The sequence below is a fragment of the Candidatus Ichthyocystis hellenicum genome (assembly GCF_001460935.1).
Taxonomy (GTDB): domain Bacteria; phylum Pseudomonadota; class Gammaproteobacteria; order Burkholderiales; family 2013Ark19i; genus Ichthyocystis; species Ichthyocystis hellenicum.
Map to the genome: position 1 here is coordinate 1,933,656 of NZ_LN906597.1, position 57,671 is coordinate 1,991,326.

General features: G+C 31.8%; 30 protein-coding genes (2 of these 30 cut by a window edge). 17 read left to right on the plus strand and 13 right to left on the minus strand.

What is annotated here, in order from left to right; genetic code table 11:
• The 3 genes from Arg41_RS07160 to Arg41_RS07175 all read left to right on the plus strand — a co-directional run.
• A protein-coding gene (locus tag Arg41_RS07160) for a hypothetical protein (protein ID WP_092490667.1) crosses the window boundary here: on the plus strand, positions 1 to 1,918 show its 3' portion. Its footprint begins 1,922 nt before the window's first position; only the last 1,918 of its 3,840 coding nucleotides appear in the window; its start codon lies beyond the left edge, outside the window; it ends in the stop codon at positions 1,916 to 1,918.
• 478 nt (positions 1,919 to 2,396) lie between these two features.
• Positions 2,397 to 2,621 carry a hypothetical protein gene (locus Arg41_RS07165; protein ID WP_092343585.1) on the plus strand — a complete coding sequence of 75 codons (225 nt, stop codon included), beginning with the start codon at positions 2,397 to 2,399 and terminating at the stop codon, positions 2,619 to 2,621.
• Positions 2,622 to 3,360: 739 nt separating this feature from the next.
• Positions 3,361 to 6,363 carry a hypothetical protein gene (locus Arg41_RS07175; RefSeq protein WP_092490668.1) on the plus strand — a complete coding sequence of 1,001 codons (3,003 nt, stop codon included), beginning with the start codon at positions 3,361 to 3,363 and terminating at the stop codon, positions 6,361 to 6,363.
• Here Arg41_RS07175 and Arg41_RS08045 read toward each other — a convergent pair.
• The 5 genes from Arg41_RS08045 to Arg41_RS07195 form a co-directional block, all read right to left on the minus strand.
• Positions 6,281 to 6,562 (minus strand): hypothetical protein, encoded by a 282-nt coding sequence (locus tag Arg41_RS08045; RefSeq protein WP_157722329.1) that lies wholly within the window; start codon positions 6,560 to 6,562, stop codon positions 6,281 to 6,283. The genes Arg41_RS07175 and Arg41_RS08045 overlap by 83 nt on opposite strands.
• 279 nt (positions 6,563 to 6,841) lie before the next feature.
• Entirely contained in the window at positions 6,842 to 8,377 is a 1,536-nt protein-coding gene (locus Arg41_RS07180) for a hypothetical protein (RefSeq protein ID WP_092490669.1), read from the minus strand.
• A gap of 817 nt (positions 8,378 to 9,194) precedes the next feature.
• On the minus strand, positions 9,195 to 11,204 hold the full coding sequence (locus tag Arg41_RS07185) for a hypothetical protein (RefSeq protein WP_092490670.1): 2,010 nt from the start codon (positions 11,202 to 11,204) through the stop codon (positions 9,195 to 9,197).
• 172 nt (positions 11,205 to 11,376) lie between these two features.
• Entirely contained in the window at positions 11,377 to 15,957 is a 4,581-nt protein-coding gene (locus Arg41_RS07190) for a hypothetical protein (RefSeq protein WP_092490671.1), read from the minus strand.
• A gap of 541 nt (positions 15,958 to 16,498) precedes the next feature.
• On the minus strand, positions 16,499 to 19,039 hold the full coding sequence (locus tag Arg41_RS07195) for a hypothetical protein (protein ID WP_092490672.1): 2,541 nt from the start codon (positions 19,037 to 19,039) through the stop codon (positions 16,499 to 16,501).
• A 1,553-nt stretch (positions 19,040 to 20,592) separates the two neighbouring features.
• On the opposite strand from Arg41_RS07195, the gene Arg41_RS07200 reads away from it, so the two are divergent.
• From Arg41_RS07200 to Arg41_RS07215, 4 genes are all read left to right on the plus strand, one after another.
• The gene (locus Arg41_RS07200; protein WP_092490673.1) at positions 20,593 to 21,984 is read left to right on the plus strand and encodes a hypothetical protein; all 1,392 of its coding nucleotides are present in this window, start codon (positions 20,593 to 20,595) and stop codon (positions 21,982 to 21,984) included.
• A 1,000-nt stretch (positions 21,985 to 22,984) separates the two neighbouring features.
• On the plus strand, positions 22,985 to 25,717 hold the full coding sequence (locus tag Arg41_RS07205) for a hypothetical protein (RefSeq protein WP_092490674.1): 2,733 nt from the start codon (positions 22,985 to 22,987) through the stop codon (positions 25,715 to 25,717).
• Positions 25,718 to 26,087: 370 nt separating this feature from the next.
• Positions 26,088 to 27,302: a hypothetical protein gene (locus tag Arg41_RS07210; RefSeq protein WP_092490675.1), complete on the plus strand. Its 1,215-nt coding sequence runs from the start codon at positions 26,088 to 26,090 to the stop codon at positions 27,300 to 27,302.
• Between the two features lie 1,590 nt (positions 27,303 to 28,892).
• Positions 28,893 to 30,131 (plus strand): hypothetical protein, encoded by a 1,239-nt coding sequence (locus tag Arg41_RS07215; RefSeq protein WP_092490676.1) that lies wholly within the window; start codon positions 28,893 to 28,895, stop codon positions 30,129 to 30,131.
• Between the two features lie 2,041 nt (positions 30,132 to 32,172).
• Here the strand turns inward: Arg41_RS07215 and Arg41_RS07220 are convergent.
• From Arg41_RS07220 to Arg41_RS07245, 6 genes are all read right to left on the minus strand, one after another.
• Positions 32,173 to 33,294 (minus strand): hypothetical protein, encoded by a 1,122-nt coding sequence (locus tag Arg41_RS07220; protein ID WP_092490677.1) that lies wholly within the window; start codon positions 33,292 to 33,294, stop codon positions 32,173 to 32,175.
• A gap of 953 nt (positions 33,295 to 34,247) precedes the next feature.
• Positions 34,248 to 35,435 carry a hypothetical protein gene (locus Arg41_RS07225; protein ID WP_092490678.1) on the minus strand — a complete coding sequence of 396 codons (1,188 nt, stop codon included), beginning with the start codon at positions 35,433 to 35,435 and terminating at the stop codon, positions 34,248 to 34,250.
• Between the two features lie 450 nt (positions 35,436 to 35,885).
• Entirely contained in the window at positions 35,886 to 37,073 is a 1,188-nt protein-coding gene (locus Arg41_RS07230; protein WP_092490679.1) for a hypothetical protein, read from the minus strand.
• Between the two features lie 770 nt (positions 37,074 to 37,843).
• A complete protein-coding gene (locus tag Arg41_RS07235; protein WP_092490680.1) occupies positions 37,844 to 38,980 on the minus strand; it encodes a hypothetical protein in 1,137 nt (378 codons plus the stop codon).
• 1,046 nt (positions 38,981 to 40,026) lie between these two features.
• On the minus strand, positions 40,027 to 41,211 hold the full coding sequence (locus tag Arg41_RS07240) for a hypothetical protein (protein WP_092490681.1): 1,185 nt from the start codon (positions 41,209 to 41,211) through the stop codon (positions 40,027 to 40,029).
• 281 nt (positions 41,212 to 41,492) lie between these two features.
• A complete protein-coding gene (locus tag Arg41_RS07245; protein WP_092343787.1) occupies positions 41,493 to 42,665 on the minus strand; it encodes a protein kinase family protein in 1,173 nt (390 codons plus the stop codon).
• 456 nt (positions 42,666 to 43,121) lie between these two features.
• Here Arg41_RS07245 and Arg41_RS08465 point away from each other — a divergent pair, with 456 nt between their 5' ends.
• Positions 43,122 to 43,256 carry a hypothetical protein gene (locus Arg41_RS08465; RefSeq protein WP_278183676.1) on the plus strand — a complete coding sequence of 45 codons (135 nt, stop codon included), beginning with the start codon at positions 43,122 to 43,124 and terminating at the stop codon, positions 43,254 to 43,256.
• A 59-nt stretch (positions 43,257 to 43,315) separates the two neighbouring features.
• Here the strand turns inward: Arg41_RS08465 and Arg41_RS07250 are convergent, their stop codons facing one another.
• Positions 43,316 to 44,530 carry a hypothetical protein gene (locus tag Arg41_RS07250; RefSeq protein ID WP_092343788.1) on the minus strand — a complete coding sequence of 405 codons (1,215 nt, stop codon included), beginning with the start codon at positions 44,528 to 44,530 and terminating at the stop codon, positions 43,316 to 43,318.
• A gap of 303 nt (positions 44,531 to 44,833) precedes the next feature.
• Between Arg41_RS07250 and Arg41_RS07255 the strand changes: the two genes are divergently transcribed.
• The 7 genes from Arg41_RS07255 to Arg41_RS07285 all read left to right on the plus strand — a co-directional run bounded on the left by Arg41_RS07255 (position 44,834) and on the right by Arg41_RS07285 (position 55,093).
• Positions 44,834 to 45,397: a hypothetical protein gene (locus Arg41_RS07255; protein ID WP_092342314.1), complete on the plus strand. Its 564-nt coding sequence runs from the start codon at positions 44,834 to 44,836 to the stop codon at positions 45,395 to 45,397.
• Between the two features lie 1,173 nt (positions 45,398 to 46,570).
• The gene (locus Arg41_RS07260) at positions 46,571 to 47,134 is read left to right on the plus strand and encodes a hypothetical protein (RefSeq protein ID WP_092342312.1); all 564 of its coding nucleotides are present in this window, start codon (positions 46,571 to 46,573) and stop codon (positions 47,132 to 47,134) included.
• Between the two features lie 1,120 nt (positions 47,135 to 48,254).
• Complete coding sequence (locus tag Arg41_RS07265) at positions 48,255 to 48,812, plus strand: hypothetical protein (RefSeq protein ID WP_092490682.1); 558 nt, start codon at positions 48,255 to 48,257, stop codon at positions 48,810 to 48,812.
• 647 nt (positions 48,813 to 49,459) lie between these two features.
• Positions 49,460 to 50,023 carry a hypothetical protein gene (locus tag Arg41_RS07270; RefSeq protein WP_092342308.1) on the plus strand — a complete coding sequence of 188 codons (564 nt, stop codon included), beginning with the start codon at positions 49,460 to 49,462 and terminating at the stop codon, positions 50,021 to 50,023.
• 222 nt (positions 50,024 to 50,245) lie between these two features.
• Positions 50,246 to 50,806 (plus strand): hypothetical protein, encoded by a 561-nt coding sequence (locus tag Arg41_RS07275; protein WP_092342306.1) that lies wholly within the window; start codon positions 50,246 to 50,248, stop codon positions 50,804 to 50,806.
• Positions 50,807 to 52,765: 1,959 nt separating this feature from the next.
• Complete coding sequence (locus tag Arg41_RS07280; protein WP_092490683.1) at positions 52,766 to 53,473, plus strand: hypothetical protein; 708 nt, start codon at positions 52,766 to 52,768, stop codon at positions 53,471 to 53,473.
• A gap of 912 nt (positions 53,474 to 54,385) precedes the next feature.
• Positions 54,386 to 55,093: a hypothetical protein gene (locus Arg41_RS07285; protein ID WP_092342302.1), complete on the plus strand. Its 708-nt coding sequence runs from the start codon at positions 54,386 to 54,388 to the stop codon at positions 55,091 to 55,093.
• 166 nt (positions 55,094 to 55,259) lie between these two features.
• Here Arg41_RS07285 and Arg41_RS08470 read toward each other — a convergent pair whose 3' ends face one another.
• Positions 55,260 to 55,394 carry a hypothetical protein gene (locus Arg41_RS08470; protein WP_278183677.1) on the minus strand — a complete coding sequence of 45 codons (135 nt, stop codon included), beginning with the start codon at positions 55,392 to 55,394 and terminating at the stop codon, positions 55,260 to 55,262.
• 373 nt (positions 55,395 to 55,767) lie between these two features.
• Here Arg41_RS08470 and Arg41_RS07290 point away from each other — a divergent pair, with 373 nt between their 5' ends.
• Together Arg41_RS07290 and Arg41_RS07295 are read left to right on the plus strand one after the other, a co-directional pair.
• Positions 55,768 to 56,385: a hypothetical protein gene (locus Arg41_RS07290; protein WP_092490684.1), complete on the plus strand. Its 618-nt coding sequence runs from the start codon at positions 55,768 to 55,770 to the stop codon at positions 56,383 to 56,385.
• Positions 56,386 to 57,144: 759 nt separating this feature from the next.
• A protein-coding gene (locus Arg41_RS07295) for a hypothetical protein (RefSeq protein ID WP_157722330.1) crosses the window boundary here: on the plus strand, positions 57,145 to 57,671 show its 5' portion. It continues 163 nt past the right edge of the window; 527 of the gene's 690 nt are visible here — the first part of the coding sequence; the start codon lies at positions 57,145 to 57,147; the stop codon falls past the right edge of the window.

The window sequence follows — 57,671 nt, forward strand, 5'->3', positions numbered from 1 at the left end:
TGTATTAGATAAACTAGGAACTTTTATTATAAGCAGAGGAATTACAAAATCATCCCTTGACCTTTATGTAACTTATTCAAATGTTCGCAAATATGTTTTGGATAAAGTTTCCCCATACATTAATAGTATAATAACCTCTACAGATTTATTAATAACTTCTTTAGTGCCCATTTCAGAATTAAGTTCTAATTGCATATCAAATAGCATTTTCTTTGAAAAGTTTACTGAAAAATGTGAAGAAATTGCAAAAAACATAAATTCAATTCCTGACGATTATTTCTCAAATATTATTCAAAGTTATGTATATTCTGGTTTAAATGAACGTTTTAGAATTGATTGTAAAAAAAGTGAACTTTGCTCAGAAGTAAAGTCGTTAATTATGGATACAATATTAAATTTACCCAATAGCACCATTGACAAACTTAAAAGGTTTAAACAAAGTGAAATTATAAGCGGTTTATTTTCGGATATACATGGTGTATACATCCCCAAATCTTTAATAAGGAAATTAGTATTGTTTTGTAACTCTAATAAGCTCACAAATGACAATGGCAATTTTAAATCTAATTTAAGTTTGCTCAGTAAGTTACTTGCGAAAGTATTAAGTAAAGTAAAGTCATCACCCATTTTACATGAGGAAAAACTATTTTTTCCAAGTGAATCCACTGCAGAACTACTATCTAGATACTTATTGTCAGATATGTACGGCATTCCATTTAAATTTCATAAAAAATTTAAACTTAGTATATCAAGTAATGATTTAGATGAAGATTGTACAAAAAATGCCAGCCATTATGATTACGTTAATATAGAACCACAATTACTAGAAAAAACCATACTTATTCCGACCGCGGACTATGCATGGAACCCAAAATTTATAACATCCCTAAATATATATGAATTAGCCATATCAATGATTGATATTGACAAAGGAGATTTCGAAGACTCTATTATAGATAAATTCAAGCATTATCCATTAATGAAAAAACACCTTAGAAAGAAAGAAAAAATTGATATTGATTTTTCTATAACGTATAACAATGTTAAAAAATATATCTTGGAAATATTCTGTCCTTTCTTGAAAGAAATTGAAGAAGGAACAAAATCAAAAACAAAACCTGTTAACGGTATGACTATAGATGAATTAAGAAGCACTTACATATCAGATAAAGAATTATTTGATAAATTACGCAAATTTAGTACTAAAATAATCAATCGCATTAAAAACTGTAGGAACAATACATTGATAAATCTTATTCAGTACCATGTACATTTAGAAAATTTAAAATCAGTAGCAATAAAAAAAAACATGAAAGTTAAATATTATAATGATACGATATCGGAATTGTTAGTCAGAAACATCTCAAATATTGAGGATATGATTGTAAGTGCGATTAAATCAATACCTAACTCCAAAATTATGGAAGGCTGTTTTTCTCATTTTCACGATATGTATATTGACAATGAATCACTACTGAAAATCAAATTGGTATTTGATTCTGTGCAAAAAAAAGTATCTAATGATAATTTATTAAACAGACTATTAGATAGGATTCATTTAGATATAATTGATAAAATTGAAAAAGAAAATAACATATATACTATCCTTAATGGGCACATTCTACACGGAAGACTATCTACATACAGTTACATAAGAAAACTCGTAAAAGAAGAGTTTCCTGCCATTAAAGACAATCTAAGCAACACCATTATGATCATACGTAATGATAAAATTGAAGCGGCGGATCAAAAAATAAGGGGTGAAATATTGGAGAGACTAAGATCTGACTTAATTGCAACAACCATAAATTCATACAGAAGGTTATGCGTTAAGAAATACAGAGCATATAAGTCAAAAATGATAAATATAAAACCACGCTATAAGGTAAAAGAAAAAGCTTGCCAGAAGATGCCTTAAAGCACAATAATCAAAAAATGAGTTAACTTAAAATCTAAAGTAACTATTAGCAATAGGTTTTGTAATCAATGACATAAACTAAATTTCATAAGAATTATTTCTACGAAAATTAATACCAGTGTACACTTTCATTACAGTGACCCTGAAATAATTTTAATTTTTGTTGCTGAGCAACCATCTACATTTCATCATATAAAACTTAAAGTTATTGAAGACAAACCACACTCAACAACACCGAAGTCAAAAAGACATTAAACAAAACATATATAATGATGAAAAAAATTGCAATACATCATATTTAACTCCTACAAAACATATAATATGTTATTCAATTTCAAAAAATTATGAATAATTGATGAATAAAAATAGCAAAAACAATACCCATTCAGAGTATAATCACAGGTGAATAAAGATATATTGGTCAAATAAATATTTTTTATACATTGCATCATCACTGAATGATAATTATAAAGAAAAATTGTTACCGCCGGATATATTTAATTTAACTAGATTAAGTGGATCTGATTTATCATCCAAAATTTACAGTTTTGACACCAATCAACCATCTACGTCTCGTGCTGTAAAACGTAAATTCATTAAAGATGAGCCACTATCAACAGAATCAATCCACAAAAGATCAAATATTAATCAGATCATGGGAGACGAAAAAAAATTTAAACAAATACCGTTTGATGAAAATTAGATTAAAAAAGTCTAAGCCTAAACTTTTATCGTCGCATCAATTTATGATATACAAAAACTAATTCAGGAACAGTATATATAGATGGCATTAAGATGCCATTAAAAAAATTAATATTGACAATATATGGATTATTTAAGAATAGTGTATTAGAAAAAATTAGTGAAAGTATTATAATAAGAGGTTTATCATAATCCTAGATTGATCTCTCCAGGAATGTTTATTTCAGGTATACGATCCGGTTGTATATAAAAAATGTAAATTATATAGATCCAAATAGTAAAAATGCCAAATTTTCTTATCGAAAAGATAAACTTCTCCACAAATTTAAGGAACTGATTATAGATATTATATATAATTTGTCAAACAGCATCATTTACGAAATTCAAAGATTAGATCAAAACAGTATTGTAAGTGCTTTGCTTTCAGATATTCATGGCATATTAATATCAAAATCATCTATAAAAAGTTTAATCTTATTACTTGGCTATAATAAACACAAATTAGATAAGAATAATGATCATGATATGTATGTTGACAACATATAACTACTAAAGTCTAAACTAATATCTGATACTATCACCCTAAATAGAAAACAAAATGCATAATTATGCATAATAAATATATTATTATTGTCAAGCTTTATCATCATGAAGCAACTAGGAATAATTTATTTTCACTAAAATCGGGACCAGTGTAAAATGGATGGTAACTTGAATAATCGTTATTTAGGTTTTATCTAATGTACCCATATCATTCAGGAAACAATTTTACGGAAAGCAACATTGATGATAATAAAAACGAGACCCATGATAATACTACTGAGTATGGATATCACAAAGACTCGAATCGCTTTGACCATCGTGTAGGCATTATAGCAAAAAATGAGCTCTCTACCCCATTTTTAAATTTTTGTACTCACGACGCATCGTACCAATATAATAATCGTGAAGAAAATTTATTGCCCCCTGATATATTTAAATTGACTAAAATTTACGGTTTTGACACTGATCAACCATCTACATCTCGTGCTTTAAAACACCAATGCATTGAATATGAATATCTATCAATGGAACCAATCCCCAAAGTAATATGCCTTAAACAAATCATGGGGAACGAAAAAAATTACGTAGCATCACTATCTTTTACAGAAAAAGTAACAAAATCTTCAAATTTGAAAAATATTGAACAAAAAAAAAATTTAGATAAATCAAAAATACCGGGTTGGCCTATAATTAAAAAAGAAATACGTATAAAGTTACATCGTTGTGATGTTAGAGAAATCATGTGTGAAGAAAAATCTTGCAGAGACTTGCCTTTAACTTCCACAGAACATATTACTGCAAAAAACACATTCACCGACAATAAAACACTGTCAATAACACAAAACCTAAGAGGATTAGAACCTAAAAAAATATCAATCAACAAAAATGTGCTTAAAAAAAATATAATCCTAAAATCTTATCGGCAGCATCGCATCAATTTGTGGCATACGAAATCTAACTCAAGAATAGTATACATAGATGCGATAAAAAAAATAGTTATAGATAATAAAGGATTATTTAAGAGAAGCGTATTAAAAAAAATGAGTGAAATTATTGAAAGAAGAAATTTATTAAAATCATCCATTGACCTTTCTCAGACTTATTCAAATATACGCAAGTATGTCTTAGATAAGATATCTTCATTACTTGAAGATGATACAATTGACTCAGGTATATTGATAATTCCAGGAATGTCTATTTCAGATCTACGATCAAGCTGCCTATCAAATAATATGTTTTTTAAAAAATTACGAGAGTATTGTAAAAAAATCGCAAAGGATATACGAGTAACTCCTAATAATTATTTTTCACATATATTTCAAAATAACATTATTATAAACAATAGTGGCTCCCTAAATCAAACTAAGGCCAATATTAGATTTCAGCCTAGAAAAGGTAAATTTATCCCGGATCTAAAAGAGTTGATCATAGATACGGTATCCAATTTACCCAACAGTATCACTTGTGAAATTGAGAAGATCGATCCAGAAAGCATTGTTAATTATTTATTTTCAGATGTACATGGTGTATTAGCATCAAAATCATTGATAAAAAATATGAACTTATTATTTGCGTCCAATAGACATGAATTTGAATTTGCAAATAAAAGATTTGATGATAATTTAAATTTGTTCAATAAGTTACTAGAAAAAATAGCAAATATAGTAAGAAAATTTTGTATATTTCATGACGGGGTTTTTTTACCAGATGAATCTACGGTAAAACAACTATCTAAGTACCTGTTGTCAGACATGTATGGCGTACATCCCCAGTTTAATAAAAAACTTAAGTTACTCGGTCAAAATACACAAAAATCTAGAGAATCAATTGACAATGTTAACTTGAAGAGCAATTGTACAAAAGATGTTACAACATCCGTTACAAGAAACACTGATCCATCAGAACAAAAAACAATGAAAAAAGAATTTTGTATAAAACCGTATCGTAAAACTAAACTACTTTCTGCAGATAATACATCAAATATATATGAATATGCCATTAAAAAAATTAATGTAGATAATAATTGCCAATTTAAGGATAGTGTATTAGAAGAATTAGGAGCTAATATTACAAGTAGGGGATTCACAAAGTCATCCCTTAATATCTCCAAAACCTATGCAAATGTGCGCAAATATGTTTTGGATAAAATTTTCCCATACATTAGTGATGCCATAACCAATACTGATGTATTGATAACTCCGGGAATGTCTTTATCAGATTTAGCATATAATTGCGTATCAAATAGTATTTTCTTTGAAAAATTAAGTAAAATCTGTGAAGAAGCTGTAAAAAATATAAAGTTAGTTCCTAGTAATTATTTCTCAAGCATTATTCAAAGTCATATTTATTTTGACTCACCTGAACGTTTAATAATTACTAGCAAGAAAAATAAATTATGTTCAGCGATAAAGCTGCTAATTACAGAAACAATATCTAATTTGCCGAATAATATTATCCATGAGCTCAAAAAATTTAATCCAAATGAGATCTATGATGGATTATTTGTAAATATACATAATATACATTTACAAAAATCATTAATGAGAAAAATAGAACTAATTTTTAATTCTAATAAACTACCAAATAATAAATTTATATCTAATTTAAAATTACTCAACAATTTACTTACAAAGATATTTATAGAAGTAGAATCTCACCCGGTATTACATGAGGGAAAGATATTCTTTCTAGGAGAACATACAGCAAAACTACTATCTAAATACCTTTTATCAGATATGTACAGAGTACCCACCAAAATTCATAAAGAACTTACCCTTTATAAACATACTAAAGATGACATATCAGAAAGTAATTATGAAAAAAGTTCTGAAACTAATATTTGTGACAATATGAAGATATCATTATTAAAAAAACCACTACTTATTCCACGAAAAAAATTTAAGTGGAGCCATAATCCTATGTCGCCCATCTCTATATACAAATTAGCTTTATCAGGAATTGATATTGACAAAAGTGATTTTGAATGTTCCTTAGTAGATAAATTAAAGCACTATTGTTTTGTGATAAAACATCTTAGTGAAAAAGAAAAAATTAATATTGATCTTTCTATAACGTATAACAATGTTAAAAATTATATTTTGGAAACATTTCCCCCTTTTATCTATTGGGGCCATGTCTTGTATTGCTACTTGATGCTGCAGATTCTGCTTTACCCTTGTTTTTGTTTGCTCGTGATGTAAATTGGGCTGCATCTGCTTGTTGCTCAATTTCTCGAGAAAAAAAATTGATTAGATTCGCCATTTTAGGAGATATTCTACGCTGAGCGTTTGATCCTTGCGCTATATTTCGATCTGTATTGGGTGTGCTTCCGGCATTACCCTCATTGTTTGTATTATTAGTTTCCTTTTCTACATTAGAAGCGCCTCTGTTGATCCTCATATTATTATTTTCCTTTTATCAGATTACAGCACTAGTAGTGGTTCGACCTTATTATTTATAAAAAGTCACATGCTTTTAATGGTGATTATAAAAATAAGTGATTATATTTTTTTATTATCTAGGTGATTTTTATTTATAAATTATATGGCATACTAATTTAATTAGTTATTACATGCCAATCTTACGTATTTGTATGCAATCTGAGATTCATAATAGTTTAATTCAATAGATGTGAGGGCTTATATTTCCAAGTACTGGTTGCAATACATATGGGATGTTTTATTTACTATCAGTGGTAATAGATGCATCGATGATTATTCCGCCAATTAATTCTTTTCCCATAATAGTTCCTATTTTTTTGCTAATAATTCTTGTAATCGACCCTAGTGTATGTTCAGCGTAGGAATGATCTACGATAAGGTTTAAGCCAATGTTATTTAGTGGAGCATGCACTAATGATTCGTTATTTTTCCAATCATAGAGTGATGAAATTATACAGTTCATTCCAGATAATGTTTTTGCTAAGCATGAATTTTGGATTAGGGATGTAGCTGTAGATGACTTAAATGGAAGTAATTTCCTATTTGATGGTTGATCTAAATTAATTTTGATAGTTGCAGTTTCTTTGTTTATGTCTTGTTCCATAGAGTATATTTCTGCTTGTTTCTGTATCATAATATTAATAGCCATTGTAAATTTTTTGCACTTATTAATATGACTAATGCATTTATTCGTGTTACGTGTGTTGATGCCAGTAATTATATATACTATTCTTTCGGCTATCAATATCATTGATTTTCTGCAAATTAATGCTGATTTTATGATGCTATCATAGAGTTCTGTAAGTTCTGATAAGCTTGAATTTATAATACTTTCTAGCTCAGAAATTGAAAGGTTGTTTTCTTCTAAATTTCCATTACCTTCTTCTTTAACATAGCAGTTATTACATAAATCTGGTATACTTTCTGTGTGATATATTGCGTCGGTGTTTTTTTCCCATACGGAGTATGTTTCTTCTTCAATATCACGGATAGTTCGAAACTTCGTGGAATGCTCTATTTTTTCTAGGAGTGATTCTACTTTTGAGATAGTATTTTCAAGTTTTTTATCTGAATACTTAGATGAAGATAAATCGGAAATTTCGCATAAACTTGATAAGTTATATAATTCTCTTTGCTTAATATATTTTAGTGATATGGAATTAGAGAATTTTTTGTACGATGGGTAGATTTCGGATCTAAGAAAAATTATGACTGACACGAGATCAGATAGGTTTTTTGCTTTTTTATTACATAAATTAACCCTTTTTTTTAATGATGATAATGTGATAGTTTCTTTCGTTTGTGATTTGCCAAATTTAGTTGCAGCTAAATCTTGTGACTCCATAGTGTTAACTAGTGTGCTGCCAGGTATTTCATCAATGTATGATGGTGCGAAGATGGAAGACGTATTCGGTGTAGATGAGGAAGAGGTAGTGTTTTTGGGTTCTGAACGAAGTTCTTCATTTAGGCTGTTGCTTCTTTTAGGCTGATGTTTAAACATTACTGATAATTTCCTAAAATTAAAGCTTTTGGCTTTTCTAACTACTAATTTACTATCTTCTTGATCTATAATATCTATATGCTGTGACCTTGTATTATTGCTGGGGGAGTCTGGTCGATTATTGTTTAGGGCGCTGTAATCATGCGACGATGGTAGGTTAGGTGTATAAGGTGAATTTGAGCAAGAAGCAGCACCGAGTTGTTCTGTGGTATCAGATATTTCTTCATTTATTTTTAAGCTGTCAATAGAATCTAAATGTGAATATGGTCTCACTTCTCCCCCAAAAATTGCGTATTTGTCGGTATTTTATCTCTTTTCATTGGCTGTAGGTTTTTTAATAATTAATCGTAAACAAATAATATAGTTTGTATCGTACTCATACATATACTATAAAAATGTATTTAACAATGACGATTTTTATGTTTTCATGGTACTAGTTTAATCGTAGTAATAGGTTAATTCTATATTCAACATCCTAATTTATATTATTTTATTGTGTAACTTTAGGTTAGATGAGTTCCAACTTAATTTTTTATTTTACTTCATCATCATTGGTAACGGTTTCGTGGAGTGAGTTTTTATTAGTACCACTATAATATATGCCAACTGCTTGGTATATAAGGATAAAAAATTTATTCTAGGAGTTGGTATGAGATAGGGTATATCTACATTCGTTTCAAACTAAGTTCTTTCTATTCTTTAGGCATATTTATTTACGCAACTAAAGTTTAATTGATTTTTAGAAAAAATATTTCTAATACTATTACGTGTTTGAATGATTATGGTCTAGCAGCTTCCTTTTGTTAACTTTTTATAGTTGTCATAAAATTAATCAATATAATATTAGTTGTATCGGTTTTTATCTAAGATATATTTTTGCCGTTACTTGAGTAATTATAATTACTTAAAAATAATGGTATTATCTTGATGCTAATACTACCGGCGCATCCTATATTATAGTTACACTAGTAATACAGGAATTTTTTGATTGTGTTGATCTAATTCCATGTGCTTTTATTATGGTGTCCATTACATGCCCAAAAAGGTGTGGTTGCTTAGCTTTCATAAATATTTACAATTATTTCTAATGCTAATGTTTTTTCTGCTTTAATTTGTACCAATTTTCTCCTAAGAATTCTAGTAGGGACTCATCCTCACTATCACCCTCTTCTGGGGATGTAGTTGTTTTTTCTTTACTGTCATCTGGGTGTAACCCTTGTTTTGACAAGTATTCTTCTAAGGAACAGAGTAATGAATCATTATCAGTGCTACTTTCTGTCTTGGTTGCAGTGCTGCTACTAGAACTGCTGCTGCTAGAACTGCTGCTGCTAGAACTGCTGCTGCTAGAACTGCTGCTGCTAGAACTACTGCTACTACTATCTGTCTTAGGTGTAGTACTACTGCTATCTTTTTCTTGAGATGTCGTGGGTTTTTCTTTTTCAGTACATTGGTCTGCTTTTGATGATTTTTTCCCAGTCATGCTTCTTTTTACGGAACCAATAAATTTTCTCACCGAGGATAATTTATCTTCGGTTTTTTCGTCATCGACTGAAATTTTATGTGATTTCCAACTAATTGATTTTTTGATTAATCTTTCTGCAAAAACTTCTTTTCCTATAATATATCCATCGCTTGTTTTATTAACAACACGCATAATTGAATCAAATAAAAATTCAGAGTATGAATGATCTGCAATAAAATTTAATCCGATCGCCGTACATTTTGATTCCTCCGGTTCTTTCTCGGGTTTTTGTGTGCTATAACTCATAATTGGAGCTGTTAATTGATGATCTTTCCAGTCATCGAGTGATGATAATAGGCAGCTTGTTCCGGCTGATGTTGTCACCAAGCATGAGGTTTTGATAGTTGACTTATCCGCAGCTGAACTGGTTGAAGGATATTCTTCGCATGCTTCTTCATCAATATTAATATTATCCGTTACGGTTCTACCTTCTTCTTTGTTGTTTTGTATGAATTTAGTCATATGTTTTGTTTGAAGTGTAGTTGCAATGCCCGTTCTAAGTTTTTTACACATATACATATGATTTTCGCATTCTTCCTTACTATTTGCATTAATGCCAGTGATATATGATAATACCCTCTCAGTCAGTGATATCATCGAGTTTCTGCAATTTACTGCAGCACTGGTGAGGGTGTCGCAGTGTTTTGTAAGTTCTGATAAATGTGAATCTATAATACTTTCAGGGTTAGGAACTGGTTCGTTTGTGGAATCAATAACCTCTTTAATTAATTCTTTTGCTTTTGTATGTACAGACATAAGATCTTTATCTGAGTACTTATTTAATGATGAATAAGACACGTCACATAAAGCTGATAAGCTGTCTGCTTCTTCTAGACATAGTTTTTCTAACCCAATAGAAGTTGCGAAATTAGCATATGATGAACAAATGTCAAATCTAATATAAGATATAATGTCCACCAATGAATATATTATTTCTGCTTTTTGGTATAGATTCATTCTAATGCTTGCGTTTAGTATTTTTTCGATTGATTCAGGTGAATTGTAATCATATACTATTGATTTGGTTGATTTTCTGAAGCTAAAACGTTTCCATTGCGTGCTTTTTTTTGCTACGTTTCCATGTTGTAATTCCGTATTACTGCCATAAATATTTTCACCTCTAGATGATTTGAAGGCATTGTCTTTACTAGTAGTCTGTGCAGGAAGAGTAGCGCTTTTTGTTCTTGTGCTTCTTTCCCTTACACTTTTTGCTTCTGATTTTTCAGGTGATTTTTGGGTTTCAACGTCGAGTTGTGCTGGCGTAGTATCACTGGGAGATTTTCCTTCGCATGATGTTAATATTGTAGATGTACTGGGTTCGCATAGTGAAGTAGTGGATGCTGTTCTAAATAATTTTTTAAGACTGAAACTTCTTCTTTTGCTTGTTTGTTTGCCAGATAATTTTTTACTTTCAATCCCAAATTCTGATTCCAGAGCATTACAAGTTTCATCATCAGATAATAATGCTATGGGAGATGATTCGGTTGACTCTAGAGATGAATCAGATGTAGATTCTGAATTATCTAGAGGCTCATTTGCTAATTCTACTCTAGCAAATGAAGGTGAGTTCGGACTCATTTTTTACTCCAAGCTAATTAATAGTTGTTCTTTTTCTTCTTACATATTCCACTGTTGCATATAATCAGTTAGCCCATATGTAAGTGTAATCATATCTAATTATTAAATTATATAATTAAAGCATTAAGTTACATTTTTATTATCCAAGTTACTTAATATAGCACTTGATATATTAAGATTTATCCAGTGATCTTTTTGCCTTTATCAATAATGATAAAGCTTTTCTGGCTTTTAATGCATCTTCAAGTAATATGGATGCTATTGACATTTCATCATCTTCTTTTGTAATGATATTTTTTTCCCATTCAGATAAAAGATATTTAACTTCAGATGCTAAATCTTTATCTAATCCATTTGACATTAAATTAGATAGGATTAATTTTGATGCGGTTATAATACCAATCCTTGTTTCAGTAAGTATGGCAACTAAAGGTTTAGTGCTATTTTCTAAAAGAGATATTTCTATAGATATTTCTTCTCTAACTAAAGTTGATTTAACAGATACAGTTGATGCAATTTGTGAAATTTTTTCTATAGTAGATTCAATTTTGCGTTGTTTTTTTCTGGTAGATTGATTTTCTGGGTGTGACCCAATGACATCCTTTTCTGAATCTACAGCAATTTTTATTTCTTCCGCTGATAATTTTACTTCTTGTTGTCTTTTTTCCAACTCAGAATAAAATTTGTCTTTTAGTTCTTCTAAATTTCCTGCAGAGTAGTTGTTGCAAGCTGTACTCATTACGGATCTTAATCTATCGATATTGCAACCATTACTTGTTAATTCTTGTTCCATTTTGCTGAAAGCTGACAAATAAAAATCTGATAATTTAACTGATTTTTCTAAATCAGATATTGCTGTAGCTAGTAAAACACAATTTAATGATAAATTTGAATACGATCTATCTAATGTGGTCAGGAACTCATCTTCTGCGTTGAGCAGCAGTTCAATAATTTCTCTATTAGAAGGTTGTTTTTCAAAAAGACGAAGAATTCTTTTCCTTATTGAAGACATGCTTTTTTCTGTAGAAATAATTTTATCACTGCTTGATTCATCTGAAATACTTGCAGATGAGGATGATCTTCTCTTAATTTTTAGCATTGACAGATCTATACCTAGATTACTACTTTTTAGTGAGCGTATAGTTTTTTTAAATGACGTGTCTTTAATTTTGGGATTCTTTTTTTTAGATTTTGATGTGTTAGGTACATTATCACTACTTGATTCATCTGAGCTACTTGAAGATGAGGATGATCTTCTCTTAATTTTTGGTATTGCTAAATTTATATTTCCCATACTACTTTTTACTGAACCTATAATTCTTTTAAAGGGTTTTGATGTGCTTGGCTTATCATCATTACTTGATTCATCTGAACTGCTTGTAGATGATGATCTTATCTTAACTTTTTGTAATACAGACTTAAAGCCTCTTGTACTTCTAGTTTTTCTATCACGTGAAGTCCCAGCTACATTTTCAAGTTTACTATCACTATCTGACATGAATATCATTGCGGCTTTAGATGGAACAGCATCTTGTATTTCTATCTCTTTATCGGCAGTTAATGATACCAATTTATCCTTTACTTTTTTAGGTATATTCTTAACAGGTTTGCTAATATTGGATGCACCACTTTTGGCAGAAAGTATAATTTTTTTAAATGCTGCTACTTTAGCGGGGGACGATTCTTTGATCTTTGTTGATTCTTTTAGTTGTTCCTTATTACCAGCTGATTGAGATGATGTTCCTTCGTCGGGATCAATACCAATATTCGTAATGCCAACTGACATTTCAGTGCTACTGAACAAATTTCTACTTAGATGGCTATCAGCTGTAGCTCTATTTTTGGGAGTATCGTATATTTCTGAAGCACTGGAGTTAGCATATCCAGGTTTGCTAGGAACGTCATAAATGATTTCTTCTGCGCCTATATTTCTTGGAGTGTCATAAATTTCCGGAGCACTGGATGAAAGATTGTTTCTATGCCCCTGTGGACTAGGGACATCATATATGTTTTCTTCTGCGCCCAGACTGCTTGGAGTGTCATAAATTTCCGGAGCACTGGATGAAAGATTGTTTCTATGCCCCTGTGGATTAGGGACATCATAGATGCTATTACCTGCGCCCATACTTCTTGGAGTGTCATAAATTTCCGGAGCACTGGATGAATGATTGTTTCTATGCCCCTGTGGACTAGGGATATCATAGATGCTATTACCTGCGTTCATACTTCTTGGTATGTCATAAATTTCTGGAGCACTGGATGAGAGTTTGCTCTTTTCGTTTCTATTTCCTTGTGTGCTAGGAAAATCATAAGTACTTTCTTGTGCGTTTCGAGACGTTGAGGATGTAATTACCATTTCCTCATAGGTGTTGCTGCTACTTTCTTCTGATTCTGAACTTGACATATTCTCATAGTAACTATTATCACCTTCTTCTGATTGAGCTCCAATTGAATTTCTTCTAGGAAGTGGAGGTGGGGTAGCAGATTTGCGGTAGCCAGGAGTATCATAGTTGTTTCCTACTACTGATGGTGTTATTGGCTCATAAGTATCACTATCACTTGAATCTGAACTTGATATATCAGCATAGTAACTACTATCACCTTCTTCTGATCCTGATATATCCTCATAGTAACTACTATTATCTTCTTCTGATTGAGCTCCAATTGAATTTCTTCTAGGAAGTGGAGGTGGGGTAGCAGATTTGCGGTAGCCAGGAGTATCATAGTTGCTTCCTACTACTGATGGTGTTACTGGCTCATAAGCATCACTATCATGTTCTTCTGCTTTAGTAGTGTTTGTTTCACTATCACTTGAATCTGATTTTGATAATTTACGTGCGATAGCTTTTTTTACTGAACCAAAAATTCTTTTCATTGAGTTAGTATTGCTGCTATTAACTGAAGCTCCTGTAATACCAGTAGAAGAATGTGCATCGGCACGTGCCGTGGTACTTTCCATCGAAGAAGCTGCTTTTCCTTCACCAAAGTCAACCTGTTCATAGATGTCTTCGTATTCCTCATCAGCGTAGATGATATCATCATCCTGAAATTGTAATTTTGCTGCTTGAAGTTCAACCGGTTCGTATTCATCATCAGCATCAGCATCAGCGTAGATAATATCATCATTTTGAGATTGTAATTTTGCTGCTTGAAGTTCAACCGGTTCATATTCAGAATCATCATCAGCGTAGATGATATCATCATCCTGAAATTGTAATTTTGCTGCTTGAAGTTCAACCGGTTCATATGAGTTGTCTTCTAGATCATTGGTGTTTCTGTTAACTTGAATGTGTAATTCTTCCGTTGAAGCATTGGCTAAATCATAGTTACTAGATGCTCCAGCTAAATTATAGGCATCGTTTTCTTCCTTGGAAGAAACTGGTCTTTCAGATTGACTGCCAATTGGACTTCTTGCAGGAATTTCGGGCGGATTTGGAATTTCATAACCGTCTATGTCTCTATTGCTGTTTCTTGCTTCTGCAAGTAAATACTCTAAACGATCATTTCCTTGTTTTTTCGATAATCTTGTTTTAATTGGTTTAGTTAGACTGCCCAGGTTACTCTTTACTGAACCAATAAATTTTTTCATGGGTGATAATATTTTTTTTCGTAATTTCTTATTTTTTGATTTTTCTGACGTTTTACTATCATTGTCGCTATCTACAGATATAGAATCAGATGAAGTTTCTTCACTGAAATTAACATAAATTTCTGATGATTTTGACTCATCATTAGTTGGCTCTTTTTGTGATAACTTAGTAGTGTTTGATCTGCTTTGTGGTTCAGATTCCGCTATGCTTCCTAAAATTTCATCAAAAGAGCTCTCTAAAGCTTCTAGTTCATTTTCCAGTATTGATCTTGTTTCACTGTTTTGAGATGTAACTTCTTGTGTGGATGAATTATCGGTAACATTGAAATCATATTCATGTTGATTTTCGCGATGAATTATTGCCTCAGTAGTAATTGAGGTTGACGGTTTAGGACTATTTTCTTCAAGATCCTGATCTTGTCCCTGGTTGTTATAACTTCCACCTTCATCATTAGAAGAACCATGGTCATTCATTTCTACAATTTCGTATCCTTGCTCATCATCTTTATCTGCAGATTCTTCACGTGTAGATTTATTGTTATTTTTTGATCCCAGTTTTCCCTTGCACCTCCTTTGGTGCAGTATCTTGTTAATTGTGCTTCCAACTAATGATGTAGGTCTAATAGAAAATCTACTAAATGTTGAGGCTGATTTGGTATTCTGTTTTGGTGTGTTTGTAAGGCTGGAACTAGATTTTTGGGGATAAGTTTTGGAATCGCTAGAAGAAGTATTTCTTAACAGTTTTACTCTTTTTCTCACATTACTTCCTATGGAACGAAGAGCCTGTAATGTTCTTACGCGAATACTACTTTTTTTATTACCAGAATCTTCAGATTTTACTCCTCTAATCCTATTTCCAACTCTGGTTAAGCCATTTGCAAGTGATTCACGGGCACTTCCTATACGAGATGAAACGTTATTACCAATAACGCTACTACTTCTAGAAACATATATTCTAGCTCTGGCTGTTATAGATCCTATTCTATTTCTTACTGATCTTGTGAACAAAGATACAGATCTAAGTCTAGACGTAAAAGAAGATCGTCCTCTATTTGCAGGAGTAGTATCAGATTCTGACAGAATTTGGACATTACTATCTAGTTGTTGAGCTCTATTTTCTTGAGTTGGTTCATTAGTGCTATTTGTGCCAGCATTTATGTTCATCTCTATCTTTCATAGTATTCCGAAAGTTACAAATAATTAATACATAATATTTTGTAGTAGAGCAATATGCATAAACTTTTACTGATTAGTAATAACTGCAAACAAAATTGTTCATAGCATTATCTTTAATGTATTAACTCTACACTTTGATGTTCTACTTTAGAATAATTTCTCTAGTAAATAATTAAGTTATAATTTATATCACTAAATAGGAATCATTAAACTCTAGAAAAATCCCCATCATGGAAATTAACTATTTTGATAAAAAGAAGAGCCACATACAAAGCAGTGGGGGGATTTTGCTTTGCATGTGATCGTTTGAGAAAAAAATTATATAATAATATTTTTATATTCGTCTCAATATGTATTTGAGTATTATCTATTACTAGTACAGATACCTACATGTAAGTTGAACTTATTGTGACTAGGGTATGTTTCTACCGTATTATTACTAATGATTAATATATTGATTTGCCAGTATTATTACAATTTATAAAACTAGAAACCATTTTTAGTACTTTTTCTTCGTATGTTTTTATAATTACTTTTTACTAATATTTGCATAAGCGCCGCCTTCATCTCCACTGTCTTCTGATGGTGTTTTTCCCATTTTTTGGTAAATGCTACCTTCATTGCTACTAGTTTCTGGGTTTTTTTCTCTCATGTCTTCGTAGGTATTATCTTCACTGCTAGCGGCTTCTGAAGATTTTTCTCTCATGTCTTCGTAAATGGTTCCGTCACTGCTAGCGGCTTCTGAAGTTTTTTCTCTCATGTTTTCGTAGGTATTATCTTCACTGCTAGCGGCTTCTGAAGTTTTTTCTCTCATGTCTTCGTAGGTATTATCTTCACTGCTAGCGGCTTCTGAAGTTTTTTCTCTCATGTCTTCGTAAGGGTGACCTTCATCGTTACTAAATCCTGATCTTGATGTTGTAGCGACGACATTATCCGAGTCTGATCTTTCTCTTCTTAGTGTATCAGATGTTGATTTTCCTCTTCTTAATACATCAAATACCGACTTTCCTCTTCTTAGTGCACCAGATGTTGATTTTCCTCTTCTTAATACATCAAGTGCTGACTTTCCTCTTCTTAATATTGCATCAGATCTTGATCTTCTTCTTACTTCTTCGTAAAAGTGTTCTTCCTCGCTACTATCTTCTGGGTTTTTGGGGTTCATGTCTTCGTAAAGGTGACCTTCATCGTTACTAAATCCTGATCTTGATGTTGCAGCGACGACATTACCCGAGTCTGATCTTCCTCTTCTTAATACTGCATCAGATGTTGATCTTTCTCTTCTTGCTGCATTAGATATTGTCCTTTCTCTTCTTGAGGTATCAGATGGTGCTCTTTCTCTTCTTACCGCATCAGATGTTGATCTTTCTCTTCTTGCTGCATTAGATATTGTCCTTTCTCTTCTTACTGCGGCTAATGATCTTTCGAAAATACTTTCGTCACTTAAGTAAGCCTGCATTCTGGCAGCATAGTCTGATTTCGTTTCACTAGTAAAGTCTTCTTCCATTTTACTACTAGATTCTGCCCCATATTCATTTTTGCTTTTTGTTTTTATCTCAGAGTTACTTTTAATAACTTTAAACTTTTTGGATAATTTTTTTGCTTTTGTTACAAATTGTGATATTTTTCCCCTTATAGTAGATTTTGATTTTTTTGTAGATGATTTACTAGAAGCTCCTTCTTCTATAGGTTCTGGTTGTTCGCATGCGCTAATATTTTCTATACTAGAACTAGAATGAACGCTTAGTTTTGTGCTTGATTCATCTGTAGGTCTTTCTTTCATTTCGTCACCTGAATTTTTTCCGAAAAGATCTTTGTATAATTCTTTATCTTTTCTACGATTAAACTCTTTCCTTTGCTTAGTACTAAGCTCAAATTTTTCTTTGGATATTTCTTCAAGTTGGGATAGTACTGATTTTTTGTTTGCACTGGTAATACGTAATTTTATGCCGGAATCAATAGTACTAGTATCCCCATCTGATTTTATGGTGCTACTAGAAGAGATTTCGCTAATTTCAGATTCTTGGTCCATTGTTTTTGCTTTTTGTTTTTTTGCTGCTGACTTGCCAGAATCTTTTATTTCTTCTTTAAGGCTAGAAGTAGAAGGAAGATCAGTACTTACGATTACAAATTCATCTTTTCCTATATTTCTTAGTATTTCATCAAAATTTCCTAGTATTTCATCAAAAGATTTTTCTAGCTTTACTAATTTTTCTTCCGGTAGTGAAATATCTTCACTTTTTTGTGATGAAGCTTGAGTTTTAGGCTCTAAATGAACTACAGCCTCAGTAGTAATTGTTATAGATGGATTACTGGTATTTTCTTCGTGATCATCATATTGTTGTTGACTGTTACAACCTCTATCCTCAGAAGAGGATTCATGATCATTCATGCTCACTGATTCATACACTGGATCTTCATCTATATCAAATGAGATTCTACTTGCAGATTTGCTGTTAGATTTAGGGCTTAATTTTCCTTTGCATTTTCTTTGGTGTAGTATTCTACTAATAGCGGTTCCAATCGTTGGTACAGGTCTGGTAGAAAACCTACCTAATATTGTTGATCTAGTTTGTTGCCTAGATGCGTTGGTAAGACTGAGATTATGGCTTTTTGACGAATGTCTTGTGCTACTGGAATTGTTCTCGTTACTTCCTTTTATTCCTACCATTTTTTTCATGCTACTACCGATAGAACGCAGGGTATGTAGAGCCCTTGTACTAACACTTTCTTTTTTTGCGACAGAATTTACATCGTCTGTCTGGGTGGCCATGGATTCAAGAGGGTTACTGGCAGTTCTTCTGCCAGAGGATTCTGTCCTGCTATTACTAACGTTACTTCTCCTAGAAACATATGTTCTGGCGCTGGCTGTCATGGATCCCATTCTACTTCTTACTGATCTCGTTAACAAAGATGCAGATTGAGTTCTATCTCTGAGTGAAGATTGTCCTCTATTTTCTGGGGTAATATCAGATTCGGAGAGTGTTTGACTTACGTTGCCCCTTTCTTGTTCCTCAACTTCTTTATTTTTTTCATTAGAGATGTTGGTGGTTACTTTAGGGTTTATGTTCATTTCTACTCTCATCAAATTTCAAAAGTTACAAGTAACTAATGCAAATCAATATGTTTAAGATTATGCTAGTGGGTGGTAAAATTATTCATACCATTCTTTATCTCAATTGTTTTCTGGGAGTCGTTTTTCAATTTCTTGCTTAATACAATAACTTTGTCTAGAAAGTATGCTCATAATTAAGTATGCATCCAAATAAGATTTACAAAAAATCTATAACATATTAGTTCACAAGATAATATTAACTGAATAAAACCCATAAATCCAATCAACTTGCAAAATAATAATAGTAAAACTCACGCTCTCAAAAAAATAGCACTGAAAGAAAACTATGATTGATTTCGTCTCAAATACCTCTAAACCAAAAGGTTATATTTATATACCAAAATCATAAGTTAACTACAATCACAGAAAAATGAATTCCTACAAAATTTTTTCGTAAAATAAATATTATGACTATTGCACTTAATAAAAGTATTATTACCAAAAACCAATAAAAATTTTACCCATCGTACTACTTAACCTAAGGGTAAGGCATGGTACATCTCGTAAAAACAAATTATTGTATATATTAATTTATGATTCATTTTCCATAACTTAACAAAAAATAATCCTAATTAGAAATCTTAAAATTTAGTATAAGATAAAATTTGAAAATAAATATTGCTTTATTTTTGATATGTAGTTATGTATATTACTATTATGGTGAAAAAAATTTAACCCCTACTCTATCAGGGGAGCCTACTAATAGATTAAAAATCAAATAACATTAAACTATATTCAAAATCACTATAAAAATTATTCCTTTAATATCTTCCAATGAGGATAAATTTTTTCATAAGAATTCCAATAAATGGAGCCACATTTTACAAAATTAATTACCTATCACTTACAATTGAATGATATTTCAAAAATATGACATTATAATTAATTACATAAAAGAATATATGTAAAATTTTAACAAAAAACTCATAGCTTAAACTAAATTAAACTCAACCAAACCACGCATAATTATTTCTTACAAAAACAATTTCCACATTTACACTAAAACATCAACTTAAAAAATCAACTTAATAATAAATGCCAAAATTGCATGAAACTCAAAAGCTTTTTAAAGAAAAATTACTACACGTTATTACTATCGTATTTACATATCTTTTAAAAAAATTGAAGTAAATTTACCTGAATTAATACATTGTAACAAATATTCACCATCATCAAAAAATAATCAATCACCATTCACCATCAAAAACAAAATGGATAAAAAACAGCACAGAGTAATAATTAAAAATTACAATGTACTTGATTATTACAATTTAAATTACTAATTATATGGTAATGTGTAAAAAAATTCTATTGAACTAACTCAAATAAACCATCTCGAAGAATCCACTGGGGGTTAGTCATCAACTAGTTGATCTTTATATTTTTTCGCAAAGAAAGAATAGGGTACAATCTAATAAAGATAGGTATATATAGGTATATTTTGTCAACTCCTATCTCGAATATGAATATAAGAAATCAATAGGGTGGAAATAATTTTGTGAGAGGATAAAATGAATAGTATAAACCCTAATAAAGCAGGCGGGAATGCTGGTGCAAATCAAAGAGCATCTAGTGTAGATGAAAAAAAAGATAGCGAAGAAAGCGGTAGCAAAAGCAGACTTTCCGTTTCTAGTGACACCAGCAATAAGAGTAGAACTGTATCAAGCTCAAACACATTACCAAAAGCACCATCAAACTCGAGCGAAGGGAAAAATTTAACTCTACCACTAGAGGAAATGGGCGCCCATGGTCCCATATACAAAACGACTAGTTCTGAAAGCTTGGAATCTAAATCTGGCATCACTTCATCAAAGGGCAACTTGTCGTTATTATCAGATAAAATAAAAAGTGCCACAGAAAAAGTTAGGAGTGTAGCTAAAAAATCAATAGGTAGAATTAAATCAACTCTTAGTACAGAAAATGATGATGATCTGCGAGCAGAGATTAGAACTCAGATACTTAGCATGATGGAGATAATAAGAGGGGAAATTAAAGAAGCAGCACAAAAAAGATTTACCAGAAGATCGGAAGCTGGTACATATACGATATCTCCTCTAGAAGAAATAACATCAAAGTCAGAGAGAAACTTGCTTTCGTTATGGGGATTACTGGAACAGCTTATAAGATCGCATGATGGCAAAACTGAGAAGGGACTGGCATCCAACCTCAGTAAGGAACAACTGGAAGACATATCGAAATTGTTGAGTAACCTGGCGGCAGAAGTACACACCGCACAGAAAGCGCTGGAAATTGAACAACAGCAACTATCTGCTCCTACATCACTTCCAGTAGCTGCTCCTAGAATAAAAACAGGCGCTAACACTGTAAAAAACACGCCAGAGGAAAAAAATATAAATACGCAGAGACCAATAGTACCTACCAGAACAAAAAGAGATACAACACCCCAGACACCAATAGCGGCTCCTAGGACAAAACCACCTCGTGTCGCTAATCGAGAAAAATCTGTAGAAGTAATGGAATCACTGGACAAACTAATTGAAGACATTGAAAAAACACAGAAAGATTTATCTGATAAATATAAAAATTACGACCTTGGAACTAGACAACCAGTAGCCCCCCCTAGAACAGCAAAAACAAATCCCACCCCTACAGCAAGACTAGGACAAAATTTGCAGCACCAGAATGCTGAGCATGGTACCAAACAAAAACCAGAAATTCCTCCTAAACCCACCCACTTAAACCAGAATACCGGACGTGCTCCCAAACAAAAACCAGAAATTCCTCCTAAACCAACTAACTTGAGCCAGAATGCTGTACATACTCCCAAACAAAAACCAGAAATTCCTCCTAAACCAACTAACTTGAGCCAAAATGCTAGTAGAAGTGCACCCCAACAAAAACCAAAAGCTCCGCCTATCCCCCCTCGCCGGGGAAAAAGATAGATCACATAAAATGATAACTACTAATGTAGGGGAAAATTTTATACCTAACATCCATATGTCTATTCTTTGATAGGCACAAAGCATGGTAGAAGTAAAACTATGTATAATAATCTCGTTCCATAATTAAATAAATACAAGTTTTATTTACCATAAATATAAGCTATCAATGTATTAGGGTTAACACATAAGTACAATGTCGTGTATTTATGTGTTGACTGTTACCAAATAGATAAACTTATAATAGTCATAAAAATGCCATAGTCACCAAAATCAATACGTGGTGTAACATAAACAGTTATAAACTAAGAGTCTTTAAGTTACTAACCTAGTATGATATTAACATATTTATACTAACACTATAAATATCAAGAACAAATCATAGATCTTGTTTTTAACATATACTGTATAAGTATCGGAGCAAAATAATTAACTATTACTTTAAAAGTATTAACTCACCAACATAGCCAAATGCATTTTAGTAGAAATCAATTATAACATTTAGCAGTAAGTAGTATAATTATAACCAAGAAAAACACAACTCCCTACCCTGGAATACGCTTACTTGTACAAAACTGAAATATAAAACGTAAAAAAGAAAAAATTTACTATCGCTAAATATGGATCTACAAAAATAAATAAAATATTTGTCACTCAGATTATTAACCCAAGAGTAATACCCGATATATATTAGAAAAGAAAAATAAATCATTGTCATTGTATATATGAGCTCTGCCATTAATTTACAATGCTTGCCGATACAAAAATTAAATGCAAACCATTACATATTAAAAATCTAGTGAGAACTATCACTGATAGATTATATTTTTGATTGTACTAGCATACCTATAAGTAAAACATTTTCGCCGCGCACAGTTGTATGTTTTTAAGTGACTACCTTTATTAAAGGCAACATCATATTTCTAATAGATAAATATTATACGCTACTCTGTTTACTAATCTTAACCTATAGATATTTGAACACATTTAGGAAGTACGAATTATGATATATGGTGATTTACGTATAGCTGGCGCCCAAAACTATGAAGACCAAGGGGAAACATCATCCTCAATAACTAATAATACAGAAATATTACTTCCAATCTACTCCTCTTGCCTTAACCGACTATCTAGACATATTGAAATAAATTTAGCTAAAACAATTATAGAAGATGAGTTAGAAAAAATTAATTATATATGGAATGAATTATCGCATGCAAAATCTCTTAATAGTGAAGAAAAATGTATACTTGCACGAAATGCTACTACAAAATTATCTGCTTACTTATCAGGTGACACTTACCTTATCCCAGAAGGATATAACCTATGTGAAGTTGCATTAGAAGTTGAAGAAGGAATTGAATTTGACGAAGAAGAAATGGAAACTGAGGTTCAATTAGAAGGAGGCGTACTTGGAATAGAAAGCGAAGATGCACTAATTAAAAATAATGAATTATTTCTATGCTTTTTAGAACGAATAAATGCCGAAAATACAGAGGATAATAATGGGAAATTTATATTAGAAAATGTATCTATTATTAATACTATTGCAGAAACTCATATAGATCACGTAGGATGTGATATTTCAACAATTATTGGATCAATTTTAGATTCATTAATAAGTGCTGCTAGCAAAGACTATAGCCTTAGTTCGCTGGAAGAAGTATTAAGTATGCTAATTGATAACGGGCTGCATAAATCCCCCGTATTGATTTCAGAGCACACTAAAATCAAAGAAATTATTCGTTGCTATGTTGATAAATATCAATTGAAATATATAGAAGAACGGGTTAATGTTCCTAGTGCTCCAGTAATGCTATGTATGATGTCTAGATCAATTGGTGAAATTTGTGGTCAAAATAAATTCACCAAATTTATTCTTGATTTGCCAGGTAAAAATAACAGACCATCTCTATATGATTCATTTGCTAGTTGCCAATTTTCTGATACTGTAAAATCAATTACATGCGCTAGCATACCTTTTGATTTTTGGAATCTTTTATCGCAAATTCTATCGAAACAAAAACAAGAACAAAAAGATGGAAGTTTTGCAAAGGATATAAAAACTTTACTCGCAATACAATCATCTTCCAATACTGAACTGGGAAAAATTATTAATAGAAAAATAATGACTGCAGCATCAGAACAAAGAGAGTTTCTAGATACTGCTTTCGTAAATGCGATAGTTTCCGCAATTGAGCATAAATCACCTGTATCTATGACTGATGCTAACAATCATAATTACATAAGTCCAAACGCAGCTAGAATTGATCCCAAATCGTTAGAAAAATTAATTTTTTTAGAGTTATTCATTGAAGGGTATTGTACAAATCAAAGCAGAATAAGTAAATATTCTTCCCTTTTACTAAGCAAATTATCATTAAAAACTGAAAATACATCTGTAAAAGTTCTTAGCCATTCTGAAAAGTTACTAAAATATTTTAAACACCCTCAATGTCCTGAAATATCCAGCAATCTACATATAAAATTCAATTCCAAAATCGATGATTTATCCCAAAAAATAGTTTTATTCTTAGAAGAAACAAAGAAAACTGAACCTGGTTGTACAAAATCATTTTTCACAAATCTATTAAGTCTACTGGAGGAAGTGTCAGTGGAGCTAATCCACCTCCCAGATAGCCCAACATCTTTTGAAAAACTGATAGAAAAATCTATACAATCAGTTTCCTCTGAGGAAGTTATAATATTAACCGGAAAATTTTTATCCAGTAAATGGATGAAAATTGCAAAAAAAACCATCACAAAGCTTGGAAAAACCTCCAAGTCACTACTTCCACAAGAAACTTTGGATATGATTTCAAAATTTGAAAAAATAATATTAAAAAATTTACCATCAAGTATGACTCTAAGAAAGTCCAAGGTATTATTCCATGAAGAAAAATTTGATGAATCTGAGGTTAAAAACACAGTACTATCTGTTCTTGGATTTAGTTACTGTAGTGAGTACAGCCACTCATATCATCACAGAAACAATCTCCCTGTTAGCTATGTTAGAATGGTGCAGAATGTATTGTTACCATCAACAAGTTCAGACATACTTGAAGAGTTAATTGTTAATGGCGTAAAATACAAACTACCGGTAACTTTGTTAAAAGATCTTGATAGATCATCGTACAAAATAGGAGAGGATAAAATATTACGATCAAAAATAGTTGGTGTAGAAGAAAAATATGAACAAGATATTCAACTAGAACTAGGAGTTCAATTCATTGAAGGAGCTATTAAACTTGGATTATCAAAAGAAGCTATAGAAGTTGCCGCATCCCTTATGAACCAATATACTGCAGCAGTAATGCTAAATGCTGGGTGGGTACCAAATCACATTATGTTCCCTCTAAAATCAGGGCTGGGAATTGCTCCTATGTTAAGTGAAGATACTATTTTCACCCTGGAGAGGTCTACGTCAGGTGAGCACATAATAAAGGCCTCCATATCTGGACATGGGAAAATATTACATGCTCAAGAAAAAGAACTGATAGACATCACAAAAAATAGGGAAGGATATATTAAAAACATAATTGCCATTGCTCCAACAGAGCATGAATTATCGTCTATAGTAAATGAAATTGAACTAAAATCAAATATAGAATTGCGAATAAAACAGGATGGATCAGTGGAAGTAATTAAAGTACGATATGAATTACCAAACCTATGCCCTGAAAAAATATCAAAAATATGTAACTCAAATGAGGTTAGGCCGTATCTACACTTCTAGTTTTTATTACACAGCACGAAACCATAAACTATTTATCTTTAACATTTGTTAAATTAATTAGATTTACTACGACACGATTAATCTCCACAGCGCTACTATAAACGTACTAACCCAGCACTTTACATATCAATTGAAAAATATTATCCGCTTGTATGTTAATATAATTTATTCAAAATAGACCAAATAAAATGAACGACAAAAACTACAGGACGTCAATACCAACTCAACCAGACAATAAAAACCAAGATTATCCTTGTCCTAGATAAATGTTCGATAACGATGATAAACTCTATTTATAGAAATGAGATTAATTACCGATGTTAACTAATCTTGTTAAATTGTTAAATTGTTATAGATACGAAAGAATAAAATGAATAGTGTTAATCCTAACCAAGAAAGAGGGATATCGCAAAATGCACAGACTGATGCTTCAGGTGGTGCTGAAGGTGGTGTGAGCGTTTCTTCTGACAGTGAGAGCGAAAAACCAAGAGCCTCTTCATCTTCTTCAGTGGAATCATCACCTTCCTATGAGCTCAACATTTCTGTTGGAAATAGAGAATTACAAAACAGAGCAGCTACAAATGTCCAATCAGAAAATAGTGACATGTATGATGATCATATCTATGAAGAATTATCATATTCCTTTGAAAATCGAGCTAAGGGAGCTAAGGGAGCTAAGGGTAGATTAGCTAAGATAAGAGAGAAGATAAAAAGTGGCGCTAATAAATTACGAACACGAATCATGGGTGCTAATCATAAATCTAAATCTGAGCCTAATATTCCATCAAAATTGGGAGTTTCATCAAAATTGGGTAAATCCGATATCAGAGAACGTTCTCAAAGCGCTCCAGACCTTTCCCCAAGAAACAATGATGTAATCGGAGAAAGCACGTTTCATCCAAGTGAGGAACATATATACGAATCCATTGATTCTGTGTACCAAGAATCACAAGGTGGAAATTCTACATACTATGGGTCTGCTCTCTCCAATCTAAGTAGCAGAAGCATGCTTGAAGAAGAAGCTTATATAAACACTGGTATCAGAGAACGATCACAAAGTGCTCCAGATCTTTCCCCAAGAAACAATGATGTACTCAGAGAAAGCGCGCTTTCAGCTATGGAGCACACATATGAATCCATTGATTCCGTATACCTAGAATCACAAGATAACGGTTCCGAATATTATGAATCTGCGCTCTCCAGTCAAGAATCACAAGATGGGAATTCTACATATTATGGGTCTGCGCGTTCTGTTATAAGTAACGACAGCATTCTTGACGAATACGATGAAACCGCTAGTGTGAACAGCGCATCAATTCCATCTGATGGGGAGGTAGCTATTGATTCTGTGCTCCAAAACAGTCCTGTGGAAGAAGAAGCAACTCCTATATATCAAAATTATCCCGTGGAAGCAGAAGCAGATTCTTCATATCAAAACTATCCTGTGGAAGCAGAAACAGATTCTGCATACCAAAACTATCCTGTGGAAATAGAAACGACAGAATATTCTCATCCTAGAAGCAGTAACACGCCTCGTCCTATGTATCCAAGAAAAAATGAAGCAAAAGATGATACGTTGCCATAAAAATCAGATGTAGCAAACAAAGATTATAGGACCCGCTCAAAGAGCTCCACTTCCTAGGCAGGCAACATGAAACTAAGCATAAAATTAGTAACAATCTCTAGTATTATAAAAATGATTCTAAGTATGCAACAAAATGAGAAATCTGTGGTATATCCACCTTTTGTATAAATTATAGCTATAGATACAGCGCCGCACGATACGCATGGTGTCACGTACAAACATGCAATTTTAAATAATTGAAGGACCATTTATTTTTTACGAAAAGCACAGTACCCTCTCTTATACCTATAACAACCACAAGTTCATCATCACCCCCCTGAACATTATTGTTGATGAAATTCAACTGGGCCAGTAGCATAGTCGCATAAGAATAAAATCAACAGAGAACTTAGGAGGAGACAACACTATCTATGATATTAACTGTCACTATAATAGGAATACACGTTATTGGACTTTCCAGGTAATCCTTGAACTGCTGGTAGGAATAGCTACGTAATTACAAATATGATAGCTTGCCGACCAAGAAACTATAAAAATTAACTTCTCAATCATTAATCCATTATCATTAACCACATAATGTACAGTTATCTTTCGATAATAAGTCATCAATGATCATTGGAAAGCTATGCCCAAAAAATATCAATAACTCCTGAAGATTTTTTATACCATCTCATAGAATATCAATATTATTTATCACGTCAAAACACATAATAATCTAAAATTGGTCTGCTAATCAATAAAAAATACATTATTTACATTTACCCATATCCTACAACTATACCTGCTATAAAACAGATATATTTTATGGATGGAATAATACAAAACATCCACTATAAATTACTAAAAAATTTTTAATATAATTTCAAACTCTCAAAAATTTCATACAAAAATTAAACTGTTGGAATAATATTAGGGACATTTTTTATGTGGGTAACCTCCACCTTATAAAACAAAACTCACCCAATATGATAATAGATCAAAACCTCTACTGAATTTGAGCAAGAGCAGTATCATGAGTTACATCAGGAACAAACGGGCTATTATGATATAACTTGCAATCTAATTCATAAGGAAAAATATATATATTTATTTTTATAAAAAAATTACAAAATTGGATATTAACATCAATAAAAGTCGATCCTAAAAATACGTTAATTATAAGCCAATCATCCGTAGATATGTGCGTGTAAATAGATTAAATCAACTTCAATAATATTAATTTATCAGGTAAAAGTAGCAAGATTTCCTTATATAATTCTATTGCTAGTTGCAACTTTTCTGATACTATCAAATAAATATTTCTATCTAATACATATACATACCTATTGAAAAATATTATACATTTTTATCTCAATATAATTTATCAAAAATACCATAAATAAAGTGAACTACGGAAACAACAAAACGTCAATACCACATGAACTCAGAGATAGATAAAAACCAACATTTTATCCTTCCGTCAAAACGAAATTTAATTTATGTGAGCACTATATTGAATCTACCTGGAAACATTTCTAGGTAAAAAATTGTACAACAAAATAAAAATATGTTGACTAACCCATTTAATTATTATGATTACGAGAGAATAAAATGGATAATATTAATGCTGACAGAGGAAGTAGAGAAAGAGAAAACAGAGTTCAACAAAATACACAGGAAGTTACTGAAAGTAACATAGGAGTTTCTTCTGACAATAAAAGCAAAGCATCAAGATCGACTTCATCTTATCGAGGAGGTGCATCATCTTCCTCCAGATTAAATATTCGTGTTGGGAATATGGGACCACAAGACTCGGCTGAAGCAAGCAGCTCTCGAGGGGACCACGGCCCCGGAGACTCACCAGACACTAGGAGTAATGGTAAGGGAAAATTAGGAAAAGTGATGCATAAGATAAGAAACCATTTCGGTAAATTACGAACAAAAACTTCGGGCACTAATCATAGGTCTGAATCAGAACCTAATATTCCATCAAAAGCAGGCGTGTCAAATTTCAGAGAGTACTCACAAAGTGCTCCAGATATTTCTTCAAGAGAAAATGCTAGCAAACCTGAATCAAGACTTGAAAAAATTAAATTAAAATTATCAAAACTATCCAATTCAATAGAATTTAAATTTCCCACTCGTGGAAAGAAAGAAACCCCAAGTCCAGGAAATAAAATGATGTATGGCACGCAAGAAAAACTAAACAGTGCTAGTAGTTATGCACACCAAGAATTAGATGATAGCTGTGATAGTGAATTCGATAGCTATGATAGTGAATTCGATAGCTATGATAGTGAACTCGATAGCTATGATAGTGAATTCGACGACAGTGACTTCGATAATAGCTCTGTATCTATATACGAAAATTGCCGTACAGATACATCGTCCCCAATATATGACACCCCTCCTGAGACCCCTCCTTTACCGAATACAGGTAGAACACCGTCTCCAATATATGACACCCCTCCTTTACAGAATACAGGTAGAACACCATCTCCAATATATGACACCCCTCCTTTACAGAATACAGGTAGAACACCATCTCCAATATATGACACCCCTCCTTTACAGAAAATAGATGCTGCCACAAACCAAGTCCGTGGTAATCGTCATTTGGCAAGTAATGGGGAACGTATATACGCTGAAATCGAACCTACAGGCAACGAACAAGAACATTCAACTGTGGGAATGGAAGCAACAAATACAGTGGTGGGCGAATCCCCTCGTTCCATGCACGATGCCCCTCCTCTTCTACCAGAAAGAAATAAGGTTGGAGGCCAGGCAGAAGCAGATGCTGCGTTGTTAACCAAGAAAAAACGTAGAGGTTTTCTGAGATTTAAGAAATAGAACATATTATGATCAAAGTAGCATCAGAAAATAGGAAATAAAAATTTAATCTTAATGTCAAACTTGATTATCAGTAAGAACAGCTATCAATGGTAAAATACATTAAAGTGTGGAACAAAGGCACATTATAATAGACTTACCTTTTATATAAATATAATTGTGAATAATACATCACATGTTGCCACAGAAGCACCTATGAGTTTTAATAAAATATCATTTATTTTTATTAAAATAATTGCTTGTATTATTATCCGTGATTCTATGTCAATACATTATGAATAAAATCTGTATAAATTGGTAAAATATAGTAGCACAACAACTAGATTAAACTCATACCTCTCTTAGAAAATAATTATCTATTTATTAATCTGTTTAATTAAGTTAAAACAAAACGACCTCTAGAAATCACAACGCACTAACGACACACAGATGTACGATCAGAAATAGTTCTACTCAGAATAGCATAAATAGCTCTTATTATCTACGACGTTAATATCAACCATTATCTAGAAAGCGCAATTTATCACAAACAAGTCCGTTACAGCAGTTTATGCAGCAACATATAACAGTGAAGGTCGCACAAAAAATTTATGTTGCATTACCAATAAAAGTCAAAAAATATAATCATCTCCGTCAGTATCTTATTATGACCTAGGTAGTTTTATAATTTTTGTCTACAGTGGAATAACACAAAACAAATCAATGAAAAAAGAAGGCAAAGAAACACTTGTGAAAAATTTTAAATTTATATAAGAATGATATGAAAACCATTTCCAACAGATAAAAAGCAACACTGATATTCTCGGGATAATTAGATTAAAAAACACATTCATAACAAAAAAATAGTATAAATTTGGTAAGTCTAGCCTATATCTAAATTAATATAATTAAATCGAGATCAAATAAATACTAATCCTTCAGGATCCTTCAGGAACAAAAATAAGTTTATCAAATCCTAAACTAAATGTGTATAGTCTAATTACAGAGTAGTAAAATATACACCTAAGAGAAGAAGGTTATTCAAAAACACATATATCGACATAGAAGAAATACCCCTTCTATCTTACGATACAGGAAAATAAATAACATCCGGCAATTACGTAGATAGAAACTCAGAGAAATCCGTGAAAAAATTTATATTTAGCACTGTAATAATCACACGACAGCACCCATTAGCAATACAGTTTAGAGATTCCTAATCTCTACTTCTGATCATGTCACCACCAGTAGTACACACCAAGGTATCGCATAATAATCTTAAATAATAACATTAGAGCAAATAAGATAATTTACCAGAAAAATAAACTTCCTATAAACCCAACCATAAACCCTCATTCTAAAAATCCACTCTGATCAAAAAACTCGCACCATAAAAATTTGTTGTAAATCAATAATAAAACTTATTTCAAAGCCACGTTCTAAAATAAAAATCCACAGAAGTCACCACAACATTCAACAAAAAACAGCCAAACACAAGTAATAAATTATCACTAATATTACAATCTAGATAAATTTATTTAATCTAATCTAAAACGAAATTTAAATTTCCCAAAAAGTAGCACATAAAGGATGCACCTTTATCATTAGTGAATTAAAAATAAGCGCACTAAGTTTATTATGTTTGATTTTATTCTTATCGAAATAAATAATTAATTTTCACAATGGGTGGTCACAATGGGAACTTTTCTAGCACTTAATAATATTATTTAGTGATATAAATTATGGGCATACTTAATTATGAGCATACTTTCTAGACAAAGTTATTGTATTAAGCAAGAAATTGAAAAACGACTCCCAGAAAACAATTGAGATAAAGAATGGTATGAATAATTTTACCACCCACTAGCATAATTATAGAGATTTATTAATATAAATCTTTTATAGGGATTGGCAATTTTAGGCTTTGTCATGTATTTTTCTTATAAGGTATTACTCAGAGGTAGTAGTTATTTTTTAGCCTATATAATTTTTTCATCATTTGCTTGATTAAATCATTGATATTTAATAAATCTGAGATCTATTTTCATTGCTTTCCAATGTATTAGTAATATTTGCTACTTAATTCTTCCTCTAATATTTTCTCTAAGTATTTCTTAGAATAGTATAATATTTTTTTCATAGAACTCCCTCTGCAAACAATAATTATGTTATCTTCAATTACGCTGGCGCTGGGGTTTTTTGTCATATATTCCATGATTTTTTCTTCTAGTTGTTCTTTCGATTGTTTTATAAAATCTCTGACATGTCTTGGTGTGGTATTATTACGCCTCAATTCTCGTAATCCCATTTTTGAATTATTCTCTACAGTGAAAATAATATCATCTAATTCTTCACTTATACTACTTAATACCATTTCCCCAAGAAATGTATCAAATGCAAATGATATGCAACATTCTTCGTCTTGTCCTAAGTTGTCAAAAATATCAACAAATTTTGACAATATGTATTCATAATTTTCTGTTATATGCTCAACATAGAGATCACTAAATGTAGCAAATGAAATTTTTTTCTCATAAAAATGTGCCGCAAGATTTTTTTTAATGCACTGCTTTTTATGTAGATCACCTATTTTTATGAATATACTGTTTACTAAATCAAATTTGTTATCATCTTCAAGTATGGTTTCTTTTATTTTTTTGATTATGGTTCCCTTAATATCAGTGCTACTCTCACATTTATTAAGTAAGTATATTATTTCGTGTTTTGCAAGACGGATCGCCTTTTTTGAAATTTTTTCATTTACAAATTTTATCATTAAATTATTAAGTACTTCAAATGGATAATAAGTTGAGGCTTCTCCAGAAAGTATAGATAAAAATTCTTTTTTTTCTTCCCACGATCCACAATTTATTTCATTTAGTTTTTTTGCAAATGAATTGAGTAAAGGGTTAATAATCGATTTTGATTTATTATTGATTTCCGACTCCCACTTTTTATAGATAAGGATCCTTCTGAGTTCAGCCGGAGATGGTGGTCTATTTAATCTATCGTAGCTATAACCATAACTTTTTTCCCTAATAGGTTCTTTTGTTTTGATTATTTCTAATAAGGTATTTATTCTTACATCAAAGGTAGAGTTTGATTCACAAACTTTTTTTTCCTCTTCTTTATTTTCTAAGTCATAATATTCATAAGAAGATGATAAAGTGGGTTGATTAATCACAATTTTATCTTCCTTTGCACTAATATACCTTGCTTGAAAAAAAGAAGGTAAAGCATAAGCACAAGTTCTGCAGTTTTTGTGCTCAACAAATTATTTTGTTCCAATTAGTATTTTTAATAATTAATATCGAAAGCGAACTTATTTTTCTCTTCTAAATCACGATCACCATATAGAGATGATGGTGATTTAATTATACTTTACAAAAAATGTATGTGCAATCCTGAGCATGGCGTTACAGTAATTAAAGTTTAAATCTGGGATGGTGGTAGTACTACATTATATAGTAGATGTATATCAATATAAAATTTTTATTTATACTTCCTAAGTTAATAACTTTAAATTTCGTGCTTTATTTTTTATAAAGTATGATTTCTAGAAGTAAGAAAGTTGATTAAAATGTTTATGTTTATGTTTATGTTTATGTTTATGTTTATGTTTTATGGTGTTTTTTTGTTTTCTTAATTTCACTTTTTAATGCATCTATAAATGTTATTATTGTCTAATAATAGATATTAAATTTTACTATATTAAGTAACTAGTAATTAAATAATTACTATGCTTCTCACAATTTCTGCAGCGATTGCAATAATATCATTATATGTCTATGAATAGCAATTTAACTATGTCATCTAAAATATTAGCTAGTTGCGAAAAATAATTTTTTCTTGAATTTGTATGAATTACATATGTTAAGTTGTGGATGTTAATATTTATAATCCATAACTTAATATTTGAAATAAATCACATATATAATATATTTTTTTACTATCGCACACACAAATTGTATTTACTATTTAATTCATTTTTTGTAAATGATGCTAGTGGAGTATTAATAGTAGGTAATTTTTCATTTTTTATAAATCGAACAATTTTTCCAATTTCCTTTGGAAGTGGTAGTATATTGTATTTACGCTGTACGAAACCTTGTTATATTTATATTTGAATGACATAAATCAATAATTTCCATTAGCTGCTTTATTTCTGATATATGCTGTAATTTTTTCCTCTAAGTGTCTTGAAGAATAATATAATATTTTTTCCATACTATCTTTACCACAAGCAGTGACTGTTCCTCTTTCTATTACTACAGTATCACATTTTGTCATATAGTAATTAATCTGTTCTTCTAATTTCTTTCTAGATTCATTAATAAGGTACATAAAATCACTAGAGTATTCTAAGATGCTAATATGGCTGTGGGCTGATTTACTTGCATTAAAAAATTTAATTTTTCTTGAAGATAATAAATCTTTTAGTAATTCTATTAAATAAAATTCACTCATGTGTATAAAATTTCTTAGTTGTACTGCATTGTGATGTATAACAATTTCTCCAAATAATTTATCAAACACAAATGACATACAACTTTCTTCGTCTCTTCCTATATTCTCAAATATCTCAATGGATTTCGATATGACAAAATCGTAATTTTTTGCTAAATGGCTATTATATAGATCATTAAATATAACAAATGGAGTTGTGTTCATGTTGTATACACCAAAATGAATACTTAATTCTTCTTTAACACATTGTTTCTTGTCGAAAGAAGAAATGACATCTGATATGCTTGCTATTAATTCCAACTTTATATCTTCTTCATTTGTAATTTCTTCTACTTTTTTGTAGATTATATGTTTAAGCTCATTGTAACTTCTATCCTTACTATTAGCTATATCTGTTGCTTCTTTTTTTGCATAACAAAGAGTTACTTCTGAAACTTTTTTGTCTACAAAATTTATCATTAAGTCATTGATAATTTTGAATGGGTAATCGGATGCAATTTTTCCAGATATTGCATCTAAAAAACACTTTTTGTCTTCCAAAGATCCACAATTTATTCCACTTAGTTTAATTGCAAATGAGGAAAGTGAGCTCTCAATAATTAATTTAATAGCATTGTTAATTTCTGATCTCCATTTCTTATAATAACAAATACGCCTGATTTCACTCGTGTATTCTTTTTGTCCTAATGCATCACAATTGTAATACCAATAATGTTTGTACCTAATATGCTCATTAATTTTTATTATATCTAATAGTGCATTCACACTGACATTTTCAAAAGTACGTGTTTCATAATTTTCTTTAGTTTGTAAATCATAACATGTGCAAAAATATGATGGACTATATTGGTTAACCATGTATTAAATACGCCTTAAGAAAAAAATGTAGAAAAATTAAGGGTTGACAAAAACACCTTCGGCGAAGGTATCACAGTAATTAAAGTATACATAGTAAGTGCATTATGTCGAGTGAAGTTTTTTAAAGATATTGTTGTCTTGACTTTTAAATAGTGTGGTGTGTGGTACTTGTGAATAAAATCAAAGTGTTTTTATTGATTGACTTTTAGTTCAGCATAATTTTTTCTTCTTTTGGGTATTGGAATATATTATAAATTACAATTAAGTATTTTTGTGGACATACATAAATTTTTCAAAATCATTATGGTATTCATGTTGTGCGTGCCATGTATTAGTTTATCTCTTGCTATATCTATGGAGTAAGAATCCGCAATGTATAGATATTGTCTTTACGAAAATTTAAATTGTCTGAAGACATAAAAATATATTACATGGTAAGTAATTTATTTCCTAACTTTTACTAACATGTGACGTAAGTTTTTCCTCCAAGTATTTGGTAGAATAATATAATACTCTTTCTGTAAAACTTGCATCACAGATAGTAATTGTTCCCCCATCAAATACAATCGTATCACTTTCTATAAGATATTTCGTAATTTTTTCTTTTAATTCTTTTTTAGATTCTTCAATAAAGCTCATAACGTTAACAGAGCGTTTTGCGGTGTCAATATTGTTATGGAATAAGTTTTTTTCTCCGTTAGTACTAAAAAATTTAATTTTCCCTGAAAGTAATAAATTGTCCAGTAATATTTTTAAGTAAAATTCACTTACATGTATAAAATTATGTAGTTGCTTGGCGTGATGATGTGAAATCATTTCTCCAAAGAATTTATCAAATGCAAATGACATACAACTTTCTTCGTCTTGATCTAGGGTTTCAAATATCTCAACGGATTTTGATAATATAGAGTCGTAGTTTTCTGCCAAATGATTACTATAGAGATCAATAAAGATACTAAAGGTAGTTGTTTCTACCTCATGCATAGAAAATTTAGATCTAAATTCTTCTTTAATAAATTGCTTTTCATGGAAGTCAGAAAGCATGCCGGAAATATTATATGTTAATTCCAATTTGTTATCTTCTTTAATTAAAGCTTCATTCGCTTTTTTAGCTATTATGCTCTTAAGTTCATTGTAATTTCTATCTTTACTATTTGCTATGTTTTTTATTTCTGTTTCTAGATAAAAGCCTACTACTTTTGAAATTTTTTTTTCTACAAAATTTATTACTAAATCATTGGCCATTTTAAATGGATAGTTAGATGCAATTTCTCCAGAAATTGCAGACAAAAAACACTTTTTTTCTTCCCAAGATCCACAATTTATTACGTTTAGTTTAGTTGCAAATGCGGAAAGTGAATTCTCAATAATTGATTTAAAAGAATTATTAACTTTTGATTTCCATTTTTTATAATTATGGGTGCGCCTAATTTCACTCATGTACTCTGTTTGACCCAATGCATCGCAGTTGTAATACCAGTAATCTTTATACCTAATAGGTGCGTTTTTTCTAATTATACTAGAGAAGAAACTTAAATTGATACTTTCAGTCGTGAGTGTTTCAGAAACTATTTCTCCGTCTTTAATTTGTAAATCATAACATCTACAAAAAAGTGATGAGTGAGATTGATTAACCATGTGTCAATTACACCTTATGCGAAAAATATATATAAAATGATAATATGAGATTTATTGTGTTAATAATATCATATGGATTAAAGTCGATATAGCAAATGTATTGTGCTATGGATGATATTTTTTACAGATATTATTAGTTCATTCAAACTGGTAATTTGTATTGTTTGTCGATAAAGCCGAAATATTTTTTATCCTAGGTAATTACTAATTGCCATCGTACTTAGATTATATGGATTTTAGTGCGTATATTTATAAAAATATATAGCTTTAATTGTTATATGAATAACTTATTATCCATTAATATTCATTAAATTACATAGATTGTACATAGATTGATTTTAATATATTTTTTATATTGTAAATGTTGTTAGCCCCAAAATGCTTTTATGGCACGCTATTACTCTGTCAGTAAAGTAATTTATTTGCGGTTTTTTATATCAGAAAAATATGCTAAGTTTGGCTACAAAATAACTTGATATATTGTTTAAGCTTATAAATGTTACCTTTATCTAGGGGTAACTATCTCAATAGTCTCGCAATTTCGCTGTCGTTGTGAGTTATGTTTTTTATAGTATTAACTTAAGTTGTTAAATTTATATTCGTAATATTTGTAACTAAATATTTTGTCTAATAGATAAAGATGATCTAATTTTTTCTTCTAAGTGTTTAATAGAGTAGGACACTATTTCTTCCGCAAATTTTTTGTTACATACGGTAATCGTGCCATTGTCAATTATGATATTGTCTTTATTTATCAGGCATTCTATGATTTACGACCACGGATATTTATGATCACGGATTACTTGGATCACAGCCGATCTAATATCTTTCTCTAGAAGATTAACAGATGAACGTACTATTTCTTCCGTAAATTTTTTGTTGCAAATAGTAACTTTGTTTTCTTCTATCACGATAGTATTGCTCTTCAGACACTCTATAATTTTATTTTCCAGACTTTTTTTTGACTGTATAACAAATTTCTCAAAATTATCATGGTATCCACCATCACCGATATATATACTGTATATCCCACAGATGTTGTTCTGTATAAGGCTACGGAGCTTCTCAACCCTGTTGTATATTATAATTTTTCCAAAAAACATGTCAAATAGAAATGAGATGCAGCATTCATCGTCTTGTGCTATGTTGTCAAGTATCTCAATAGATTTTGATACGATCAAATCGTAACTTTCTTCTAAATGACAGCGATATAGATCAGAAAATATATTGAAGGGAAATCTCTTTCTACCAATGCGTAACGGATTTTTTTTATGTAATTCAATAATTTTAATAAATATAAGATCTATCAATTCCATCCTATTATCTTCTTTAAGTATAGTTTCTTTTGCTTTTTTAAGTGTTATTTCTTCGATCTTATTGTAATGTTTATGTATATCGCTAGTTTCTTCTATTTCCTTTTCCGCATGATTGCGTACTACTTTTACAATTTTTTCATCTACGAAACTTTTCATTAAATCACTAATTGCTTTAAATGGATAATTGGTGGCTACTTCCCCAGAAATTTCAGATAAAAAAGACTTCTTTTCTTCAAAAGATCCGCAATTTATTTTGTCTAGCTTGGCTGCAAACGATGTAAGTGACTTTTCAATAATTATCTTAAATTTGCTATTAATTTTTGATTTCCATTTTTCATAGTCAAGGGCTGGCCTTATATTACTTAACAATAATGATCGTCCTAGTGCATCACATTCACAACCGTAAACTTTGCATCTAACATTCATTTTCGTTTTAATTATACTTAGTAAGGAACTCATGCTCTCAGTATGCGGCTTCTCAAAAACTGGGTGCAACTTTTCTTCAGTCTGTATTAATTCATAATATACAGAAGGGCAAGAGCATGATGACGGGTATGTAGCATCACTACCAATCCTACTAATCCTGATCATATATATACCCTAACTTCATATTATATGTTAATACCATAAAATGGAGAGACCTGTAATTATGCTATCATATTAATTAAAATAGGTACATTGTTTTCCACCTATAATACAGATTATGATCTTATCATCTGGTATTGTGATGGAGAAGTAATCATGTCTGTATTTTTTGAATGACGTATTTTGCTTTCAACGTAGTCATTCATGAAATGTGTGTCTACATACTTGGCTTTTACGGATGGGTACTTTGTAAATAATTACTAGGTTTTACAGAACTTTTTTTTGTACATATCGGTTTTTAAATCACAATATTAGTGATACATTAGATGCATTAATTAGTCATGGTTAAACTGCATCCCGTATGGTAACAACTCTAATTGTTACCATACAGGATAAGAATGACTCGTGCTATACAGATAGATGCTGCACAGATTAATGAAACGTTTTATTAATTAACCGTAGCGCATAGTGTGCTCATAATCCTGTGTTTTATTACTGGTCTGACTGCTGAGTTATTGTTGTGTGATATGATATTTATTAACAGTTATTGTTCATTGTTATTTGTTTCTAATGTTAATGTGTATGATGAGATATTCATTAGCAAAACCGCAAAACCAGTTCATAGATATTTCGTTATCTGTATCAATGTTATTTCTAGTTTTGGTAAATTTTATTTTAAATTAGTTAATAGAATGATGATCTGATTTTCTCCTCTAAGTTTTTCATAGAGGAATGTACTATTTCTTTCATAAATTTTTTTCTGCAAACTGCAACTTCATTTTCTTCAAGCTCTATCAGTATAGTAAAAATGTTGATTTTTTCCTGATGATAACGTCTTACTGTTGAGATTGTTAAGTAATTTATTTATGGGTTTTTATATCAGAAAATATGCTAAGTTTGATTACAAAATAACTTGATATATTGTTTAGGCTTATAAATTTTACCTTTATCTAGGGGTGATATCGAGAGTTTCACAATTGTGCTGTTGTTGTGAGTTATATTTTTTATAGCATTAACTTAAGTTGTTAAATTTATATTCGTAATATTTGTAACTAAATATTTTGTCTAATAGATGATATAATTTTTTCTTCCAAGTGTTTAATAGAGTAGGATACTATTTCTTCCATAAATTTTTTGTCACATGCAATAATTGTGCCATTGTCAATTATGATAGTGTCTTTTCTTGTCAGGCATTCTATAATTCTTACTTCCAGATTCTTTTGTGATCTCTCAATAAATCTTCTAAAAGCTTTACAGTATTCCTGTGTGATCCCATGTAAACGATAACCTCTTACTATACTTATGTCAAAAGACTTAATTTTTCCTGATGAAACTGAATCTCTGAGTAATTTTTTCAACTCGAATGAAGTATAATACGAGGTACTACTTAGGACAATATCGTGTATTTTTTGGGCCTTATTGTGCACCATCATCTTTCCAAGAAATGTATCAAATGCAAATGACATGCAACATTCATTATCTGATCCTATGCTATACAATAGTTCAATGGACTTCATCAGCATAGAGTCATAGTTTTCTGCTAAATGATTAAGATAGAGTTCGATGTATGTAATAAATGGCATTTTTGCTATGTTAAAGTATCTTTTAAGTTTTTTCTCAATGTATCTATATTGTTTTTTATGAAATTCAGATATTTTATGAGCAATATTATTTATTAATCCCAATCTGCTGTCTTCTTTAATCAAAGTTTCTCCTGCTTTTTGGGGTATAATTTTATAAAGTTCATCGTAACTTCTACAGCTATTATTGATTATATCTTCTATTGTTTTTTCTGCATGACTGAGCACTACGTTTGCAATTTTTTTATCTATAATATCTATTATTAAATCATTAATAATTTTAAATGGATAATTAGAGGATACTTCTCCGGAAATGGCAGCTAAAAATTCTTTTTTTTCCCCCCAAGAACCACAATTTAATTTGTTTAATTTACTTGCAAATAAAGTAAGAGAGCTCTCAATTATTGATTTAAACTCATCATTTATTCTTTCTTTCCACTTTTTGTTATTAATAGGGTTGATATCATCCAGTGATGATTTTTGTTTCACAATATATCTATAATTTGCATACCTAACGTAAGAATTAACACTAATTATGTCTAAGAGAGCATCCATATCTACATTGTTAGGTTTAGGGAGATCGCAAACTGCTTTTTCTTTTTCAGTCTCCAAATCACAATATTTGTAGAGAGCTGATGTGGTAGATGAATTAATCATGAATTAATACACCTTGTATGTAAAAATTCACACAAAAAATAAGCAACATTACCTTGCCGTATAATTTATAGCAGCAATTAAAGTTGATATATGAATTGAATTGATTTGTATCAGGTTGGATAATAATTTAACGATGATTCATTATCAGTGATATTCTACACTTTATTAAATTTATATCCGTTAATGACTTAAAATGTTAGGATCAAATAGGTAGAGTACCAGCGGAGGTTGATCTTATGTTCCAGGTGGATTTAACTTTTGTCTATATGGAATGTATAATACTACAGGACAGCCGATCTAATCTCTTCCTCTAGAAGATTAACAGATGAACGTACTATTTCTCCCGTAAATTTTTTGTTGCAAATAGTAACTTTGTTTTCTTCTATCACGATAGTATTGTTCTTTAGACACTCTATAATTTTCTTTTCCAGACTTTTTTTTGACCGCATAACAAATTTCTCAAAATCATCACGGTATTTACTATCACTGCTGTATATGAGGTAACCTCTCACGTTACCTGTACCAAAACACAACCCTCTGGAAGAAATTGAGTGTGCCATAAAGCATCTCAAATCATTTATTGTAGTATTACAGATGTTGTCCCGTATAAGGCTATAAAGCTGATCAGCTTTGTTGTATATTATCATTTTTCCAAAAAACGTATCAAATAGAAATGACATGCAGCATTCATCGTCTTGTGCTATATTATCAAGTATCTCAATAGATTTTGATACGATCAAGTCGTAACTTTCTTCTAAATGACAGCGATATAGACCAGAAAATATATTGAAGGGAAGTCTCCCTCTATAAAGGTGCAACAGCTCTTTTTTATGTAATTCATTAATTTTAATGACTATAAGATCTATCAATTCCATCCTATTATCTTCTTTAAGAATAGTTTCTTTTGCTTTTTTAAGTATTACTTCTTCGAGTTTATTGTAATGTCTATGGTGATTACTAGACATTTCTTCTATTTCCTTTTTTGTATGATTACGCACTACTTTTGCAATTTTTTCATCCACAAAACTTATCATTAAATCATTAATTGCTTTAAATGGATAATTAGTGGCTACTTCCCCAGAAATTTCAGATAAAAAATACTTCTTTTCTTCGAAAGATCCACAGTTTATTTTGTCTAGCTTGGATGCAAACGATGTAAGTGACTTTTCAATAATTATCTTAAACTTGCTATTAATTTTTGATTTCCATTTTTTATAATTAGGGATTGGCCTGATATCACTCAACGATAATGAGCGTCTTAGTGCATCACATTCACAACCGTAAACCTTGTACCTAACATTCATTTTTGTTTTAATGATACTTAGTAAGGAACTCATGTTCTCAGTATGCGGTTTCTCAAAAACCGGGTGCAACTTTTCTTCAGTCTGTATTAATCCATAATATACACAAGAGCATGATGACGGGTATCTGGCATCATTACTAATCCTGATCATATATATATCCCAAATTCATATTATATGTTAAAACTGTAAGTGAATATGGTTGTAAATTATACTATCACAGTAATTAAAATAGGCACATTGTTTTCAGCCTATACAGATTATAATTTTATCATCAGGTGTGGTGATGGGGAAGTAATCATATCTATATTTTTTGATGATGTATTTTGTTTTCAACGTAGTCATTCATGAAATGTGCGGCTACATACTTATCTTTTACTGATGGATACTTTGTAAATAATTATTAGATTTTACAGAAATTTTATTTTGCAGATCAGTATTTAAATCACAATATTAGTAATGTGTTAGATACATTAGTTAGTTATGTGTAAATTGTATTCTGTATTGCAACAACTCTAATTGCTACCATACAGAATAAGAATAACTCGTGTTATACATATTAATGAAACATTTTATTAATTAACCGTAACACATAGTGTGCGCATAATCATGAGTTTTATTACTGGTCTGACTGGTGAGTTGTTGTTGTGTGATAGGATATTTATTGACAGTCATTGTTCGTTTTTATTTGTTTCTAGTGTTAATGTGAATGATGAGATATTCATTAACAAAACCGATTCATAGTTATTTCGTTATCTGTATCAATATCATTTTTAGTTTTGGTAAATTTTATTTTAAATTAGTTAATAGAATGATGATCTGATTTCCTCCTCTAAGTGTTTCGTAGAGGAATGTACTATTTCTTTCATAAATTTTTTGCTGCAAAGTGCAACCTTATTTTCTTCAATCACGATAGTATTTCCTTTCAGGCATTCTATGATTTTTATTTCTAGTTTTTTCTTCGACCGTATAATAAATTCTTCAAAATCTTCACGGTATCCCTCATTAGTAGTATTGCTGTAAAAATGTACATGGTATCCTCTAGCGGCACTGGACATGCTGTAAGAAGTATTTCTTGAAGAAACTGAAGTTCTTAGAAAGGACATTAAATCACTTGTAATAACGTCATATGTAGTGCGTCGCATAACATCACATAGTTCATTAGCTTTGTCGAACATTAACATTTTTCCAAAAAATGTATTAAATATGAATGACAGGCAGCATTCCATATCTTGTCCTAGATTATCAAGTATTCCAATGGAATTGGATATGATTAATCCATAATTTTCTGATAAATGATCGCGATAGAGATCAGTAAATATATTAAAGGGGAATTTATTTATATTAAATTGCAGCATAAGTTCTTCTTCAGTATACTTTTTTTTATGGAATTCAATAATTTTATTGGAGATAAGGCTTATCAAGTTCATCCTATTATCTTCCTTGCGTATAGCTTCTTCCGATTTTTTAATTATTATTTCCTTAAGTTTTCCATAATCTCTATTTGTGTCATTAGTGATATCTTCTATTTCCTTTGCTACGTTATGGCGAATTATTTTTGCAATTACATCGTCCATGAAACTTATCATTGAATTATTAATCATTTTAAACGGATGATTGACTGCTATTTCTCCGGAAATTCCAGATAAAAAAAACTTTTTTTCCTCAAAGGACCCGCAATCTATTTTTTCTAGCTTATCTGCAAATGAGGCAAGTGAATTCTCGATAATTGTCTTAAACTCGATATTAATTCTTGATTTCCATTTTTCATAACTAGGAATAGGTCGGATGTCGCTTAATGATGATGATTGTCTTAAGGCATCACACTTGCATCCATAACCTTTATACCTAATGCTCACTTTATTTTCAATTATACTTATAAGGGAATTCATGTTTGCAGTATAAGGTTTTTTAAGAATATGGCATAATTTATCTTCAGTTTGCATTAATCCATAATATATACAAGAACATGACGGAGGGTAGATGCTATCATTCCCAAGCACACTGATCCTGATCATACTTACACATCCTGAATTTGATCTTATATTAATTATACTAACCTATGCTCCTATAATTTATTTCATTTCTTAAATATAGGATAGACCTTTATTTTTCCTAGTCATAATACCTTTCTTTCTCAACATGATGGATTTAACAGTGGTCCCATAAAACTATTTAATATTTGCGCGCATAAAAAATTACTGCATCTCTTTCGATTTCAGAATACGATGACACTCGCTGATGGGTACCGTAGTAATATCACTGGTTGATTAAACAGAGGCATAGCTATAGAAGTTGAAACAGAAAATGGGGAAAAAGTAATGCAACGTAATAATTTTACAGCTGTTGGCATGGGAAAATTAAGGTGGATCATAGGAGGAGATGAAGATTTTCCGACTGAATCTGATGAGGAATCGAGGGAATCACCACTGTCAAGAATAGCCTCCACAGATAAGTCCGAAACTATGGTTAGCATATACACAACTGTTGGTCAAAGAATACAAATCCCGACAGAAGAAATCACGGAAGAAGAACCCGAACCAACCGACAAAGCAGAAGTTATAATAGCCAATAGAAACATGACGGTAGATATCGATCCAGAGCACAACATAGAGCCCAGAAATACTATCTCCCGTCGCATTATTCAGTACCGTAAAATGTTTTTTCACTGTTCAATAATATGCTTATTTTTAGGAATAATTTCTATCTTCCTTTTTTGCTCAATCTCGAAAAAAGTTTCAAAAACGGACTGTGAAAGAGGTTCTTTCATAATCATTTTGTCATCCATACCCTTACCATTTATCGCACATATCATCCTGCTCTGTCTAAAATCAATCCTATTGAGAAAAAACCGTGTAAAACATTGTGCAAGTTATAAAAAATAGTAACCCCCATCGGAGATATTCCAAAACATGCAAAGCCATGATTACATTAGTGAATGTTAGTATAATCACACTATAGAAAAACATGAACATGATAAAGGTTTAAGCGCCTCTGTAGTACCACGGGGGCACACACTAATACGCATCAAAATCTTTCCCAAAGCTTAAATGACCAGTATCATTTAATTTACCAAAATAATTTGTACTTATTGATCAAAATTGTATGACTTAAACTGTTAACAGCATAGGCATCACTTACACAAATATCTAGATCAAAAATAGAAGCAATTACCAATCACCTCGTTACCACAAAACTTGCTATGATTATACTAAATGTTATTTACGAATATCTTAATGTGACAAAAACATCACCCACCCTTGCCTTAACCAGGCAGAAGAAAAATATAATTTCAAACTTAAACCAATAGATTAAGTTCACCCTAATTCAAAGTTACTCAAATTAATAAATTGCATTTAGTAACAATTATATACTCTTAAAGCTAATCCCTTTCTTAATCTACAAAATATCCGTTCGCAGAAATCAATGTTAGAAACATATAAAGTTATAACAAGATAAAATAGTAACTGAAAATGAAATCATACTGTGGGTACACAAATCCATCTATTATCTACAGACGAATAACTATGTCTTGGTTTATAATTACACTGATAATATATGTATAGTTAATTTATTTGCCACAATAAAAATGACGCTTGAGTAGTTTTATGATTAACGTGCCACCAAATTACATGCACGACACAAGCCAACAGAAATGACCTACCGTCTTGATTAGTTAGTATCCTCCGGATAAAAAAGTGACTGAACATTAATCATCATACCCAAAATGTTTGACGTACTTCATTGGAAGATAAACCATACGAAGCGTATCTATCCAAATCTCATTTCGTAATCCACCTAACTTATTAGCGAATAATTTATTTAATTTATGAAATAAGAAAAACCTTTCTCCAGCATGACCAAATCATCTTTCCCCCGGCATTGTAGATGCTGACAATAATCCTGTAATACTATTCAATATCAACTAGTGCAAAAAATTACTGAATCAATAATGATTTCAAAATATTATGATCACTATCCTATCTGATCCATGATGACATCACCACTTGGTCAGTTAGGGTACTAATATTTTACAAATCGTAAGGAAAGACCTTGTCATGATAATTAATAGCTGTGCAGTTATTAATATGGACTCATCTATCGATATCATAGAAGAAGAGAAAATTGTAACCGAGGACGAAGAACCGATTTCATTACAGTTAGGTGCAGTACCCAATGAATATGAAATTGCACCTAACAATTGCAACGCTGTTGATCACAACGCTGTTGATCAAGAAACATCAATCGCGCCGATAGAGGAAGAATCAGTAGGTGCTGAAGAAAATCACCAGCACCCACTACCCTTGGCAAGAACAATAGGACATGCCAATAGAAATCAAATTGCCATTAATCTAGAATATAATAGAATGCGTAGAGATAGTATCTCCAGTTGCATCCGTTTCTACCATAAGGTAAACTTTTTCTCTTACGTATCATATTTGTTCATAGAGATGATTGTTGCACAAATGGTTTGCCCAAAAGACCACCTTGGGAATTATGAGTGCGAAAAATCAGTTTTGATCTTCGCTGCGTCAGCAACATTACTCTCCGTTATTGCTCACATAATGTTGCACTGTTCAAAAATACTTCTCTTGAGAAGGCACCCTAAGGAAAATACATAACCATTAATTTAATGATAATGTTAAAATTTATTCCCACAATAAATTGTGTTGCTACTAAATTTTGTGATCATGTACCGCAGTGTAATTGATTCTTCTTGTAGGAACCTTGCCGGTAAACTAACCTCCGCACGATTACCCTGAACTAAAATCTTTTGTACAACCACCTTCGCTGTAGTTGTATCATCAACTGTACAAATATACTTGCAACGAAATTGTTGAGCCCTAATTATAATTATGGCCAAAGTTAGGCAATATAGAAACGACAATAGTTTTTGCGCATAATAGCAAAAAATGATGTAGCTGTTTTAACCAGATATCCCTAAATCACCTCCGATCGAAAGAGTTGACGGCAACAGTGAGAATACAATCGCTATAAATCCATTGCATGAACAAGAGGCTAGATATCGAGGTCACATAGTCACACGTCAATGGTATACTGTTAGATGACATGCTCTACTATAATGTCAGTTGGTATTTACTATATATATTCTCTACCTAAAGAAAAAACATTTTTAATGACATGTGAAGGATAAATATCCTTATCCCTTATTTCAGCATTACTGGATATCATCGTTTGCCGTGCATATAATTCTCACCCATCCATCTAAAATAAATCATCTTGAAAAATCACCTAAAACATAATCAAACCACACCCCAGTAAGTAGTAGCAGGCGCATTGTAATAACTGCATATTGCGGAAACAGTTACATGAATACACTATTTCAGTTAATTAATACCATCCATCTCCATCTGCAAATATAAAAACCATTCTACATTGGTAATATGGAAGGAAAAATTGATTTCACGATTAAATCGCATACATCAAATATTGGCATCAAAACACAAATTTTCGTGTAAAAATTCTACTTATATTATAATAATCTGACAGCATGGCCTCGATTTAGCGTTAATAGTACCGTACTCGTTACCTCCCCAAACATCGAAAACCGCAACAATGAAAATTTATTGAGTTGATATACAAAATTATTCTTTGCTCTTACGTGTAAATAATTACTGCATCTCAACTAATTTCAAAATACCATGGGCACCAGATTATCGACACAGTTGGAAGTGTTATTGTATTCCGTAATACTCACCTAAATAGAGGATAGAGGAGCTTGTGGTAAAAGAAAATGGCTGTGTAATTGTTGAGCTAGAAACAACAAACGGAATCGAGGAAGAACAAGAATCCTCCACAGAAGACGAGGAAACATCATCGCTGCGGGGTATAACAACTGATGAGGATAGACCTGCGGTTAATATTTGTGCCTCTAGTGACGAAATCTCAGAAACAGAAACAAAAAGAGGGGATGTAGCTGTAAACCCTGATCGCTCACAAGCTCATCTAATCAATAGGGCTGACGATAACGTTAATTTAAACATAATCGCGGCCGACGATTTTAATGAACAAGCGATTAGAAATCAAGTTTCCCGTTATATACGTAGATGTCATGTAAATTGCTTTTACTTTTCCATATCATTTTTTCCTATAGCAATAGTTTGTACCTACTATATTTGCTCGTTCGCTAAAAATATAATGAGATGTGAGAAAAAAATAGCCTCATCCATTATCCTGGCATTACTGTTGTTATCACTTGCAGTGCACTTATTTTTTATCTGTCTAAAAGAAATTATATTGAGAAAGAAGCTAAAACCTAATCAGAACACACGCAAGTAAATTACATCCTACTAAGGCGATCATACGCACACATAACTTCATTAATATGTTAGCAAACGCATTTTCATAAAGTCAGGAAACAATAAAAATGTAGATGCTATTTATTTACTGACATAACTGTCACTTAATAATCCTTTTATAAATAAAAACAGCACAGGCATAAACACCAAATCCACAAAATAGAGACAGACAGTAAAATAAAAATTTCTACTTTCCTAGAATCCATACTGAAAATAATCTTACTGCAAGAATCACCTGATCAAGAAGTATGGATGATAACGGCTAAAGTCATAATTAGTTGCTTTGACTAAAATTACACCATTTGTAATAAAAATATTTTACCCATACACAAAAGTTGCTGCAGATAAAAATTGGATAAGCCAATTTTTATAAACCCCCCAACATATTAGTATCCTAGATATCGTTGATAAATATGAAAGAAAAAAATTCGTTTCACGATTAAATAGAACACATCAAATATTAGTATCAAGCGACACATTTTCATGTAAAATTCTAGATCAACACGACGCTAATCGCAAATTGCTCAGGTTGATTTAGCATTGATTGATATAGTCATAAGTTAGCATTGATATTCGGCGTCAATTAGAAATAATAATGAATATGTCATACGATGGGAGAATAAATTCATGATAGCAGGTAATAACTGCATCGCTGTTGATTGCGGCAGTCTAAGTGAAATATGTGAAGAAGATAACGAGATAGCAACTGAAGATATAGACCTACCATCGGAATACTCGTGGTCACTTTCCTCAAACGGATCTGAAGGATCGATAGAAAGCACACCAAGTAATGTTGATTGCATAATGCTAAGGGACCTATCTATAGCGCAATATTCTCCATCATCACAAACACCACCTGTCCCCAGATCAGAAAGAATAGAAATAAATCGAACGGCCGCAGAGCTTGAATATAGCAGAAGGCATATAAACAAAATTACCCTTTCATACCTCAGGCTGAGAGGACTGGTCCATTTATGTTCTATGGTATATATATTCATAATGGTTACTTTTGTATATCCCCTTTGCTCCGGAAGAAAATCAAAACCTACAGAGTGTGGAAAAATAGTACTAGGATTTACTTTATCGATGCTGGTATTACTGTTGATCACGCACATCTCCCTGTGCTGCTTAGAAAAAAAAGAAGTAGCAACAGCCAGAAGAAACAATAATGATCCGGACAATAATCAATAAAGACAAAATCATTTAGACCTACTGTGCCTAAAAATTAGGCTGCATGGCTCCATTCCCCAAAATCAATTTTCAATCTTGATAAAGTATAGACAGTAACCGGAAAAAATACCTATCAGGTTATTAAATAGTATCGTACCTTACCGGACCAATACTATTACTGGTAACAATTAATTACCATTCCAACGTTTAGGTACTGCCGTTTTGTACTAGGAGAACAAATTTATGGTAGCAGGAAATAGCCACACAATTATCGACCAAATCACTCTAGAAGAAGATGTTGATAATGATACAAGACCTTCGATTGGGACTACATATGTGGTAGATATAGATATTGACAGCGTAGCATGCAATGAATCGAGGGAATATTCAGTTGAAACGGATGAAGTAGTATCAGTAGCATCTCCACCCTACACCAATACAGAGGAACACATAATCCAGGTAGGCACGGAGGCTCAACACAGAATTGCCGAAGATTACCAACACGAGGCGACGGAGCCCCCTCCTATAGAACAAGAAGAGGCACATGTTACTGCCACAAGCCCAGAACGTAGACGGCAGATACGTAGGATTAACAATTCCCTCCACTCTGTACACGGAATCCTCAGTTTATTCGTTGTAGCGTTTGTGTTCCTGTCTATGGTTGTATTATATCCAATTTGTAACGAAGAAGAGCAACACAATGTAGGCTGTACCAGAGCCATATTGCTCTCTATTTTCTCGGTGTTGTTAGCTTTCTTTGCGTCACTGGTTATTTTGCACCGTTACAAAAATTCCGATACATAAGAAATGTTAGCGACAATAAACCCTACAGCAGATGAAAAATTAAACTTATTTCCACACAAAATCGATGTAAACACATCAAAATAGTTACTATCTCATAGTAGCAACCACCTGATCGACCAACTTTATAATTTCGTGGTTTATTATCGTACCGCAAGGAGGCATCGATTAGAAGAAAGCTCTTTAGAACTAATGTGACTTTCCTTCATGCGTTAGCACAATTACGTTATCCCATAAAATTTGCAGACACGGCCCCTATGCCATTGTAGTTTTCCTGCCGCCATATCAAGTTTAGGATATTAATCCTCCACCTTTTCCAAATTCAGAAAAATAACATAACAGCTATTCATAGTCCAACAACCATATATGACTGAAAACATACCTTCAGGCCCATCCAAAAATGCAGCATAAAAATTGCATCATCATTTACTTATAATTTGGTATAGTAGGAGGAGTGAATGACTCAATTATTTTACTCGCGCAATAGAAAACTATACGAGAATCTAATAAAAACAAAACCCGATATTGTACAAACCTTTAGTCGTAATCAGGTATTCATCCTGTGTTAAAATGAGACAACGATCATGAAATCACATGATCTGATTTTTTTCTGCACCACGCGCACCAGATTACATATCAGATGGTAGCAAAAATGAAGAAAAGATAGAAACTGACTATACACCGCGTATGCTATCCCGATCTCAGCACATTGTAGGAAAATTATTGTATCTGTATCGCTACTAATTTAGAGTACATTACTTCACATACCAAAGAAGAAAAACAAGTTAGATGTGCTTGTAGCATCATTGCCATTACAAGGTGAATTAGGTAGTGTAGCCGATATATCAATTACACAAAGTTGGACCTAATTTGTTCAAACGAAGAGAAATGGGACCTAACTGAAACTATTGCACAGTTTTTTGTTAAGACAAATATTATAGTGGAATCAGATACGCGCAAATCCCCCCTATGGGGAATTTGATTTATTCCTCACTATAAGATGAAGTACTCTCACGATTATCAAAGCCAAACTCCATCGTTAGCAAATCAATCAACTGGCAACCAAGGCAACCAATTTTTACTGAAATAAAAATATATTATTTAACACACTAATCTCATAAAAAATAATATTAAAATCCGGAGCCCTTCAGGCATAAATTAAGGAAATACACAACAGCTTGCAATGACACAAATAGCAACCAGCGTAAATGATTTTATTATCAAAATAACCAATAATATGTTTGCTAAAAAATAAAATTAACAACTATCAATAATATACAATTTTCCCTCCATTTTGTGAAAAATAACCATTAAAATCACTTATATATGTGTCACCACACGCACGGTGCGTTCGTCAACATTGGAAGCAATTAGCAGATCAAAGACTACTAAGACCGTCGTCCAATGAAATAAGAGCATAGTTGTCAGTTTTACCGTTATTGGGAGTAAAAATCAATGCAACACAAGTAAGATAAATTACTGAAACCAAGCTACTACTTCACCTGCATCACTATAAGTAATACTAAAATAATAAATAAGCATCCGATCCCCAGTAAGTCGCTAGCAGGTATTGAAATCATAAGAATGGGAGGGAATCGTACCTAAACATACCTATCCAACTGTATTTTTGTCGATTATGGTTTTATTAACTGATTACGCCAAATTACGGTAAGAAAAATATTGTGAAAAAATAGCGGCGGCTTTGGGTTTTTAGTCATTGCCCCAGATCAGTATAAAATATCATGGAAAATCAAATGGCAGAGTTTACTACCAAAAATAGTAATTATATACTATTGAAAACATCAACTTACAGGAAATAAACATGGCAAAGGTATTTCCATCCAGATAATCAAACGGCTTTTGTAGAAGTGTAGGAATTTATTTTTTCTCTACATATATAATAATTACGTGTTTATCAAAAAATTGACCAATCACCGAAATTGGAAAAGAGGGGCATAGGCTATGATAACAGATTATGTTTTTAGCACTAGCAAAATAGCAGAATTAGACTCAGACGACGACAAAGAGGAAGAAGAGATAGAAACTGACTGTATATCGATCCCATTACCACTCTTAGAAAGAGGGCTCCCTCACCCACCACATTCTTCATTTGAAGGGAATTACTGCGTATCTAACGAGTTGGAACAAATAATCACAAATGTCAAAGAAGAAAATACACATGGACCCGTAGTAGTATCGCTTCCATTACTACCACAGGGTAGACTAGGTACTGTATCCATAGATATGAATTGCACAGAATTAGGTCTAACGTGCTCAGATGAAGACGAAGAAACTTCAATTGAAGATGAAAGACTGCCTTCGTCTGATCTATCATTAACTTCAATCAGGGTAAATAGCAATAACACACGAAGAACCTATGCAGATATAGAGTTAGATTCCTATACAAGAGACAGAGATAAGGAAATGCTCTACCAACTCGGACGTCACCGCATCGTCCTTTTCTGTACGCTGTTAGTTTTATCTATGGCAACAATGGCATACTTGCTCTCCCAAGAAAGAGGAGAATTATCATTCACTATAGTTCTTGCTGCTATTGGATTTGGTCTTTTAGTTTTATTGGGATTACATATTTACTTATGCCATGAACGCAACAGTACAATACGTCAATTTGAACAACGACGAAACAGGATACTGCGCAATAACTCATAGCAGCGAAAGAAGAAAAAAATCACGACCGAAACAAAAGTGTTCTTTTCATCAACACCTCAAATAACGATGGCCGCAAAAGCAAACCTCAACAAAAACTGCAGATACAGTCTGTATGTTATTTATCCTTTCATGTTGAAGCATTTCATGGTACTCGCGTTGTGTAATTATTATCCCTTAAAAAGGGTCAATCCCAACAAATCGTCCTTCAACCCAGATAAATCAACTTCCTTACAATTGCATAATTTTTCATAACACTATCTCAAGAGCATTAATCATATATAGAAAAAAACACCTGTATAAAAATCAGAGAACAGCAAATCACTATACTTTTGTCGTTCGTTATTAGTCTGTAACACGTGAATTTGAACAACAATGAAACGAGACACTACAAAACAGCAATCAATAATATTTAATCTTCAGTCACAAATAGCAAATTCTAAAACTCAAATTACCAACTCAAATTACCAATAAATCATTTCCATAGCAATCAATATTTTATTTACTAAAAACACAAAATAATTGCGCAATTATCATTGTAGGAAAATTATTGTATCTGTATCGCCACTAAATTAGAGTACATCATTTCACATGCCAAAGAAGAAAAACAAGTTAGATGTACTTGTAGCACCATTGCCATTACAAGGTGAATTAAGTAGTGTAGCCGATATATCAATTACACAAAGTTGGACCTAATTTGTTCAAACGAAGAGAAATGAGACCTAACTGAAACTATTGCACAGTTTTTTGTTAAGACAAATATTATAGTAAAATCAGATACGCGCAAATCCCCCCTATGGGGAGTTTAATTTATTCCTTACATGTAAGATAGGGTACTCTCAAGATTGTCCAAGTACGTGTTTATCAAAGAATCGCCAGATCACTAAAATTGGAAGAACGCCAGGAGCATAGGTTATGATAAAACATTATAGTTTTAGCACTAACAAAATAGCAGAATTAGACTCAGACGACGACAAAGAGGAAGACGAAATAGAAAATGTCACTTCACCCTTCTCAGAAAAAAGCTCCCTCGACCCCCTCCATTCTCCACTTGAAGGAAATTGCTGTGTATCTAACGAGTTGGAACAAATAACTACAAATGTCGACGAAGAAAACACCCATGAATCCGTAGTAGTATCGCTTCCACTACTACCACAGGGTAAACTAGGCACTGTATCTGTAGATATGAATTGCACAGAATTAGATCTAACGCGCCCAAACGGAGACGAAGAAACTTCAATTGAAGATGGAAGTCTGTCTTCGTCTAATCTATCATTAGCTCCGATCAGGGTAAATAGAAATGACACACGAAGACCCCCTGAAAGAACCCCTGCAGAAATAGAGTTAGATTACAATAAAAAAAACAAAAATAAGAAACTACGCAAACTACTTAGATGCCACGGCTTAGTTCTTTTCTGCACTCTGTTCATTTTATCTGTGGCAACAATACCTTGCTTACTCTTCCAAGAAATCAAAGACCTATCATTACCTATACTTCCTTCTATTATTTCCCTTACTCTTGTAATTTCCTGGGGGGTACATGTTTACTTATACTTTGCACAAGACGATGTAAAAATTCAATTTGAACAACGACGAAACGAGATACTGCGCAATAATCCATAGTAGCAAAAGAAGAAAAAAATCACGACCGAAACAAAAGTGTTCTTTTCATCAACACCTCAAATAACGATGGCCACAAAAGCAAAACTCAACAAAAAATGCAGATACATACTGATATTATTTGTTCTTTCATGTTGAAACATTTTATGGTATGGGCATTATGTAATTATCATCTCATAAAAATGATAAATCCCAACAAAGCGTCATGCAACCCAGATGAATCAACTTCCTTACAATTGCATAATTTTATCTCAAAAACATTAAACATCTCTAGTAAAAAATAAAGCTCCGTAATGATCTCCATCAAATAATGGCTAGACTAAGCTATGCAAAAAATAACGTGCAAACAACATTATCATTAGATTAATTACCTGGATAAAAATCAGAGAACAGCAGATCACTATACTTTTGCTGTTGTTGTCTGTAACACGTGAATTTGAACATCGATGAAACGAGGTGCTACAAAACAGCAATCAATAAGATTTAAGATTTAGTAACAAAGAGCAAATGCTAAAACTCAAATTACCATTAAATCATTACATTATACAGATAGGACGCAAATAATGATTTACATAAAAATCAATATTTTACCTACTAAATGAACAAAATAATTTCATAATTATGAGTGTAAAATTAACTATGCATTTATATTAAATTTTCGCTACTCTGTGGGGGAGATGGTATCCTTTTTGTCCATTCGCACACGATCAGTCATGCGTATCACAGTAAGGGAGATTACAGTTGTGATAGATAACCACAATGATATTAGTGTTGCTTCCCTAGAATCAGAACAAGCCGATAGTTTTGAAATAGGAGAAGGAGCAGGAACTTCTTCTAATGTTCCGATAGACGAAGACATAGCTATTAGTATCCCAGGAGAAATCAGTGCAAATGAAGAAGAAACAACATCTGAAGATGTGGAACTACGGACATTACCACTATCGCAAACAGTTGCAATCAACGGAGAACTCACCGAAAATATAAGCCCACGTGCATTGCGGCATTATGGAGAAATGAAAATCAAAAGAATGAAGATTAATCTTATTACACTTAAGGCTGCCGGTTGTGTTTCTCTATTAGCAACAACATGCATAATTATATTAACATTTGTTGAGTTGTTGATTTGTGAAGAAAGAACAACAGAAAGAAAAAAATGTGACGGCTTATTCATTTTTTTTGGTATAGCACTTTCACTGATTTTACTTTGCATTTTCATAATCTCAAGTGGTTTTAGGAGTCATGAGATACGTAGACAGGAAAGGAATTATAATCGTCAGCAACCACCAGGTAATTGATCAGCTAAAAGTCAACTTTTACCGCAATAAAAACATATTATGAAACATAGAACCTAATAAAAAACCATGCTAAGTACTTAATGACCTACTTATCAACAAAACCACGTTATCCATCCAATCCTCAACAAGATCATAGCACTATAGATAGCGATGTAGATAGTTTTTGTCATAATAATCAATGCTATGTTTGATAAAAAATAAAATAATTATTACACAGCTATCGGTATGAAATTACTTGTATTAAATTATCACAATCCTCCATCTAATTCGCCCTTCATTTTGTGAAAAATAATAATTAAAATCATTGCTACACTCTTCATTGCTACACTCTTAATTATCAGATAAATTATGGATGTGTGATATATGTGATTCGTTCATCGATATTGCAACATCGGACGCGAGCACCCATAACACCATTAGGCCAAGAGTACAAAACATCGTTATCAGGTTTAACTGCCATTAGGAGAAAAAGTTAATGAGACTTAATAAAGTACAACTCATGATATAGTACCGCCTCACTATCATCACAAACAATGGCACTAGAAATAAACATCCCCCCTGCAAAACTACAGGAATAAAGTAAGTTGCTGGTAGGAGTTTGAACTAAAGGAATGAGAGCGGATATAACATAACCATAATAACATGTGCTTTTTTTGCAGTAGTTTTGCAGTAGTTTTAATTTCCCCATGCTTGGGAAATGGGATTGATTTTTTCTTTCTCTACATGTATCGAATTGGAAACGTATCAGGAGCACAAATTATGATATCAGATTATGACTTCCGAGCTAACAAAATATCAGAATCAAACTCGGATGACAGCACGGGTGAAGGAGAAATAGAAACTGGCTCTATGCCAATGCCATTAAACGCCTCAGTAAAAACTTCCTACAAAAATTGCACACGTTCATTTAAAGAAAATTGCCATATTGATATTGAGCTAGAACAAATAACTGTACATACTACCGAAGAGAAAAAAACAGATGAACCTGTACTATCTTTGTTATCACCATCACAAGGTGAACGAGGTAATGAATGTGTAGACATTAGTTGCGCAGAGTTGGGTGAAATAGAAATAAGGCCACCATCTTCATCTGAGTTATTATTAACTTCCGCAAACAGAGGCAACACACGAGCAACATATGCAGAGATAGCATTAGCCGCAGCATTAGCCGCCAATATAAAAAATAGGAACCAAAAAATGCTACAACAACTTAAGCACCACCGCATCACCCTTTTATGCACCCTGGTAGGTTTATTAATGATAATAATAGCCTACTCACTCTGCCC

Excerpts from the sequence above, each read along its gene's own strand:
- Arg41_RS07270 (WP_092342308.1), top strand. The coding sequence starts at position 49,460 with ATGATAGCAGGTAATAACTGCATCGCTGTTGATTGCGGCAGTCTAAGT.
- Arg41_RS07280 (WP_092490683.1), top strand. The coding sequence starts at position 52,766 with ATGATAACAGATTATGTTTTTAGCACTAGCAAAATAGCAGAATTAGAC.
- Arg41_RS07210 (WP_092490675.1), top strand. The coding sequence starts at position 26,088 with ATGAATAGTGTTAATCCTAACCAAGAAAGAGGGATATCGCAAAATGCA.
- Arg41_RS07245 (WP_092343787.1), bottom strand. The coding sequence starts at position 42,665 with ATGATCAGGATTAGTAATGATGCCAGATACCCGTCATCATGCTCTTGT.
- Arg41_RS07235 (WP_092490680.1), bottom strand. The coding sequence starts at position 38,980 with ATGATCAGGATTAGTAGGATTGGTAGTGATGCTACATACCCGTCATCA.
- Arg41_RS07215 (WP_092490676.1), top strand. The coding sequence starts at position 28,893 with ATGGATAATATTAATGCTGACAGAGGAAGTAGAGAAAGAGAAAACAGA.
- Arg41_RS07200 (WP_092490673.1), top strand. The coding sequence starts at position 20,593 with ATGAATAGTATAAACCCTAATAAAGCAGGCGGGAATGCTGGTGCAAAT.
- Arg41_RS08470 (WP_278183677.1), bottom strand. The coding sequence starts at position 55,394 with ATGGAGATCATTACGGAGCTTTATTTTTTACTAGAGATGTTTAATGTT.
- Arg41_RS07225 (WP_092490678.1), bottom strand. The coding sequence starts at position 35,435 with ATGGTTAACCAATATAGTCCATCATATTTTTGCACATGTTATGATTTA.
- Arg41_RS07175 (WP_092490668.1), top strand. The coding sequence starts at position 3,361 with ATGTACCCATATCATTCAGGAAACAATTTTACGGAAAGCAACATTGAT.
- Arg41_RS07240 (WP_092490681.1), bottom strand. The coding sequence starts at position 41,211 with ATGATTAATTCATCTACCACATCAGCTCTCTACAAATATTGTGATTTG.
- Arg41_RS07275 (WP_092342306.1), top strand. The coding sequence starts at position 50,246 with ATGGTAGCAGGAAATAGCCACACAATTATCGACCAAATCACTCTAGAA.
- Arg41_RS07255 (WP_092342314.1), top strand. The coding sequence starts at position 44,834 with ATGCAACGTAATAATTTTACAGCTGTTGGCATGGGAAAATTAAGGTGG.
- Arg41_RS08465 (WP_278183676.1), top strand. The coding sequence starts at position 43,122 with ATGAGTTTTATTACTGGTCTGACTGGTGAGTTGTTGTTGTGTGATAGG.
- Arg41_RS07250 (WP_092343788.1), bottom strand. The coding sequence starts at position 44,530 with ATGATCAGGATCAGTGTGCTTGGGAATGATAGCATCTACCCTCCGTCA.
- Arg41_RS07195 (WP_092490672.1), bottom strand. The coding sequence starts at position 19,039 with ATGAACATAAACCCTAAAGTAACCACCAACATCTCTAATGAAAAAAAT.
- Arg41_RS07185 (WP_092490670.1), bottom strand. The coding sequence starts at position 11,204 with ATGAGTCCGAACTCACCTTCATTTGCTAGAGTAGAATTAGCAAATGAG.
- Arg41_RS07205 (WP_092490674.1), top strand. The coding sequence starts at position 22,985 with ATGATATATGGTGATTTACGTATAGCTGGCGCCCAAAACTATGAAGAC.
- Arg41_RS07290 (WP_092490684.1), top strand. The coding sequence starts at position 55,768 with ATGGTATCCTTTTTGTCCATTCGCACACGATCAGTCATGCGTATCACA.
- Arg41_RS07190 (WP_092490671.1), bottom strand. The coding sequence starts at position 15,957 with ATGAACATAAATGCTGGCACAAATAGCACTAATGAACCAACTCAAGAA.
- Arg41_RS07260 (WP_092342312.1), top strand. The coding sequence starts at position 46,571 with ATGATAATTAATAGCTGTGCAGTTATTAATATGGACTCATCTATCGAT.
- Arg41_RS07230 (WP_092490679.1), bottom strand. The coding sequence starts at position 37,073 with ATGGTTAATCAATCTCACTCATCACTTTTTTGTAGATGTTATGATTTA.
- Arg41_RS07285 (WP_092342302.1), top strand. The coding sequence starts at position 54,386 with ATGATAAAACATTATAGTTTTAGCACTAACAAAATAGCAGAATTAGAC.
- Arg41_RS08045 (WP_157722329.1), bottom strand. The coding sequence starts at position 6,562 with ATGAGGATCAACAGAGGCGCTTCTAATGTAGAAAAGGAAACTAATAAT.